This is a genomic window from Ruegeria sp. AWH4_226, from assembly GCF_056159225.1.
In genome coordinates this window covers 56780-114450 of sequence record NZ_JBSWUU010000004.1, presented here as the reverse complement: position 1 = coordinate 114450, position 57671 = coordinate 56780, and the positions used below count along the sequence as shown (strand labels likewise).

Annotated in this window: 48 protein-coding genes and 1 pseudogene (2 of these 49 running past the window's edge); 26 read left to right on the top strand and 23 right to left on the bottom strand. The window is 56.0% G+C overall.

Annotated elements, in window-relative coordinates; translation table 11 throughout:
• A protein-coding gene (locus ACXAET_RS21505; RefSeq protein WP_475190534.1) for a tartrate dehydrogenase crosses the window boundary here: on the bottom strand, positions 1-325 show its beginning. Its footprint begins 797 nt before the window's first position; only the first 325 of its 1122 coding nucleotides appear in the window; it begins with the start codon at positions 323-325; its stop codon lies beyond the left edge, outside the window.
• A gap of 119 nt (positions 326-444) precedes the next feature.
• On the opposite strand from ACXAET_RS21505, the gene ACXAET_RS21500 reads away from it, so the two are divergent.
• From ACXAET_RS21500 to ACXAET_RS21490, 3 genes are all read left to right on the top strand, one after another.
• Positions 445-1359, top strand: coding sequence for a LysR family transcriptional regulator (locus ACXAET_RS21500; RefSeq protein ID WP_475190532.1), 915 nt, complete (start codon positions 445-447; stop codon positions 1357-1359).
• Between the two features lie 125 nt (positions 1360-1484).
• On the top strand, positions 1485-2459 hold the full coding sequence (locus ACXAET_RS21495) for a TAXI family TRAP transporter solute-binding subunit (RefSeq protein WP_475190530.1): 975 nt from the start codon (positions 1485-1487) through the stop codon (positions 2457-2459).
• A gap of 88 nt (positions 2460-2547) precedes the next feature.
• A complete protein-coding gene (locus ACXAET_RS21490) occupies positions 2548-4743 on the top strand; it encodes a TRAP transporter permease (protein WP_475190528.1) in 2196 nt (731 codons plus the stop codon).
• Positions 4744-5059: 316 nt separating this feature from the next.
• On the opposite strand, the gene ACXAET_RS21485 is transcribed toward ACXAET_RS21490, so the two are convergent.
• The gene (locus tag ACXAET_RS21485; protein WP_475190527.1) at positions 5060-5968 is read right to left on the bottom strand and encodes a LysR family transcriptional regulator; all 909 of its coding nucleotides are present in this window, start codon (positions 5966-5968) and stop codon (positions 5060-5062) included.
• Between the two features lie 129 nt (positions 5969-6097).
• Here ACXAET_RS21485 and ACXAET_RS21480 point away from each other — a divergent pair, with 129 nt between their 5' ends.
• Entirely contained in the window at positions 6098-6322 is a 225-nt protein-coding gene (locus ACXAET_RS21480; protein ID WP_475190524.1) for a YjiS-like domain-containing protein, read from the top strand.
• Complete coding sequence (locus ACXAET_RS21475; protein ID WP_475190522.1) at positions 6312-6536, top strand: DUF1127 domain-containing protein; 225 nt, start codon at positions 6312-6314, stop codon at positions 6534-6536. Before ACXAET_RS21480 ends, ACXAET_RS21475 begins: the two co-directional genes overlap by 11 nt.
• Positions 6537-6877: 341 nt before the next feature.
• On the opposite strand, the pseudogene ACXAET_RS21470 reads toward ACXAET_RS21475, so the two are convergent.
• Positions 6878-7160 (bottom strand): annotated as a pseudogene (locus tag ACXAET_RS21470) (DDE-type integrase/transposase/recombinase); the annotation flags it as partial.
• A 75-nt stretch (positions 7161-7235) separates the two neighbouring features.
• Here ACXAET_RS21470 and ACXAET_RS21465 point away from each other — a divergent pair.
• Positions 7236-7394: a hypothetical protein gene (locus tag ACXAET_RS21465; RefSeq protein ID WP_475190520.1), complete on the top strand. Its 159-nt coding sequence runs from the start codon at positions 7236-7238 to the stop codon at positions 7392-7394.
• 102 nt (positions 7395-7496) lie between these two features.
• Here the strand turns inward: ACXAET_RS21465 and ACXAET_RS21460 are convergent, their stop codons facing one another.
• Positions 7497-8504 (bottom strand): LacI family DNA-binding transcriptional regulator, encoded by a 1008-nt coding sequence (locus ACXAET_RS21460; RefSeq protein WP_475190517.1) that lies wholly within the window; start codon positions 8502-8504, stop codon positions 7497-7499.
• Between the two features lie 167 nt (positions 8505-8671).
• Here ACXAET_RS21460 and iolG point away from each other — a divergent pair, with 167 nt between their 5' ends.
• The 12 genes from iolG (at position 8672) to ACXAET_RS21400 (ending at position 21768) form a co-directional block, all read left to right on the top strand.
• Positions 8672-9694: an inositol 2-dehydrogenase gene (gene iolG / locus ACXAET_RS21455; protein ID WP_475190516.1), complete on the top strand. Its 1023-nt coding sequence runs from the start codon at positions 8672-8674 to the stop codon at positions 9692-9694.
• Between the two features lie 104 nt (positions 9695-9798).
• The gene (locus ACXAET_RS21450; protein ID WP_475190514.1) at positions 9799-10719 is read left to right on the top strand and encodes a substrate-binding domain-containing protein; all 921 of its coding nucleotides are present in this window, start codon (positions 9799-9801) and stop codon (positions 10717-10719) included.
• 71 nt (positions 10720-10790) lie between these two features.
• On the top strand, positions 10791-11900 hold the full coding sequence (locus ACXAET_RS21445) for an ABC transporter permease (RefSeq protein ID WP_475190512.1): 1110 nt from the start codon (positions 10791-10793) through the stop codon (positions 11898-11900).
• Position 11901: 1 nt separating this feature from the next.
• A complete protein-coding gene (locus ACXAET_RS21440; RefSeq protein WP_475190510.1) occupies positions 11902-12723 on the top strand; it encodes an ATP-binding cassette domain-containing protein in 822 nt (273 codons plus the stop codon).
• A gap of 115 nt (positions 12724-12838) precedes the next feature.
• A complete protein-coding gene (locus ACXAET_RS21435) occupies positions 12839-14749 on the top strand; it encodes a bifunctional 5-dehydro-2-deoxygluconokinase/5-dehydro-2-deoxyphosphogluconate aldolase (protein WP_475190507.1) in 1911 nt (636 codons plus the stop codon).
• Positions 14746-16575, top strand: coding sequence for a 3D-(3,5/4)-trihydroxycyclohexane-1,2-dione acylhydrolase (decyclizing) (iolD, locus tag ACXAET_RS21430; RefSeq protein WP_475190505.1), 1830 nt, complete (start codon positions 14746-14748; stop codon positions 16573-16575). The genes ACXAET_RS21435 and iolD overlap by 4 nt, the downstream gene beginning before the upstream one ends.
• Positions 16575-17480 (top strand): myo-inosose-2 dehydratase, encoded by a 906-nt coding sequence (iolE, locus tag ACXAET_RS21425; protein WP_475190503.1) that lies wholly within the window; start codon positions 16575-16577, stop codon positions 17478-17480. The genes iolD and iolE overlap by 1 nt, the downstream gene beginning before the upstream one ends.
• Before the next feature lie 5 nt (positions 17481-17485).
• Complete coding sequence (iolB, locus tag ACXAET_RS21420; RefSeq protein WP_475190501.1) at positions 17486-18292, top strand: 5-deoxy-glucuronate isomerase; 807 nt, start codon at positions 17486-17488, stop codon at positions 18290-18292.
• A 1-nt stretch (position 18293) separates the two neighbouring features.
• The gene (locus ACXAET_RS21415; RefSeq protein ID WP_475190499.1) at positions 18294-19073 is read left to right on the top strand and encodes a TIM barrel protein; all 780 of its coding nucleotides are present in this window, start codon (positions 18294-18296) and stop codon (positions 19071-19073) included.
• 380 nt (positions 19074-19453) lie between these two features.
• Positions 19454-19714, top strand: a complete 261-nt coding sequence (locus ACXAET_RS21410; protein ID WP_475190497.1) for a DUF2934 domain-containing protein — start codon at positions 19454-19456, stop codon at positions 19712-19714.
• Between the two features lie 139 nt (positions 19715-19853).
• Entirely contained in the window at positions 19854-20138 is a 285-nt protein-coding gene (locus ACXAET_RS21405; RefSeq protein ID WP_475190494.1) for a hypothetical protein, read from the top strand.
• A 67-nt stretch (positions 20139-20205) separates the two neighbouring features.
• Positions 20206-21768 (top strand): Ppx/GppA phosphatase family protein, encoded by a 1563-nt coding sequence (locus tag ACXAET_RS21400; RefSeq protein ID WP_475190490.1) that lies wholly within the window; start codon positions 20206-20208, stop codon positions 21766-21768.
• Between the two features lie 13 nt (positions 21769-21781).
• Here the strand turns inward: ACXAET_RS21400 and ACXAET_RS21395 are convergent, their stop codons facing one another.
• The 11 genes from ACXAET_RS21395 to ACXAET_RS21345 all read right to left on the bottom strand — a co-directional run bounded on the left by ACXAET_RS21395 (position 21782) and on the right by ACXAET_RS21345 (position 35680).
• Positions 21782-23257 carry a mannitol dehydrogenase family protein gene (locus ACXAET_RS21395; RefSeq protein ID WP_475190489.1) on the bottom strand — a complete coding sequence of 492 codons (1476 nt, stop codon included), beginning with the start codon at positions 23255-23257 and terminating at the stop codon, positions 21782-21784.
• A complete protein-coding gene (locus ACXAET_RS21390) occupies positions 23245-24018 on the bottom strand; it encodes an L-iditol 2-dehydrogenase (RefSeq protein WP_475190587.1) in 774 nt (257 codons plus the stop codon). Before ACXAET_RS21390 ends, ACXAET_RS21395 begins: the two co-directional genes overlap by 13 nt.
• A complete protein-coding gene (locus tag ACXAET_RS21385) occupies positions 24015-25019 on the bottom strand; it encodes an ABC transporter ATP-binding protein (protein ID WP_475190487.1) in 1005 nt (334 codons plus the stop codon). Before ACXAET_RS21385 ends, ACXAET_RS21390 begins: the two co-directional genes overlap by 4 nt.
• 12 nt (positions 25020-25031) lie before the next feature.
• Positions 25032-25862, bottom strand: a complete 831-nt coding sequence (locus tag ACXAET_RS21380) for a carbohydrate ABC transporter permease (RefSeq protein ID WP_475190484.1) — start codon at positions 25860-25862, stop codon at positions 25032-25034.
• Positions 25863-25872: 10 nt separating this feature from the next.
• The gene (locus ACXAET_RS21375; protein WP_475190482.1) at positions 25873-26739 is read right to left on the bottom strand and encodes a carbohydrate ABC transporter permease; all 867 of its coding nucleotides are present in this window, start codon (positions 26737-26739) and stop codon (positions 25873-25875) included.
• A gap of 113 nt (positions 26740-26852) precedes the next feature.
• A complete protein-coding gene (locus ACXAET_RS21370) occupies positions 26853-28157 on the bottom strand; it encodes an ABC transporter substrate-binding protein (RefSeq protein ID WP_475190478.1) in 1305 nt (434 codons plus the stop codon).
• Between the two features lie 115 nt (positions 28158-28272).
• Positions 28273-29304, bottom strand: a complete 1032-nt coding sequence (locus tag ACXAET_RS21365; protein WP_475190475.1) for a LacI family DNA-binding transcriptional regulator — start codon at positions 29302-29304, stop codon at positions 28273-28275.
• A 637-nt stretch (positions 29305-29941) separates the two neighbouring features.
• Positions 29942-31540 (bottom strand): GMC family oxidoreductase, encoded by a 1599-nt coding sequence (locus ACXAET_RS21360; protein ID WP_475190473.1) that lies wholly within the window; start codon positions 31538-31540, stop codon positions 29942-29944.
• 277 nt (positions 31541-31817) lie between these two features.
• The gene (gene pgi, locus ACXAET_RS21355; RefSeq protein WP_475190469.1) at positions 31818-33425 is read right to left on the bottom strand and encodes a glucose-6-phosphate isomerase; all 1608 of its coding nucleotides are present in this window, start codon (positions 33423-33425) and stop codon (positions 31818-31820) included.
• A 102-nt stretch (positions 33426-33527) separates the two neighbouring features.
• Positions 33528-34454 (bottom strand): carbohydrate kinase family protein, encoded by a 927-nt coding sequence (locus ACXAET_RS21350; RefSeq protein WP_475190466.1) that lies wholly within the window; start codon positions 34452-34454, stop codon positions 33528-33530.
• A complete protein-coding gene (locus ACXAET_RS21345; RefSeq protein WP_475190465.1) occupies positions 34451-35680 on the bottom strand; it encodes an ROK family transcriptional regulator in 1230 nt (409 codons plus the stop codon). Before ACXAET_RS21345 ends, ACXAET_RS21350 begins: the two co-directional genes overlap by 4 nt.
• Before the next feature lie 183 nt (positions 35681-35863).
• Here ACXAET_RS21345 and glgC point away from each other — a divergent pair, with 183 nt between their 5' ends.
• The 7 genes from glgC to glgB are packed head-to-tail and all read left to right on the top strand — an operon-like array spanning position 35864 to position 48904.
• A complete protein-coding gene (gene glgC / locus ACXAET_RS21340) occupies positions 35864-37123 on the top strand; it encodes a glucose-1-phosphate adenylyltransferase (RefSeq protein ID WP_475190460.1) in 1260 nt (419 codons plus the stop codon).
• Positions 37120-38565, top strand: a complete 1446-nt coding sequence (gene glgA / locus ACXAET_RS21335) for a glycogen synthase GlgA (RefSeq protein ID WP_475190458.1) — start codon at positions 37120-37122, stop codon at positions 38563-38565. Before glgC ends, glgA begins: the two co-directional genes overlap by 4 nt.
• Positions 38566-38592: 27 nt before the next feature.
• Entirely contained in the window at positions 38593-40665 is a 2073-nt protein-coding gene (gene glgX / locus ACXAET_RS21330; protein ID WP_475190452.1) for a glycogen debranching protein GlgX, read from the top strand.
• Complete coding sequence (gene malQ / locus ACXAET_RS21325) at positions 40662-42647, top strand: 4-alpha-glucanotransferase (RefSeq protein ID WP_475190450.1); 1986 nt, start codon at positions 40662-40664, stop codon at positions 42645-42647. Before glgX ends, malQ begins: the two co-directional genes overlap by 4 nt.
• Positions 42613-44244 (top strand): alpha-D-glucose phosphate-specific phosphoglucomutase, encoded by a 1632-nt coding sequence (locus ACXAET_RS21320; RefSeq protein WP_475190447.1) that lies wholly within the window; start codon positions 42613-42615, stop codon positions 44242-44244. The genes malQ and ACXAET_RS21320 overlap by 35 nt, the downstream gene beginning before the upstream one ends.
• Positions 44245-44291: 47 nt before the next feature.
• Entirely contained in the window at positions 44292-46697 is a 2406-nt protein-coding gene (locus ACXAET_RS21315) for a glycogen/starch/alpha-glucan phosphorylase (protein ID WP_475190444.1), read from the top strand.
• Positions 46694-48904 carry a 1,4-alpha-glucan branching protein GlgB gene (gene glgB, locus ACXAET_RS21310; RefSeq protein WP_475190440.1) on the top strand — a complete coding sequence of 737 codons (2211 nt, stop codon included), beginning with the start codon at positions 46694-46696 and terminating at the stop codon, positions 48902-48904. The genes ACXAET_RS21315 and glgB overlap by 4 nt, the downstream gene beginning before the upstream one ends.
• A 146-nt stretch (positions 48905-49050) precedes the next feature.
• Here the strand turns inward: glgB and ACXAET_RS21305 are convergent, their stop codons facing one another.
• From ACXAET_RS21305 to bla, 4 genes are all read right to left on the bottom strand, one after another.
• Positions 49051-50004, bottom strand: coding sequence for an autoinducer binding domain-containing protein (locus ACXAET_RS21305; RefSeq protein WP_475190436.1), 954 nt, complete (start codon positions 50002-50004; stop codon positions 49051-49053).
• 209 nt (positions 50005-50213) lie between these two features.
• Positions 50214-51482 (bottom strand): helix-turn-helix domain-containing protein, encoded by a 1269-nt coding sequence (locus ACXAET_RS21300; RefSeq protein WP_475190432.1) that lies wholly within the window; start codon positions 51480-51482, stop codon positions 50214-50216.
• 981 nt (positions 51483-52463) lie between these two features.
• A complete protein-coding gene (locus ACXAET_RS21295) occupies positions 52464-52799 on the bottom strand; it encodes a hypothetical protein (RefSeq protein WP_475190429.1) in 336 nt (111 codons plus the stop codon).
• A gap of 13 nt (positions 52800-52812) precedes the next feature.
• Positions 52813-53721 (bottom strand): class A beta-lactamase, encoded by a 909-nt coding sequence (gene bla, locus ACXAET_RS21290; RefSeq protein ID WP_475190425.1) that lies wholly within the window; start codon positions 53719-53721, stop codon positions 52813-52815.
• Positions 53722-53785: 64 nt separating this feature from the next.
• On the opposite strand from bla, the gene ACXAET_RS21285 reads away from it, so the two are divergent.
• Positions 53786-53971 (top strand): LysR family transcriptional regulator, encoded by a 186-nt coding sequence (locus tag ACXAET_RS21285; protein WP_475190422.1) that lies wholly within the window; start codon positions 53786-53788, stop codon positions 53969-53971.
• 128 nt (positions 53972-54099) lie between these two features.
• Here ACXAET_RS21285 and ACXAET_RS21280 read toward each other — a convergent pair whose 3' ends face one another.
• The 4 genes in view from ACXAET_RS21280 to ACXAET_RS21265 are tightly spaced (at most 51 nt apart) and all read right to left on the bottom strand, a layout consistent with a single transcriptional unit that may run on beyond the window.
• Positions 54100-54876, bottom strand: a complete 777-nt coding sequence (locus tag ACXAET_RS21280; protein ID WP_475190418.1) for a bestrophin-like domain — start codon at positions 54874-54876, stop codon at positions 54100-54102.
• 51 nt (positions 54877-54927) lie between these two features.
• Positions 54928-56031, bottom strand: coding sequence for a BamA/TamA family outer membrane protein (locus ACXAET_RS21275; protein ID WP_475190414.1), 1104 nt, complete (start codon positions 56029-56031; stop codon positions 54928-54930).
• 10 nt (positions 56032-56041) lie between these two features.
• Entirely contained in the window at positions 56042-57349 is a 1308-nt protein-coding gene (locus tag ACXAET_RS21270; protein ID WP_475190409.1) for a carbohydrate porin, read from the bottom strand.
• Positions 57346-57671, bottom strand: the 3' end of a protein-coding gene (locus ACXAET_RS21265) for a hypothetical protein (protein WP_475190406.1). 370 nt of this gene lie beyond the right edge of the window; the window shows 326 of its 696 coding nt (coding positions 371-696); its start codon lies off the right edge, out of view; it ends in the stop codon at positions 57346-57348. Before ACXAET_RS21265 ends, ACXAET_RS21270 begins: the two co-directional genes overlap by 4 nt.

Here is a 57671-nt window from a genome sequence, read left to right as displayed (position 1 = left end):
GCAGGCGTAACCCCCACAACGTCAGATGGTCGGCTACATCAGGCGCGCCTACAGCCCCAAAGAAAATGGCATCAAAATCCTTGACCTGATCGCGGCCATCCTCGGGCATCAGGGCTCCGGTGCGCTTGTATCGCTCGGAACTCCAGTCAAACTCGGTCACATCAATTTGAAATCCGCCGTCACGGCGGGCCAGTGCCTCAAGCGCCTGTAGCCCTGCTGCAATAACTTCCGGGCCGATGCCATCTGCCGGGATGGCTGCGATACGATAGGTTTTACGGATTGCATCAACTGCTTTATCTTTACTTGTTTTATCGTGAACCGTCATTGCGTGTGCCCCATGCCGCGTGCCCGCTTTCGTCCAAGACCGTATCTCTGGCCGGTCAGTCTTCTCAAGTCGAACAAGATTATATACAAATACGTAATAATTACGGAGCGGACCGAGGGATGGATATTGATCAACTACGCTGCTTCATCGTAGCTGCTGAAACGCTTCATTTTGGACGGGCAGCGCAATCTCTTGACATATTGCCGGCCACGCTTGGACGGCAAATCAAGCATTTGGAGGACCACTTGGGCGCGCCGTTGTTCATCCGGACCACGCGCAGCGTTACCCTGAGCGAGATGGGAAGCGCGATCCTTGAAGAAGCGCAAGCGTTGGTAGCCCAGGCCGAGCAGTTGGAGGCCATGGCGCGAAGTGTGCGCAGTTCCGGCGTTACTCCGCTGCGCGTTGGCGCCATCGACAGTGCGGCAGCTGGGCTGATCCCGCAATTGCTGGGGATCATGCGTCGCGAACACGCGGATCTGGAAATCCTGATCGTGGAACAAAAGACCATTCACCTGCTGCCAAAACTCTTGAGCGGTAGTCTCGACATCGCCTTTTGTCGTCCACCGGATATGCGCGATCCGAAGATTGTATTCAGAACCCTGTTTTTTGAAACAGCGGTTGTTGCCCTGCCGGAAGATCATTCACTTTCAGACAGGGATGAGATAAATATCGCCGACCTGACGGATGAGCCGCTGATCGTTCCCGACCGTCGCTCTCGCCCGCATTCGCATGATCTGACGATCAAGCTGTTTCTTGATGCTGGTTTGACTGCCCGGATTGCACAGGTTGCGGAAGAGAAACAGACCATCGTCAACCTGGTAGCCGTCGGTACCGGGCTTGCCATCGTGCCCCGCTGGACCTCCCGATTGGCCGTACCTGGCGTACGTTTCGTGCCCCTTCGAACGTCCAAGGGGGCAAGTCTGTCCAAGCTGATCCTGGCTGCGGCCTGGGCACGAGGGGCGCGTGACCCAATGCGGGACCGTTTCATGGACCTATTGGAGGCGCATTTGCCCGAAATTGAGGCCTCGGCCTGATTATATCAGTTTTTAATATATTCTTCGCTGCGTTGTGTCTGAACTTACGCCCTTCCATTGTCGCTCCATCGAGAGGCGCATGCTCAGCGTGACGTCCCAAGGGGAGATTTTGGAGGAGAGGACCAATGAAATTCAGCACCATAGCCGCTATGGCCGTTGCCGCAGTTGCCGCATTGCCAGTTGCGGCGCAGGACCGCGAAGGATGGCCCGATAGCATAACCATCGGTACCGGCAGTCAGGGCGGAACATATTTCGGATACGGTAGCGGCTTCGGTGCGATGATCAGCGAAAAGTTGGACATCAATGCTGGCGCCGAGATTACTGGTGGCCCCGTGCAAAACGTCACGCTGGTCGAGACTGGAGAGCATCAGCTTGGTTTTGTCACACTTGGCCCGGCGGATGAGGCACGCAAGGGTGAAAGCCCATTGATGCCGGGCGTTCCGCATGAAAACGTACGTGCGTTGTTCCCGATGTATCAGACACCGCTTCAAGCCGCCGTTCTGGCAAGCTCGGATATTGCCAGCTTTCAGGACATGGCAGGCAAACGCGTTGGGGTCGGGCCCGCAGGTGGTACGTCGGCGACTTATTGGACACGTTTTTTTGAGAATGCCGATGGGTATGACGGCGTGGTCATTTCCAACGCAGGTGGCTCGGACACGGCAGGTCAGTTGAAGGATGGCCTGATCGACGCGTTCGTTTACGCGGCGGGTTTGCCGACAGGAGCATACGCGCAGCTTGCAGTTGAGAATGACGTACGATTCATCTCGATGGACGAAGAAACCCTGGCGAAGATGGTGGAAATCGTGCCCGCGATGGCACCGTTCACGATCCCCGCCAATACCTATGAGGATCAGCCGGACGACCTGCAGACTGTATCGCTCTGGAACTTTGCCATTGCGCACCAAGACATGCCGGAAAGCCTGGCCTATGAAATCACCGCGCTGGCCATGGAAAATCATGACCGTATGGTGACCAATCACGCGGCCGCCAAGGAAACACTGGCGGAAAACGTGCTCAAGAACCAGGTGATCCCGTTCCATCCGGGCGCGGTGAAGTGGTTCGAAGAAAACGGCTACGAGATTCCGGAAAACCTCAAGTAACTTGCAATCTGAAACCTGAGCGGGCGGAGCCGAATACATGGGTCCGCCCGAGCTGTCTCTGCAGCTATGAAAAGCCGAGCGTCCGAATATGACAGATCACCCCAATAGAACCACTGAGCGGAACAGCACCGAAAACCTTCAGATCGATTTTGAAACGGCCGCATCCAAGGTCGACGAAGAGCCTCTTTCGGCCAATCAGCGCGATTTTTCCGGCTATCGCAACTGGATCATCTCAGGGATGTGTGTCACATACTCGGTCTTTCATCTGTTGGTGATGAATGTCTATCCGCTGGAAACCTGGGCCTATCGTCTGTGCCACGTAGGTGGCGGATTGATCCTTGGCTATCTTCTTTATAGTGCGACGACCTTTGGCGCGAAGGGGACAGACCGGCAGTCCCCCCTATCCATGGCGCTTCTGGTTGCCGCCGGGCTTGGAATTCTCTACGGATTCACGGGGGTTCTGGCCGTCTGGATCAACGGGGCACTGATTGGCGTGGCGCTGCCGCCCAAATGGGCGATGTCCACCTTTGGCATTCCACTAACGTTCGGCACGGCCTTGGCCATCCTCCACGGCTGGCTGTTTCCCGATCGCGATCGAGATCGGTTTTCGATCGGAGATTCCCTGCTTGCGCTGGCCTCGCTGACGGCCATCGCGTATCTGATTTTCTTCGCCCGTCAACTGCAGCTACGTGCCGGTATGCCAATGGCGCTACCTGGAGACATGTGGGCCGCCATCACCGGTATGCTGCTGATCATCGAGCTGACACGCCGCCTCGCCGGTCTTGCGCTTGTGATCATCGCGTCGGTTTTCGTCGCCTATGCCTTTCTTGGCCCGTGGCTGCCCGGCATTTTTGAACATCGCGGATATGATGCGAAACGGTTCTTTTCATACATCTTCACCGATAACGGCATCCTGTCTGCGCCAATCGCGATCTCGTCGACCTACATTATCCTGTTCGTGATCTTCGCGGCATTCCTGCAAACGACGCGGGTGGGTGAGTATTTCGTGAACCTCGCGTTTGCCGCTGCGGGTCATCGGCGTGGTGGCCCGGCCAAAGTGGCAATCTTCGCGTCCGGACTGATGGGGATGATCAATGGCACTTCAGCCGGCAACGTGGTGGCCACCGGATCCTTGACGATCCCCATGATGAAAAAGGTGGGATACAAACCCCAAACCTCGGCCTCGGTCGAGGCCGCGGCCTCAACGGGTGGGCAGATCATGCCGCCGATCATGGGTGCAGGGGCGTTCATTATGGCCGAGATTACCGGCATCGCCTACATGCAGATCGTCTATGCAGCGATCATTCCGGCCATCATCTACTTCATCTCGGTCTATTTCATGGTCGATCTCGCGGCCAAAAAGGCCAAAATGAAGGGCTTGCCACGTGACATGCTGCCCAAGCTCGATGCGCTGCTGAAACAGGTTTACTTGTTCAGCCCGATCGTCGTGCTGATCACCGCGTTGTTCATGGGGTACTCGGTTATCCGCTGCGGCACTCTGGCCATGGTTACCGCCGCCGTTGTGTCGTGGTTGACCCCGCACGCAATGGGGCCAAAGCGGCTGTTTCATGCTTTGGATGTAGGTGCGCGCATGGTCCTGCAGTTGGTGGCTGTCTGCGCAACGGCGGGCATTATTGTTGGGGTGATTGCGCTGACCGGCATCGGATCACGGTTCTCGACCGTGCTGCTGGCTTTGGCGGATCAGAGCCAGATTCTTGCCCTGTTCTTCGCCATGGTTGTTTCTATCATCCTTGGTATGGGGATGCCGACCACGGCGGCCTATGCCGTCGCGGCCAGTGTCATCGCTCCGGGCGTGATCAACCTTGGGGTCGAGCCGCTGGTGGCGCATTTGTTCATCTTCTATTTCGCGGTGATGTCTGCGATCACCCCGCCGGTTGCATTGGCTGCCTATGCCGGCTCGGCGCTGGCCGGATCCGATCCGATCAAGACCAGTGTCGAAAGCTTCAGAATTGGTCTGGCGGCTTTTGTCGTGCCGTATATGTTCTTCTTTTCACCCGAGATGTTGCTCGACGGAACGTGGTTTGAAATTGCACATGTCGCCATCACAGCCGCGATTGGTGTCTACCTGCTGTCCTGTGCTGTTCAAGGTTGGTTCGTGGGGCACGCCGGATCGATTGTGCGAGTTGGTCTTCTTGCGGCTGGTCTAACGATGATTGCCGGAGGCTGGACTACAGACGCAATAGGTTTGTTAGTTGCGGCGATTCTCATCCTAATACAGAAAAAAATCGTTACTGCACGCGACATCGCACATGGAACGGATTGAACGAAGTTTTAGATTTTCGAACTTTCAATAGTTCATTCATCAGTTTCGCAGGTCGAGATTTGATACTTAAGAAAATGAGGAGTATGGGCTTCGGTTTAGTTTTTCCGGCTATTTTGGTGCTTTTGTATGTTCATATCGAACGCCATAGCTGTGCTCAGCAATTTCAGCTCGAGGCATCCACCGAATGTCAAAGCCGTTGGTTTCAAAGAATTTTCTCGTTGGTGTGAAGCTTTCTTTGTGTGCTGGTAAACCAAATTCTTGTGTCTCCGAACCCCTTGCTATTTCTTGAACTTTAGCAAGCGATTTTTTTCGAGGCTTAGCTTTGAGCTCTAACCGAGCGGCCACCAAACTCTTGAACAAGAAATTCGATAAAGGCGCGCGTTTTTGGCGCCAAGTTTCTTCGGTCCGCAAACATGGCGACAATCTCAGTGCTTGGAGGAGCGTATTCTTCGAGGACATGCACCAATTCACCGGATTTGAACTTCTCTTCCGCCAAGTAAGAGGGAAGCCTTGCGATCCCCATTCCGGCCAAGGTCGCTTTAAAAATGACGTCTGTACTGTTCCCCTGAAAACGACCTTGCACCTCAAAGTCCTGCGTGTCGCTCGGGTTCTGATTCCGCCAATAATTGCGCCCATCACCTTGGGAAACCCTAAGACAGTTATGGCTCGAAAGATCAGAGAAGCTTTCAGGGGCTCCGTGGCGAGCCAAATATGAAGGGGCCGCGCATAAGACCCGATGGCTGCTCATTATCCTGCGGGAAATGGTGTCCGGATCTTTAGCTTGCTCGGCAAAGCAAACGACTGCGTCATAACCCTCGGTCTGCAAATCAATATTCCGGTCCGTAATGTCTAGCGCCACTTGTACATCAGGAAACTGGTCCAAGAACTTTGGCAACGCTGGGATCAATTGTGATTTTCCAAACGCCACAGTAGATGCGACTTTCAAATTTCCTCTAGGATTTCCGTCCAGTTGTGAAATCAGGTCTTGGGCCTCTTTGAACTTGGCGGCCATCGCTTTGCAGCGGTCATAAAACTCTTGCCCTTCTTGCGTTGGAATAACACCGGTTCTCACGCGGTTGAGTAAACGATGCTTTACGTGGTTCTCGAGAAGGCTGATCTGTTTGCTAACCGCCGATGGCGTCTGCCCTAACGATCGCGCGGCAGCCGAAATGCTTCCGTGGTCAACCACGGTCGCAAACATCAACATTTGTGAAGCGATATCCATCGACACCTACCAACTATGCCACTTTGGCAAGGGGGCTGTTCCAAAACCGTGATTGTGAGCGCTATCAAAATCTCCTAATTCTGCAATGCAGCAGATACGCTGCGATGCAGCAATGGCTGAGGTGTAACAATGGCACATTTACCCGCAATAGCTCGTCCAATAGCCGTTCTGGAGGCTGGCCGCACATTGTTTGAGCAAGCAAACAATAGGGTGCAAAGCTTCTTGGCGTACCAAAAGGTTTATCGGAGCACCTACTATGAGCTTTCCGTCCTCACGGATCGCGACCTTTCGGATATCGGTGTCCCCCGTAGCAATATCAAAATGCTTGCTAAGGAGGCTGCAAATGGCAAATAGCTTGCACCCGTCCCCTATTTGGCAATCCAAGAACAACTTGTTGGCTTTGATTTGGGCCAGGCTTACATCGCATCTAAAATCCTCTTTGAAGACCTATCAATACGCTCGGATGATGTCGGCACTTTCCCAGCTCAGCGATTCCCAGCTTTGTGAAATCGGCATTTCTAGAACTGAAATACCCAAATACGCGGAAAAGCTGATGCAAAGCGAATGAGTTAATTCGTTCGGAGGCTCGTATCAATTGGTACAATAGGAGAACTTAGCATGAAACAACAACTGGATTACTGGCTCTCGCTCCTCCCAGAGTAGGTCAGTACTAGCGGCGGCGAAAAATCAACAGGGAGCGCCAACGCACTGGGTCAGCATTTTCAACTCCTCCCGAGAATGCTGACCCAGATGGAACTTGGAAGACTTGGTCCTCGAGCAGTAACAATTGAAGGCACTTAACCCCATGCCTAGCGCTGAAAGCATCCAGGCTCTTTTCCATAAAAAGATATTTAGCCTTGACGGTTATCAGGCGTTTTGCCGCCAAGTGCTTATTTATGGCGCCGGGATCTTCTCGACGGCTCTATAGAGATAAATCCATTTGCCGCGAACACGAATGTATGTCGTCCATGCGCCAAGAGCTCAGCGTTGGGCGTTTTTTCGATTGCGCTCGCTCAGCAACTATTGGTGAATATTTCACGACCCACCTGGTGAGAGTTGCGTGGTCCACATTCACGCCGCGTACGGCCATGATCTCTTCCAAATCACGAAACGACACTGTAAATCGCAAATAGAAATACACGGCGTACAAAACCGCATCCTTTGGAAAATGACAGCCCTTCAATGAGATCATGCTGAAACCTGTTACAGAACTATACGCTAAGAACTAACGTCGGAACCTGCGGGCTCGTAAATCCAGACAAAAAGTTTGCGACACATCCTTCCGGACAGTTACGAGCGCGCTGAGGCCGTTGTCGGTGAGCGGCACCAAGTTTCATACAGCAAGATTGCCGCCGTGGTGCAAGAGATTGCCCATACCCCAGAACAGGCCATTCACATCCATGAAGATGACGGTCACAGCTTGTAAGGGTTATCCAGCGGCACGAGCTGCCGATATTACGGCGATCAATCTCGAGCGCCGGACTGCGCGCCTGGCAGGCACCTTTGAGGCACTTGTTCAAAGAGCGGCCTATGCGCTTTTGCGAATAATCAAGTTTCCCAGAAATGCATTCAACTTTTTGGTGCGTTTCTTGCCCTCAAGGACATCCACCAACGCATCTGCCATTTCCGTCAGAGGCTGGCGATACGTTGTCAATTCATAGTGCGGGCTCGAGGCTTGAGGAGCGTTGTCAAAACCAGTAACAGCGATGTCCTCTGGCACGCGCAGACCGAGCTCAAAGCGGATCGCATCAATCGCTCCCATAGCCAGCGCATCGTTTTCGCAGACCAGAACGTCCGGTAGCTCTGACTTTGGTGTATCCCGGAACCACTCAGCCACAAGATCGTATGCCATTTTGGGATCATACCGCTCGACCGACGCAAATTTGGGACGTGAGCCGGTGGTCTTTTCCCATTGCGAAAGGAATGTTTCCTTCCGTTGAAGATGTGCCGATTGAGATTGCGGGCCTGCGATAAACAACGGATTGCGATAGCCCGCCGAGAAGACATGCTGCGTAATCGCGGTCATGGCGGCACGATCATCGCAGCAGATCGAGATCGTCTCGTCATTGCTGGACATCCGGGCAAAGACGATCAGTTTCTTGACCCTCTTGGCCCCGAGCGCAGTTTCAAGGCTTTGGTCATTGAAACTGACCCCAATGAGAACGGCCGCATCGACCCGCCTTTGGCTTGCATTGAGCAGAGCGGCCGAAGCGTCTTCTTCGTCGCTCGTGTTGACGAGCAGGGTGTCGTAGCCGTTCCTTCGTAATATGCGTGTCAGGCGTTCCATCATGATCAGCTTGTGCGGGTTGGCAAAGTCATCGACCAGAAGTGCCACCAGATTGGTTCGGTCAGTGGCCAGGCTTGTTGCCAGAAGATCCGGGACATAGCCGAGTTCCTCGGCTGCCGCCATGACTTTTTCGCGTGATTTGGCGGAGATTGACGCGTCCTTCTTAAAGGCGCGATTCACTGTCCAGCGGGACACGCCAGCAAGCGCTGCCACGTCATCTGCCGTTATGGAGCCGCCCTGATCATTCATTTTTTTCGCCGACCTCCCTGTCTTCGAAACTCTTGGAATCACAAGCGATCCGTGTCCGGTGCTCAACGCAAGATTAGCAGAGAATTGCACCCGCGTGCAGAAATTTCTTGCACGCGGGTGCAAAATCATTGATGCTCCCTCTTAAACGAGAATCGGGAGGTCTCAGGATGCGGGTTGGATTGCTCGGCGCAGGGCGCATCGGAAATGTTCACGCACAGGCGATTTCTTCGCATCCGGAGAGCGAACTCGTCGCAGTTTCGGATGCATTTGATAAAAGCGCCCAGGCTCTCGCGAAGAGCCATGGCTGCGAGGTTCGATCCTCGGATGAGATCATCGCAGACAGCTCCATTGATGCCGTCCTTATCGCGACGTCGACCGATACACATTCCGACCTGATCGAAGCAGCCGCCGCGGCTGGCAAGGCGGTCCTTTGCGAAAAGCCTGTGGACCTAAGCCTCGAACGCGCGTCAGCCTGTCTTGGCAATGTCGGTGACAAGGCGTCACACATCATGATCGGTTTCAACCGCCGCTTCGATCCGAGCTTCGGCGCGCTCAAGGCCGCCATCGACGCCGGTGAGATCGGCAAGACTGAGTTGCTGTCGATCACGTCTTTTGACCCCGCTCCGCCACCGGTCGAGTACATCAAGGTCTCAGGAGGTTTGTTCCGGGACATGATGATTCATGACTTTGATATGGCGAACTTCATCATGGGCGATACGCCGGTGTCCGTAAGTGCAATCGGGACATCGATCGTCGATCCCTCCATCGGCGCGGCAGGTGACGTCGACACCGCTGCGGTAACGCTGACTTATGCAGACGGTCGCATCGCAGTGATCAAGAACTCCCGGCGCGCGGTCTATGGATATGACCAGCGGGTCGAGGTGTTGGGCTCTGAAGGTCTGCTTCAGGCACAGAATGTGCTCGAGAACACACTGGTGAAATCCACGACGGCCGGCGTGAACAGCGCCAAACCGACATACTTTTTCCTCGAACGGTACATGCCCGCCTACAAGGCCGAATGGGCCGCTTTCGTTGAAGCCGTTCAGGGCAAGTCGGAGATGCCGGTCAACCTGCACGACGGCGTCACAGCACTGGCCATGGCTGAGGCTGCAACCCAGTCGGCGAAGACCGGACAGCCGGTCGCGATGGCAGACATTCTTGAGATTTCGGGTCGCGGGGAGGCGGCCTGACAAGAGGCACTCGTCCTCTCTGGGCGATGCGAAATGCGCGACGGAGTCGCGTGAAAGAGCCGCCGGGTGACCGGCGTGAAAGACAAACCAGGGGAGGATCCCAAATGAAAACTTTTATGAAAGGCGCCATCACCGCAACTGCGATCGCCGTGGCAGCACCAGCTGTGGGCCAAGACATCTCGGTTGTTGTCCACGGTCAGGCAAACGATGCGTTCTGGTCCGTCGTCAAAGCGGGCGTCGATCAGGCTGCCGCCGATACCGGCGCAAACGTGTCTTACAACTCGCCCGAAACCTTCGACATGGTTCTGATGTCGCAGTTGATCGACGCTGCTGTGAACGAAGAGCCCGATGGCTTGATCATCTCGTTCCCCGACCCCGATGCGCTCGGGCCGTCGGTTGAACGTGCGATTGCGGCTGGCATCCCCGTCATCACCATCAACGCCGGTGGTGCGCAGGGCAAAGAGCTGGGCACGGCGATGCATGTCGGCCAGGACGAATATGACGCAGGTGTCGCCGCTGGTGCAGCGCTTGCCGAAATGGGAGGCACGAACGCGCTTTGCGTGAACCAGGAAGTCGGCAACATCTCTCTCGACCAGCGCTGTGCTGGCTTTGAGGAAGGTTTCGGCGGCACCGTGACGGTTCTGCCGACTACCAACGATCCGGCGGAAATCGAATCCAAGGTTGCCGCTGCTCTGGCATCCGACGAAAGCGTCGACACCGTGATGGCACTGGGCGCATCCACGGCTGGTGAGCCTTCCGTTGCTGCAGCGAAAGCTTCGGGCCGCGACGTGAATGTCGCCACGTTCGACCTTTCGGCTGGCTTCCTGCAGTCGATCGTTGACGGCGATGCCGCCTTCGCTCTGGACCAGCAGCAGTACCTGCAGGGCTACATGGGCGTCTCTATCATGGCGTTGCAGGCCAAGTACGGCCTGATGCCGGGTGGCGACGTGGCTTCCGGCCCGAACCTGATCACCGCCGACAAGGCCGCGCAAGTGATCGAGCTGTCCGCTCAAGGCATCCGCTAAGCCTTTAGCAAAGAACAAAAGTGAGTGGCGCAGGCTTGCGCCACTCACAAGCCAAAGGGGGAGGAAATCCAATGAGCGACACGACACCGAATTCAATGGCAGACGAGAGGATCAAGGCGGAGCCTTTGCTCTCGCGCCTGATGAAACGGCCTGAGCTTGGCGCCATCGCGGGTGTTGTGCTGGTGGCTATCTTCTTCGTGATTACCGCCGATAGCGCGATGTTCACGACCTCTGGCATTATTAACTTTCTGACACCCGCCGCACAGCTTGGCATCCTCGCCATCGGCGCCGCGATGCTGATGATCGGCGGCGAGTTCGACCTTTCTATCGGATCGATGGTTGCCTTCGCCGGGCTGTTCTTTGGGGTCTGCGTGATGGTTTGGGGCTTGCCCCTGGTTGTCGCCATTCCTCTGACTTTCCTGTTCTCGGCCTTTGTAGGCGCGATCAACGGCGTCATCGTGATCCGGTCTGGCTTGCCGTCCTTCATCGTGACCCTTGCGTTTCTTTTCATCCTGCGCGGTCTGTCGCTCGTCGGCTTGAAATGGGCGTCTGGTGGCTCCACCCAGTTGCGCGGTGTACGCGATGCCACCGAGAACGATTGGCTCGCGCCTGTTTTTTCCGGGGATGCCTTCCCGGGGCTCTTTGCCTGGCTGGCCGAACGCGGTCTGGTCGAGACTTTCAAGAATGGCGCTCCCAAGGTTGCTGGTATTCCAGTTGAGATTTTGTGGTTCATCGTTCTTGCGCTGGTCGCAACTTATATCCTGCTGCGCACGCCCGCCGGCAACTGGATCTTCGCGGCGGGTGGTGACAGCACCGCAGCCTCGAATTCCGGCGTGCCGGTCAACCGGGTCAAGATCTCGCTCTTCATGGTCACGGCTTGCTGCGCCGCGCTTGTCGCCATCATCACCGTGATCGACGCAGGCTCGACCGACGCGCGTCGCGGTTTCCAGAAGGAATTCGAGGCGATCATCGCCGCGGTGATCGGCGGCTGCCTTCTGACCGGCGGCTACGGATCTGCCATTGGGGCCTTCTTCGGCTCGATCATCTTCGGCATGGTGGTGATCGGCCTCACGTACACCGACTTTGACCAGGATTGGTTCCAGGTCTTCCTGGGCGGCATGCTCCTGATCGCGGTTCTCTTCAACAATGCCATTCGCAAGCGCGTCACAGGGGAGCGTTGATATGACCGAAGACAGCAAATTCCACCACGGCGACGTGAATGACAACGTGGCACCAATCGTCCAGATGAAGGACATCGAGAAGCACTTCGGCAACATCATCGCGCTTGCCGGTGTCAGCTTCGACATTCGTCCGGGTGAGTGCCATTGCCTCTTGGGTGACAACGGCGCTGGTAAGTCGACTTTCATCAAGACGATGTCAGGTGTGCACCAGCCCACGCACGGAGAAATCCTGTTCGAAGGCAAGCCCATGAGTTTTGCCACCCCGCGAGACTCCATGGAGGCGGGCATTGCGACGGTGTTCCAGGATCTTGCCATGATCCCGCTCATGTCTGTTTCGCGCAACTTCTTCATGGGACGCGAACCGACGAAGGGGCGCGGTCTGGCCAAGCGGTTCGATGTGGACAAGGCCAACGAGATCACCATGAACGAGATGCGCAAGATGGGGATCAATCTGCGCGGCCCGGATCAGGCGGTTGGCACGTTGTCCGGGGGCGAGCGGCAGACGGTTGCCATTGCCCGTGCGGTGTATTTCGGGGCCAAAGTTTTGATCCTTGATGAACCAACTTCTGCGCTAGGTGTGCGGCAAACATCGAACGTTCTGGCGACAATCGACAAAGTGCGCTCGCAGGGTGTGGGTGTGGTCTTCATCAGTCACAACGTACGTCATGCGCTCGCAGTAGGTGACCGCTTCACCGTACTCAACCGTGGCAAAACCCTCGGAACGGCGAAGCGTGGCGAAATCAGTCCTGAAGAGTTGCAGGATCTCATGGCAGGCGGCCAGGAACTGGCGCAACTCGAAGGATCGCTTGAGGGTACAATCTGATCTGTATCTCCCAATACCATTCATGCTCCTCCCCGTCGAAGTGAATGGTGATGGGGCTGACTGAAGGAATTTGGTCAGCCCCATATCTTGAAATCTAATCTTATGGATGCATCTCATGTCTGACCTCGATCTCATCACCATTGGCCGCTCGTCCGTTGACCTCTACGGCGCGCAGATCGGCGGGCGTCTGGAAGATATGGGGTCGTTCGACAAGTATATCGGCGGTTCTCCGACCAACATCGCCTGCGGGACAGCGCGCCTCGGGCTGAAATCCGCGGTCATCACGGGCGTCGGCGACGAGCATATGGGCCGGTTCATTCGCGAGCAGCTTGAACGCGAGGGTGTGAACACTGAGGGCGTCAAAACCGACCCTGAGCGGCTGACAGCCCTCGTTCTATTGGGCATCCGGGATCAGGAGCAATTCCCGCTGATCTTCTATCGCGAGAATTGCGCGGATATGGGGCTGACGGAGGCTGATATCGATCCCGACTTCATCAAGCGCGCCCGCGCCGTCGTAGCGACCGGGACGCACCTGAGCCATCCGCAGGTGGAAGCGGCAACGATCAAAGCGCTGGAGATTGCGCGCGCGAACGGACAGCAGACCGCGCTCGACATTGATTATCGGCCCAACCTCTGGGGCGTGGCCGGGCATGGCGACGGTGAGAGCCGGTTCGTTGAAAGCGACGCGGTCACGGCCAAACTGCGATCGACTTTGCATCTGTTTGGTCTGATCGTCGGCACAGAGGAAGAATTCCACATCGCCGGTGGGTCAACCGACACCATCGCAGCGCTTCGCGCGGTGCGCGCGGTATCCAGCGCGACGCTGGTCTGCAAACGCGGTGCGGCAGGGGCGGTGGCCTTTGCTGCAGATATTCCTGACAGCCTTGATGACGGAGAGACAGGGCCGGGTTTTCCCATCGAGGTATTCAATGTTCTGGGGGCTGGCGACGGCTTCATGTCCGGTCTGCTGAAAGGCTGGCTCGATGGCGAGGACTGGCCAACCGCTCTCAAATACGCCAACGCCTGCGGGGCTTTTGCCGTCAGCCGCCACGGCTGCACGCCCGCCTATCCAAGCTGGGAGGAACTGCAGTTCTTCTTTGACCGCGGCATCAAGCGGCCTGATCTGCGAAACGACGCCGAACTGGAGCAGGTCCACTGGGCGACGAACCGGGCGGGCGACTGGTCCTCGGTGAAGACCTTTGCCTTCGACCACCGGCTGCAACTGGAAGAGATGGACGGCTACACCAAAGAGAAGGGCGCGGCTTTCAAGGAACTCTGCCTTGAGGCGGCGCTGAAAGTCCAAGCAGGGCGCGCTGGCTATGGCATCCTCTGCGACAACCGGATCGGGCGCTCTGCGCTGCACAAGGCCACGGGGACCGGGCTTTGGATCGGGCGGCCGACCGAGCTGCCGGGCTCGCGGCCCATCGAATTTGAGCCGGACCTGGGCGAGGACCTGGGCCGTTTGCGCGAATGGGCGCGGGATAACGTGGTCAAATTGCTCGTTTTCTGCCATCCGGATGACGACAATAAGACCGCAAAGATGCAAATCGCGCGTGTAAAGCGGCTTTTCACGGCAGCTCGGCGCAATGGTCTGGAATTCCTGCTTGAAATTATCCCGTCGAAGGTCGGTCCAATTGATGATCAGACCTCGGCGACGCTGATACAGGCTTTCTACGACGCGGGCGTCTTCCCCGACTGGTGGAAACTGGAGCCCTTCAAATCCGAGGTGGCCTGGGTCAATGCTGTTGCCGCGATCGAGCGCAACGATCCCCGGACGCGTGGGATCGTTGTTCTGGGTCTCGACGCGCCTGAGGCCGAACTGGCGGAAAGTTTTGCGCTGGCCGCCAAGCAGCCGTTGGTCAAGGGTTTCGCCGTGGGACGGACGATTTTCGGAAACGCTGCGCGCAACTGGCTGGCAGGGCATATCACGGATGGCGAAGCCGTGACCGAGATGGCCGAGAACTATCAGCGCCTTTGCGAGATTTGGGACAAGGCTCGGACCCAAGCCATGGAGAACGCCGCATGAGCAAGACAATTCGTTTGACCGCCGCGCAGGCCATGGTGCGCTATGTCGCGGCCCAATTGACCGAGGACGGCGAGCCGTTCATCGCGGGCTGCTGGGCCATCTTCGGCCACGGCAATGTCGCTGGTATTGGCGAGGCACTTTATGCTAGCCGCAAGGCTTTGCCGACCTATCGCGGCCACAACGAACAGACGATGGCCCATGCTGCCATTGCCTATTCAAAGCAATTGCGTCGAAAGCGGGCGATGATGGTGACATCCTCGATCGGTCCCGGCGCGACCAATATGGTAACGGCGGCGGGGCTGGCGCATGTGAACCGCTTGCCCGTGCTGTTGGTGCCGGGTGACGTGTTCGCGAACCGGGGCCCGGACCCTGTGTTGCAACAGGTCGAGGATTTCGGCGACGGGACCGTATCGGTGAATGACGCGTTCAGGCCCGTCAGCCGCTACTTCGATCGCATCATGCGACCGGAACAACTTCTGACCGCCCTCCCACGCGCCTTCCGCACCATGACGGACCCGGCGGACTGCGGCCCGGTTACGCTGGCCTTCTGTCAGGATGTGCAGGCCGAGGCCTTCGACTATCCCGAAAGCTTCTTTGCCCCGCAGGTCTGGCACCAACGGCGGCTTCGTCCGGATGAGGGCGAACTTGCCCGGGTTGCAGAAGTTCTAAAGAACGCCAAATGGCCCGTTGTCGTGGCGGGCGGCGGGGTACACTACGCCGAGGCCACAGATGCGCTCCGGGCGTTTGCCGAGACCCACAACATCCCGATTGCGGAAACACAGGCCGGAAAGTCAGCCCTCCCGTGGGATCACCCGCTGAACCTTGGGCCCATTGGTGTGACCGGGGGAGAACCCGCCAATGACGTCTGCGCCGGGGCGGATGTGGTTTTGGGAGTCGGCACACGGTTTCAAGATTTCACCACCGGGTCCTGGGGTCTGTTCGTCAATCCGTCACGCAAAATCATTAGTCTGAATGTCGCGGCCTACGATGCGACCAAACATGGCGCGATGCCGCTGCAGGCGGATGCCCGGGTCGGTTTGGAGGAACTGAGTGCGGCAATAGAAGGGTTTCGCTGTGCAGTTCCCTCAGGAAGCCTCAAGTCCGGTTGGTTCGCCAAGGTGGATCCCCTGACCGACGCGCCGAAGGGCAACGTGCTTCCGACCGACATGCAGGTGATCGGCGCGGTGCAGCGGGCTGCCAATACCAATACCGTCGCCATGTGCGCTGCAGGCACCATGCCGGGCGAATTGCACAAACTGTGGAAAGCAGGTCGCCCCGGGTCCTACCATATGGAATACGGGTTCTCCTGCATGGGGTACGAGATCGCTGGAGCCTTGGGCATCAAGATGGCTGAGCCCGAGCGCGACGTGATCTGCTTTGCCGGTGACGGCACCTACATGATGGCCAATTCCGAGATGGCGACGGCGGCAATGATGAGCATCAGCTTCACCGTCGTGGTCACCGACAACCGCGGCTATGGCTGTATCAACCGGCTGCAAATGGGCACCGGCGGGGAAGAGTTTAACAATCTACTGGACCACGCAATCGGCGGCGAAAACTCCAACATCGACTTCGCCAAACACGCTGAAGCCATGGGAGCGACCTCCGTCAAGGTTACCTCGATTGCCGAATTGGAAGAAGCGCTAGCCAAGCGGGACAGCATAACCGGCCCCTATGTGGTCGTCATCGACACCGATCCCTATCCGTCCACTGAACTCGGCGGCACATGGTGGGACGTCAGTGTTCCGGAAGTCTCCGAGCGAGCCGAGGTGAATGCGGCTCACCAAAATTACATCAAAAACAAGCAAACCCAGCGAGCAGATTGATGAGTGTGAAGATCGGTATATCCCTGATCGCCTGGCAGAACGACGATCTGCCGGAACTTACGAAAGACTACACCACCGAAGGCGCGATGGAGGATGCGGCGAAGATCGGATATTCCGGCGTCGAACGAGGCCGCCGTATGCCAGCCGACACGGAGGGCCTCCGTGCCTATCTGGACAGATATGGCGTAGCGCTTTGTGGAGGGTGGTGTTCTGGTGATCTGATGCGCATCTCGCTTGCCGATGAAAAGGAGGCGATTCGCCAGCAAGTCGAACAATTCGCTGCGCTTAATGCGCCCTGTATCGTCTATGCCGAGTGTTCGAACACCATTCAGGGCAATATCGACCAACCCGTGAGCCAGCGCCCCAAACTGACGCGGGATGAGGTCATGGCATATGGCAAAGAGCTGTCCGAACTTGCCAAGTGGTCGAAGGATCAGGGTGTTGTGCTCAGCTACCACCATCATATGGGTGCGATGGTTCAGGATGCCGAAGACATCAATTGGCTGATGGAAAGCTCGTCCGAGGACCTGACGCTGCTCTTCGATACCGGGCATTTGCACTTTGCGGGGGCCGACCCCGTCGCCGTCCTCGAAAAATGGGGTCATCGCGTCCACCACGTCCACTTCAAGGATGTGCGCCAGCCGGTGCTGGACTGGGTGGGCGCTGAGGACAAAAGCTTCCTCGATGGCGTTGCAGCCGGAGTCTACTCGGTGCCTGGCGACCCGGAAGGCTGCATCGACTTTCAGGCCGTGACCGACAAGCTGAAGGCTATGGACTATGACGGCTGGATCGTCGTCGAGGCCGAACAGGACCCGGCCAAGGCACCGCCCCTCGAATACTCGAAGCTTGGTTATGACCACATCACCCAAATCTGCGGCCGTTCCGGCCTGCACATCGAGAAGTAAAGCCCATGCCCGACCTCCTCAGAAAACCCTTCGGCACCCGCGGCAAGGTGCATGAGATCACCCCGGAAAGCGCGGGCTGGCGCTATGTCGGCTTCTCGCTCTACCGCCTGAAAGCGGGCGACACCGCAGCCGAGGCGACGGGCGACCGCGAGATCATCCTCGTCATGGTCGAAGGCAAGGCCACGATCAGTGGGGCCGGGCAGGACTGGGGCGTGCTGGGCGACCGGATGAACGTCTTCGAGAAAACCCCGCCACATTGCCTCTACCTTCCGAACGGCACCAAGTGGGAGGCCAAGGCCGAAACCGATTGTGTCATCGCTGTTTGTTCCGCACCGGGGCTGGGCGGGCATGAGGCGCGCCGGATCGGCCCCGATGGCATCATGCTCACCGAACGCGGCAAGGGCACCAACACGCGCCACATCAACAACATCGCGATGGAAAACGAAGACTATTGCGACAGCTTGCTGGTCACGGAGGTCTTCACCCCAGCAGGCCACTGGTCGTCCTATCCCAGCCACCGCCACGATGAAGATGATTTCCCGCGCATCACTTATCTGGAAGAGACCTACTATCACCGCCTGAACCCGGCTTCAGGCTTTGGCATCCAACGCGTCTACACTGATGATGGGGGCCTCGATGAAACGATGGCGGTATCCGATGGCGACGTCGTCCTGGTCCCCCGCGGCCACCACCCCTGCGGCGCGCCCTACGGCTTCGAGATGTACTACCTCAACGTCATGGCCGGCCCGCAGCGCAAATGGCGCTTCGTGCCTGCTCCAGAGGTCGAATGGATCATGGAACGGGACGCCTAAGATGACTGCACCTTTTCAACTCGCTGCCTGTGCAGAGATGCTCTGGCAAGACAAACCGATCGAATGGCGCGCGGCCAAGTTGCACGAGATGGGCTTTGGTGTCGGTCTATGGAACTGGCCAGCCTGGGACATCGACAAACTCGAGAAAACCGGCGCAAACTTCTCCATCATGAATGGATATCTCGAGGGGCGCCTGGCAGACGACGAGGGCGCGGACATGCTGCTGAAATCGGCGTGGGAGACGGCGCAGGTCGGCAAGAGGTTGGGCGTCGACCGTCTGAATCTACACGGCACTGGGCTTGGCGATGGTGGCATCCCGATCCCACACCACGGTACGTTTACGCCCGGGATGGAGCTTCGCGCCCGCGATACGCTCAACCGCATCTGTGACATGGCCGAGGAAGAGGGCGTGACGTACACGCTGGAAAACCTGAACCCGCTGGACCATCCGGGATGCCCGTTTGGATCAACCGAGGCCGTGCTGTCCCTCGTTTCCGCCGTCAACCGCCCTCAGCTGCGGATCAATCTGGACCTCTACCATACCCAAATCAGTGAAGGTGATTTGATCCGCTGGTGTGAAGCTTGCCTGCCATGGGTTGGGGAGGTTCAAGTGGCAGACAATCCAGGCCGCTGCGAGCCGGGAACGGGCGAAATCAACTATGCGGCGGTTGCGCATGCCCTTGCTGATTTAGGCTATTCCGGCCCTGTCGGCATGGAGGCGTTTGCAAAAGGCGACGAGGAAGCCGCGCTGGAAGCCTTCCGGGACGCATTCACGCTTTAGGTTTCGGATGTCGGCAGAAACATCCCGCGGTCTTCACTGAGTATCTGCTCCAAAAAGTCCAAGACAGTTCGAACGCGCCGGGCAACGGATTGGTTTCGGGGTCACTGCATAAAAATGACAGTATTGTCCGGCTCGTGCGAACGAACGGAGAACTTATGCGCGTAAGGTGGGTAGGGGATTGTGTCACTGTGCACATATTGGATGTGTCGCAAAATTTAGAGTAGCCAAAACTCTGCAATAGTGCCGTCAACATTAACGGTTTTCCGACACGTTAGAACTTTTGGCTTCCCTTACGTAAGCTAATTGTGTAAACGCTAACTTGCTCGCATTTGCTAGCGCTAACATCTCGAATTCTACCATCGACTACGTTGGAGACAATCGTGACGACACAGAAAATTGAAGAATCCAAAATCCGTGAAGCAGCATACCTTTTTTGGCTGGACGACGGTCAGCCTGAAGGGCGCGAACAGGAGCACTGGCTAAAAGCCGAAGATGCTCTGAATGCAGCTCTGCCTAAGGTAAAAACAACTCGAAAGGTTTCCGCCAAATCACGTGGAGCAAAAGTGACAACTGCGTCAAAGAATGCGGCGGCAAAAAGGTCCTCGACCGCGACTACTCAGAAGAAGCCTCGAGCGAAGTAATCTGCCATTATACGTAGGTCGGCCCGGCCTACGTATTCAGCCCAAAAAGGAGGCTCTTCAAAGGGGTCTCCATATTTGTCTCACATCAATTGCCCAAGGAAGCTGACAGGCTTGAAGACCGATGAGGAACACTCCTTGCTTGAGGCTTTTCAAGTCCGGCAATCAATCTGAGCACGCACGCTCGAAGCGCGTGACGGCAGCAATCCCCGGTGCTTTGAAGAAATTCAATCTAAGGCTGTTGCGTCTATTGCTGCTTCAAGATGTGCTGGTGTCGAATTCGATCACGGGATTTGCTATTGCCATCCAATGCTCCGTTTCCAAACTCTGTTGTTATTTGAGTACTCCGGGCGCGCACCCGCCGGAAGCGAAGGAAGAATTACAAAGCGTGTGCCTCAAACGGTCGCTTGCTGCCCTGAACGAGTGAACTTCCAGAAAGCAGACTTGAAGAACGTGATAAACTCCATGACCATCGACTGCGGAGTAACGCCATTATGCCAATCGGAACATCGGGTGCAGCCCATTTCGACCCCAGAACAATAGAGATTGATACGTCTAGAGTTCTGGCGCGCCGACCAGAGCATTACGCGGTCATCGATGTGGGTTCCAATTCAATTCGGCTTGTTGTCTATGATGATCTTTGTCGCGCGCCATTCCCCCGGTTTAATGAGAAATCCTTGGTCGCACTTGGTGATGGCCTAGATGACGACCGCAATTTCACACAAGAAACAATTGACCGAGCAATGCATGCGATAGCGCGCTTCAAGGCAATTACTGAAGCAATGGGTGTGACACGCGTTGATATACTTGCGACCGAGGCGATGCGAAAAGCCAAGAATGGGCCGGAACTGATCGCGAAAATCAAAAAACTGACAGGTGTCACACCAAAACTCCTGTCAGGTGATGAAGAGGCAACCTATGCGGCATACGGCGTGATATCCGGTTTTTTTCAGCCGCGCGGACTGATTGGGGATATTGGTGGTGGAAGTCTCGAAATCGCGGAGATTCTTGGCGACCGCGTTGGAGAGCGCAGAGTTAGCATGCCCTTGGGCGCATTGCCGGTTCGGGCAATGATGCAACAGAGTTACAAGGAGGCAAAAAAACGCGTCGACGCCATTCTGAAGGACAATCTTCCACCGGTGCTGACTGACTCGACCTTTTATGCGGTTGGCGGCGGTTGGCGGGCTCTGGCGCGAATTCACATAGCGATGAACGACTGGCCGATCAGTGTCGTACACGCCTATGAACTTCCGGCAGAAGCGGTCTCGGACCTGGCCAAATCGATCTCACGAATGTCACCTGAAGAAATAGCGAAACTCCCGGATGTGCCAAGCCGGCGCGTCGAGACTTTGTCGGCTTCGGCACTGGTGATGTGGCGGGCACTTCGAAGGTTGAAATCCGACAAAGTTATCTTTTCTGCGCTCGGTCTTCGGGAAGGTTGGCTATACGCACAGTTGGATGAGGAAGAGCAGTATCGTGATCCACTCATTGAAGGGGCATTGGCCACTGGCCTTCCCGACGCCCGTGTTCCCGACTTCTCCGAAGCGTTGGCACGGTGGACGGATAACCTCTTCCCTGCCGAGATTCCAAATAACCGTCGCGTTCGGCTGGCGGTATGCGCGCTAACCGATATCGCTTGGCGCGATCACCAGAAAGTACGCGCCGCCGAGAGCTTTTTGCGCATCCTGCAATTTCCATTCATCGGAATTACTCACCCGGAACGGGCTTTTCTGGCCACTGCTGTCATGGCGCGTTATGGGGGTAAGCCAGCGAAACTGGATACCAGGGCGACCGACACATTGACATCCAATGCAGTACGAAAAGCCGAATTTCTTGGAGGCGCTTTGCTTTTGGGTCATCGGTTTTCGGCAAGCGTGCCGAAGATTCTCGAACACGCCAAGATCATTGTGGACCCGGATGTCCTTCGCCTGGTCATAGAAGAGTCTTCAGAAGTGCCCGACAGTGATGCCGTAAAGGCCCGAATGGCGAAGCTGGCGAAGGTTTTCGGTCTGGACGCATCAATCGAAACGCAGGAGGGCAATCAGGTCAATTTTTGAACCCTGAGTTGAATCACGCCTCATCCAAGTAGGCGACAAGAGCGGCTTCGCACCCATGCTGCCAAATCATGTTCAGCCATTTCGAAAACGCATCTGAAAACGTTTTGGCTTGCCTCAAGTCGCCGTAAATCCGGCTTTGGTCCAGCCAGGCAGTCGGGTTTGATTTGGCCGCTTGGGCGGCTTTCGCTAAATCATCCCAGATCGGATCGTTTGCCTCGATCACGCTGCCGTCTTCGCGCGTTCCGGCGCACATGCGTGCCCACAGCGCTTCGACGAGCGCGAGGCCTTCAACGGAACGCCCGGCTTTCAACTGATCCCGCAAGATCGGCAACACGAATCCGGTATGGCGTGCTGAGCCATCGAACGCGACCCGGCGGGTTGTGTCGACAATCCGCGGGTTGGAGAACCGGCTTTCGATAAGGGTTACATAATCCGCCGGGCTTTTCCCGGGAACCGGTGCGACTGTGGGTGCGATTTCAGTTCTTTGAACTTTGCCGAAGAACTGCGAAACCACAGGATGCCCCATACACTCGGAAATCGTCCCAAGCCCCAAGATTTCGCCAACATTGGCGAGGACCTGATGGCCTGCGTTGAGGATCCGGATTTTCATTGTCTCAAACGCATGCACGTCGTCTGAGAAGGTTGCGCCGACCTCATCCCAGTTGGGGCGCCCGGCGCAGAACCTGTCCTCGATCACCCATTGGCGGTAGGCTTCGTGGGTGACAACGGCCGCATCGTCGATGCCGAAGTCTTTGGCCAGCGCCAGCTCGTTGGGGCCAGTAGCAGGGGCGATACAGTCCACCATCGAGTTGGGGAAGGTCGCGTTTGCGTCAATCCATTCAGCTAAGTCAGTGTCGGACAGGCGCGCCAACGACACAACAGTCTGACGCAGGATGTCACCGTTGCCTTGCAGATTGTCACAGCTCAGTCCCGTGAATGCTCCACGCCCTGCGTCGCGTCGCAGCCTCAATGCGGCCACCATCGAACCAAATGCCGTGCGCGGCGCGTCGGGATGGGCCGCGTCGTGCTGAATATCGGAATGGTTGGAGTCGAACGCCTTGGTAACAGGATCGATGTAGTATCCGCTTTCTGTCACAGTCATGGCGACGATCCGAATGGCAGGGTCCGCCATTGTGTGGATCAGTGCCCCGCTACCTTCTTCGATTGGCAGGTAGTCGATCATGGAACCTATGACCTCGGCCGAGACGTTTGCCGGATCAAGCTCGATCAGGGTCGTGAGGCAATCCTGAGCAAGAAGTTTTTCGCGCATGGCGGCATCGTAAGGGCGCACGCCGGCGCCGATGATGGCCCAATCGAGGGCTTTGCCCTCCTGCATCAGGCGGTGCAGATACCATGCCTGATGTGCACGGTGGAAATTGCCGACGCCGATATGCACGATGCCCGGTTGCAGGGTTGTGCGATCATATCGTGGACGTTCAACAGCCAGTTGATCGAGTGTCGCATTCGAAAGGGAGATCAGCTCATCCATTGTCCACCATCCACGTTGTAGGTTTGGGCGACGATGTAATCTGCCGCGTCACTGGCCAGAAACACGGCCATGCCCGTCAAATCATCCGCTGTGCCCATGCGCCCGTAGGGCACTGCGGCACCGACTTCCTGTTTCTTTTGCCCCGGGGCCTTGTTTTCGTACTTGGCAAAGAAAGCGTCCACGCCGTCCCAATGCTCGCCATCGACGACACCCGGAGAAATAGCGTTTACGTTTATGCCGTGTCTGATCAGGTTCAGTCCGGCGGATTGAGTCAGGCTGATCACGGCTGCCTTGGACGCGCAATAGACAGCGACCAACGGTTCGCCACGTCGTCCGGCCTGGCTTGCCATGTTGATGATCTTGCCGCCTTGTCCGCGCTCGATCATGTGGCGGGCTACGGCCTGCATCGTGAACAGCGTGCCGGCGACATTGATGTCAAAGACGCGCTGGTAGTCGTCGCGGTCGATTTCGACAACAGGAGCGGCGGTAAAAAGCGCGGCATTGTTGACGAGGATGTCAATCTGACCGAGCTCTTTCACAGTTTGTGCTACGGCGTTGTCGATGCTGGCCTGGTCAGTCACATCCACAGCCACCCCGAGCGCGTTCTTGCCCAAGGCAGCTGCGCATTTGCGGGCGCCATCGATATTGATATCGGCGATGGCAACCCGCGCGCCCTCGTTAACATAGGCCTCCGCGAAGGCCCGTCCGATCCCTCGGGCAGCACCAGTAATCAGGGCTGTTTTGCCAGCCAATTGCATCAGTCGATCCTCAGACCCTGAGCGTCGAACTTGTGCAGTTGGTCCATTTGGGGCGACAGGTAGATTGTGTCGCCGTGCCTGGCTTCGATGTCGCCGGTAATCCGCACGGTGACCATGTCAGCAAGACCGGTGTCATGAACATGAATGAAGGTGTCGGAGCCCAAATGCTCGGCCACACCGACGACGCCTTTCCACATGCCATCGGTCTTGCTGACATCCGTGTGTTCCGGGCGGATGCCAATTGTTGCGGCGCCATGCTTTTCCGCCTCAGGACCTTTGATCAGGTTCATCTTGGGCGAGCCAATGAAGCCGGCCACAAACTCATTGCGCGGCTTGTGGTACAGCTCAAGCGGCGAGCCGACCTGTTCAATGAAACCTGCGCGCAGAACAACGATCTTGTCAGCCATTGTCATGGCTTCGACCTGATCATGCGTAACATAGATCATCGTGGTCTTGAGCCGTTCGTGCAGTTCACTGATTTCAAGCCGCATTCCAACGCGCAGGGCAGCATCAAGGTTGGACAAAGGTTCGTCGAACAGAAATGCTGCGGGCTCCCGCACAATCGACCGGCCAATGGCAACCCGTTGACGCTGACCACCTGATAGTTGACCCGGTTTGCGGTCAAGGTAGTCCGTCAGGTTGAGCGCCTTCGCCGCAGATTCGATACGACGGTTTTGCTCGTCTTCATCGATCCCGGCCATTTTCATCGGGAAGGCAATATTCTTGCGTACCGACATATGCGGATAGAGTGCGTAGGACTGGAACACCATCGCCAGGCCGCGTTTGGCGGGTGGCACGCTTGTGGCGTCATTTCCGTCGATCTCGATATAGCCTGAGGTGATGTCCTCGAGCCCTGCAATCAGGCGCAGCAATGTGGATTTACCGCAGCCCGAAGGCCCGACAAATACCGTGAACTCGCCGTCTTCAATTGTGAGGTCCAGAGGCGGAATGACTTGAACGTCTCCGAAGCTTTTGGTCACTTGGTTGAGTTTGATTTGTCCCATTGGTCAAGTTCCTTATTTGACGGCGCCGAAGGTCAGGCCGCTGACAAGTTGTTTCTGGCTGAACCAGCCAAGGATGAGGATTGGCGCAATGGCCATGGTCGATGCAGCGCTGAGCTTGGCAAAGAACAGGCCTTCCGGGCTGGAATAACTGGCGATAAAGGCCGTTAGCGGAGCCGCGTTGGCTGCCGTCAGGTTCAGTGTCCAGAACGCTTCGTTCCAAGCCAGAATGAAGTTCAACAACAAGGTCGAAGCAATGCCGGGGATCGCCATTGGTGTGAGGATATAGAGGATTTCCTCTTTTAGCGTTGCCCCGTCCATCCGTGCAGCTTCAAGGATCTCACCGGGAATTTCCTTGAAGTAGGTGTACAGCATCCAGACGATGATCGGCAGGTTCATCAGCATGAGGATGATCACCAGCGCGCCCCGGCTGTCCAGGATGCCAAGCTTGATGCAAATCAGATAGATAGGGTACAGGACGCCCACTGCCGGAAGCATTTTGGTCGAGAGCATCCAGAGCAGAATGTCCTTAGTGCGCTTGGACGGTACGAAGGCCATCGACCAGGCTGCGGGCACCGCAACGATGATACCCAGAATGGTCGAGCCGCCGGCGATGATAATCGAATTCCATAGGAACCTGGCATAATTGGACCGTTCCATCACTGCCGAGTAGTTCTCAAGCGTCCAATCGAAAGCAAGGAACACCGGTGGATCGGCAATTGCAGTGGCTTCGGTCTTAAAGCTGGTCAAGATGGTCCAAAGGATTGGGAAAAAGATCAGCAGTCCGATGCCCCAAGCGGCGGCCGTGTTGATGATCTTGCGTTGTTGGGTAACTGCGCGGGCCATGTTTTCCTCCTCACGCGTCCAGATTCTTGCCAACGATGCGCATCAGGAAGATCGCAACAATATTGGCGAGAATGATTGCATAGACACCGCCGGCGGATCCGAGACCGACGTTCTGACTTTCAAGAACACGCTGGAAAATCAGGTAGGTCAGTGTGCGGGTGCCAAAGGCGCCTCCGGTGGTGACGAAAATCTCTGCAAAAATTGCCAGCAGGAAAATCGTCTGAATAAGAAGCACGATCGTAATAGCCCGGCTGAGATGCGGCAGAGTGATGTAGCCAAACCGCTTCAATGGTGGCGCACCATCCATTTCAGCTGCTTCAAGCTGCTCTCCATCCAGCGACTGGATTGCGGTCAGCAGGATCAGCGTGGCGAAGGGCAGCCATTGCCAGGACACGATCATGACAATCGAAGGCAGCGAAGCCTCCGACAGCCACGAAATCGGCTCGGCTCCAAAAAAGCGCCACAGATGGGCGAACAAGCCATTCACCGGGTCCATGAACATGTTCTTCCAGACCAGCGCTGACACGGTTGGCATGACAAAGAACGGCGCGATGACCAGAATGCGGACGACGCCTTGTCCCCACATCGGCTGGTTCAGCAGGATTGCCAGGAGCACGCCGAAGACAATGGTGATCAACAGGACGCCGCCAACGATGGCCAGGGTGGCCCCAACCGATGGCCAGAACGCGCTGGAACTTACAAAGCGGACGTAGTTTTCGAAACCTACCCATCCAAGGTCGCCACCGCGTAGGGGCAGGTACTTCTTGAATGAGAACATCAGGGTCATGATCAGCGGTACGAGCATCCAGCCGAGGAGCAAGATGACCGCTGGCGCCATCATGAAGCGAGCCGCTGATCGGGAATGTTGGGTTGCCATGGGGCATACCTCCTCTGTTGATCGCCATTAGGCCATCTTAAACGGAGCTGCGGATAAATGAGAAAAAAGGGCCCGGGAATACAGGGGAGAAGGTGTACCCCCGGGCAGCGCGCTTAACGGTAGCCTGCGGCTTCCATAGCGTCGTTGGTCAGAGCCTGGGCCTTGGCAAGTGCCTCTTCCACAGTCTGTTGGCCGGCATAAACGGCCGAGAATTCCTGGCTCACTTCGGTTGCGATGCCTGCGAACTCCGGGATAGCTGCGAACTGAACACCAACATAAGGAACCGGGTCCACGGTCGGATTATTCGGATCAGCGGACAGGATTGAATCCAGGGTCATCTGAGCAAAAGGAACCGCCTGGTAATTCGGGTTTTCGTACAGCGAGGTACGTGCGCCCGGAGGCACGTTGGCCCAACCTTCATTCTCGGCGACCAGTTCGATGTAGTCTTTTGAAGTCGCCCATTCGATGAACTGCTTGGCGGCGTCCTCTTTCTGGGTGCCACCGGGGATGGCCAGCGCCCATGCCCACAGCCAGTTCGCGTTCTTACCAAGGCCATTGTTCGGGGCCAAAGCAAAACCGACGCTGTCGGCGACTTCTGAGTCATTGGGGTTGGTTACGAAGGATGCGGCAACAGTCGCGTCAATCCACATACCGCATTTGCCCTGCTGGAACAGGTTCAGGTTTTCGTTAAAGCCGTTTGTTGCATATCCGGTCGGGCCGGATTCTTCCATCATGCCGACATAGAAGTTCAACGTGTCTGCCCAAGGCTGGGTGTCGAATTGGGCGTTCCAGTCTTCATCGAACCAGCGTGCGCCAAAGGAGTTGGACATTGCGGTGATGAATGCACCACCTTCACCCCAACCGGCCTTGCCGCGCAGGCAGATGCCGTTGATATCGTTGTCACGGTCGGTCATGGCGGCGGCCGCTTCGCGGATGAACTCCCACGTGGGCGATGCCGGCATTTCCAACCCGGCCTTCTCCATGAGGTCGGTGCGATACATGATCATCGAGCTTTCGCCGTAGAACGGTGCAGCATACAGCGTGCCGTCATGGCTCAAGCCTCCAGCCATGGCGGGGAGGATGTCATCGACGTCATATTCTGCCGAAAGATCGTCGAGCGGAACCAGCCAGCCGTTCGCGCCCCAGATCGGTGTTTCGTACATGCCGATGGTCATGATGTCGAAGGATCCGCCCTTGGCGGCGATATCAGTGGTGACACGCTGACGCAGTACGTTTTCTTCCAGCGTAACCCACTCAACCGTATGGCCGGTCTTGTCGGTGAAATCCTGGGTCAACCCCTGCATACGGATCATATCCCCGTTGTTCACAGTCGCGATGACAAGGTTTTCTGCCAAGGCGCCGCTTGCGGTGACAAGCGTCATAGCCGTCGCTGCGCAAAGTGCTTGTTTGAATGACATCCCAAATTTCCTCCTAGTTGGATGATGGATAACACCTTAGCCAATAATACAACGCGAAGTCAATTATAAATTAACGCGCGTAAAGAAATAGATAAACGAGAGCATTCTTAGTATCTTACGCAGAATCCCGCATGATCAACCGACCTTCAAACAGCGTTTCCTCCCGCTCTGGCAGGCTCTCATCCTCCTCCAGCATTCCAAACAAAGTACGTACCGCGCGATTCGCGATCGCCTCGTAATCCTGTGCGATCGTCGTCAATGGCGGGCAGGTGAAGCGGGAAAACGGATGGTCGTCATGACCAGCTATCCTGATGTGACAGCCTGCGCCCTGACCGACGCGCATCCCAAGGCCATAGGCGGCAGACAACATGCCGATGGCCAGGCGATCATTGCTGCACAAAACAGTGTTGGTTGGAAATGCGTTCTCGGCCAGAAATCTTCCTCCCTCGTCTCTACCGATTTCCTCAAAATTCCATCCTTTGCCGTTGGCTTGGAAAATATGCGGTTTATGGCCGTGCCGCTCCATACTTTCGATATACGCCGTCCGGCGCTTGTTGGCATTTGGATTAGTTGGAGATTTCATTTCGAAAAAACATGGCGGCTCGCCGCTTCGACAAAGGTATTCAACCATCAGGTCGATGCTTTGGGCATTGTTGGTGCCGACAAATGCCTGACCAACACCATTGATATTGGCGTCAAACAGCACCAGCGGAAAGTCGGCCTCAAAGGCCTTGACCGCGTCTTTTTCCGACAGGCGTCCAAACGGCGCAAGCAAGACACCAGCAGCTTTTAGGGACCGGAGCGAGTTGAGATTATAGCGCTCCATTTCGGGGTTGCCGTGTGAGCTGAGCAGGATGGGGCTGTAACCAGCCTCGATGCAGGCAAGTTCTACGCGACGTGCGATTTCCGAAAAGAACGGGTCTGCCAGATTTGGCACGACAACCCCGATATTCTTCGTTCTGCGCCGGTTCTGGTTCATCGCGAACACATTTGGGTGGTAATCGTGTTCTTCTAAGGCCGTCTCAATTTTCTTCCGTGTCGACGCACGCACGCTTTCGGGATCGTTGAAGTATTTTGACACAGTAGGGCGGGAAATCCCGCTGACTGCAGCAAATTCCTCCATATTACGAATCTTTCGCTGTGCCATTTTCCCCAAACCAAATTATAAAGTTGCGCGCGTTAACTTTTGGTAAATTTAAAGATGAAAGCTTGGGGTTGTCAAGCGTACTCAACTCCTCTGGTAGTCTGACTGCATTTGACCCAGATACGTGTTGAGAAATGCATTTATCTGGAGCTCGAATTGAAAACGTCCCGAGTTTTTGCTCGAATTTTTTGACGCTGTCCGGAAACCCAAACTCACGTTATTTGCGAATGAGATCAAAATATCTGCAACGCGATTACAATCATCCGCTTCGGAACAAATTAGGTGAGAATTGGACTTACGATACGATTTCAATAGTCTGTCTTCCCATCGCGTTGTCTAAGTGATGAAGGTAGATTTCCTATTGTGATTTCAGGACAAGAAATTTCAGTAGATCCGCGCCCTCGTCTGACTCCGCCAAGTTGCTTGGAGAACGGACGTTTTTCACACCAGCCGTTCGGACAAAGCGCAGCGGATTCAACGAGGGAGCCCAGACCTACAGAGGTGCTGAAACCCGCCGGATGGCTGCTTTCGTTTCGATCCTGGGCTGAACCGAATTCACCTCTGCTTCTTGTCGAGTTGAAGTCGAGCCTAAATTGCATCCTCGCTCAACGAAGTCGGCAAACGCTAGAACCATGTTCAGTTAGCTACGCCCCATAACCAAATCCGCGGCTTTTTCCCCGATCATTATTGTCGGCGCATTCGGGTGTCCCGTGTTCATTCGCGGCATGACCGAGGCGTCTGCAATGCTGAGGCCTTCGAGACCGTGCACTTTCAGATCAGGGGCAACGACCGCCTTGTCGTCCTCTCCCATGCGGCAACTGCCAACTGGATGCCAAGAGGTCGAAGACACCTCGCGGATGTCCGAAATGAGGTCGGCGTCGCTGACACTGTCTGGCCCTGGCGATATCTCCTTTACCCCAAGTTCCTTGAAGGCGGGTTGGGACACGATCCGCCGCGCTTCTCGGATGCAAGCCAGCATGAGGTCTATGTCCGCTGGGTCACTCAGGTAGCCCGGATCAATCATCGGTCTGTCCAAAGGATTGTCCGACACGATGGCAACGCGGCCCGTGCTTTTTGGCCGGGTGGGAAAGCCTGAAATGGTGAAGCCATGTCTGTCTGGTGGGCGCATCTCAGGCGCGCCCAAGCTGATGTAATAAGGGATCATCAGCAGTTCGATATCGGGCGCTTCGGCCCCCGGATTCGAACGCAAAAATGCACCGGATTCGAAATGATTGGTGGTGAGCGGCCCGCGCCCCTGTTCAAACTGGCTTTGGGCTTTGGTCAGATCCTCCGCAGAGCGCCCAAAGAACGTAAGCGGTTCGTCGATCTCCCATCTGCTGCGGTAATGCAGATGGTCTTGTAGGTTTTCCCCGACCCCCGACAGGTCGTGGCGGACCGTTACGCCTGCCGCTTCCAGCACGCTGGCGGGGCCAATCCCTGAGGCCTGAAGGATATGCGGCGACCCCACAGACCCGGCTGAAAGAACAGTTTCCTGAGCTGTTGCGCTGTGCACCTCGCCATCACAGAGATAGCTAATCCCCGTGACGCGATTGCCATCCAAATTGAGGCGGAGCACCGTTGCGCCGGTTACGACTACTAGGTTCTGCCGGCTGAGAGCGGGTTTGAGATATGTCCGCGCTGTGCTCCCACGCTTATTGTTGAACAAGGTCGCGGGAAAATAGCCGCAACCCTCGATATTCTGGCTGTTTAGGTCTTCGTTAAACGGGATGCCCGCCTGCTGGCTGGCTGCCAAAAAAACCTCGGTCAAGGGGGATCGCTCGGTCTGCCCGGTAACCGTCAAAGGGCCTGCGTCTCCATGCAAATCGGGTTGGCCGGGGGCTTGCCAGTTCTCGGCCTTGCAGAAATAGGGCAAGACATCGTGCCAGCCCCAGCCCGTCGCCCCAAGCTGTTGCCATGTGTCGTAGTCCGAGGGGTGACCGCGCAGATAGATCATGTAATTGATAGACCCCGTGCCGCCTATGCAGCGACCGCGCGGGTAGTTGATTTGACGCCGTGAAAGGTGCTCTTGAGGCCCGGTGCGGAATCCCCAGTCGAACCGCGTGTTGGGCAGGGCTCCAAAAGTCGCCGGCGTCGATATGCGAGGATCGTCGTCGTCCCCACCAGCTTCGAGCAAAAGAACCCTACGGTTTAGCTCTTCGCTCAGGCGGTTGGCCAACACGCATCCGGCGCTGCCAGCCCCGACTATGATCACATCGAACGAGTTGTTTGGATTTGCCATTGTATTCCCCCCAACTCGATCTAAGCACCGACAGGTCGTCCTAGTCCATGGTTGACCAGCGCTAATTTAGGACCCTCTTTTGAAAGATGTCATTGGGATTGATGCGAGCACAGGCAGTTTTGTCCGCATCTTCCCAGTTCAAACACTGTGGAGCGAATAACGATTGCTGCGCTTGCAACCGCCCAGTCAGCGCAGACCATGTTCAGAAGCTAACATGCCGTTCGCGTCTAAAGTGATCCGAGGCGGATGATTGTAATCGCGTCAGACAAATCTGCATTCAGACGGTTAGTTTTTTCAGCAACCCGCAGGTCGACGCATCTTTTCCCTCTGGGGTGGCGCCTTGAACCATAGGTAAAAGCGTTTTGGCGAGCTCCTTGCCAAGCTCGACGCCCCATTGATCAAAAGAGTTGATACCCCAGACAGCACCTTCCACAAACACGCGATGCTCGTATAGAGCAATGATCTGCCCCAGGACGAAAGGTGTCAATTTGGGATACGCAAGCGTGATCGAGGGCCGATTTCCGGGGAAAACCCGCTGAGCCGCCTGAATGTGCTGTTCTGAGCCGCCGAAGCCCAGATTTCGGGCAATCGCCAGCGCCTGATCATACGTGCGACCCAGCATAAGCGCCTCGGACTGCGCAAGACAATTCGCTTTAAGAAGGTCATGGTGCTCTTGCAAAGCGGGTTCGTGCCCTTCGGCCGCGATCAGGAATTCAGCAGGAACAACTTCGGTTCCTTGATGCAAAAGTTGGAAGAACGCGTGCTGCCCGTTGGTTCCCGGCTCGCCCCAGACAACGGGGCCTGAGGCATGGTCCAATTCTTTGCCGTCTATCGTGACACGCTTGCCGTTACTTTCCATGTCCAATTGCTGCAGATACGCGGGCAAGCGAGCCAAACGCTCATCATATGGCAGAATGGCTCTTGACGAATACTGGCATATGTTTCGGTGCCAAATCCCAACCAGGCCCAGAAGGACCGGCAGGTTACGCGCGAAAGGTGCGGTTTGGAAATGTAAGTCCATCGCCCGGCCGCCCGCAAGAAATTGGCGAAAGCTCTTGGCACCAATCGCCATCATGATCGGTAGGCCCACCGGCCCCCAAAGCGAATATCTGCCACCCACCCAGTCTGCGAAACCAAAAACCCGCGTGGGATCGATTCCCGTTTCCGCCGTGCGTTCGAGACTGGTGGAAACCGCTGCCAAATGGCCGCCGACACTGTCACCAACGCCTGCCCTCAACCACCTGAGAACTGAATTGGCATTGGTCATGGTTTCAATGGTGGTGAATGTTTTTGAGGCAATAATCACCAGTGTGCGTCGTGGATCCAGACTACAAAGAGTGTCTGTCACATCTGCGCCATCGACGTTGGATACGAAATGGCACCGTGGCCCAATGTGATAAGGGCTCAGCGCACGTGTTGCCATTGCGGGGCCAAGATCGGAGCCGCCAATCCCGATGTTGACAACATCTGTGAACCGTTCGCCGCCCGGTGCTGAAATTGCGCCGGTTTGGACGGCCCGGCAAAAGCTCTCCATTCTGGACAACGTTGCTTCGATTCCGGGTCGCACGTCTTTACCATCAACGATTAATGGTGCCGTATTCCTTGCGCGTAAGGCGGTGTGCAGGACTGCCCGATCTTCGGTTGTGTTTATCTTTTGTCCTGCAAACATGGCGTCGCGCTTACCGGCCACTTCAGTCTCTTCGGCCAATCTGATCATTAGCATGAGGGCCTCGTGATCGATATTGGTCTTGGAAAAATCGAGCAGAAACTGATCTGTTTCAGTCGAGAAATGATCCATTCGAGCCGCATCTTCAAAGAGCGAGTAGATGCTTCGATCTTTCGCAGCCGAAAAGTTCTCTTTTAGTTTGCTCCAGCAGTCAGTCATGTGTCTTTTTCCGCTTCTATGGCATCAATCTTGTGACGGTATCTTGTGATTCGACTTTTCGGTAGCGCTAACAATTTGCCGCGAAAAGTTTCCCGGTTACGATCATAACTCGTTTGCCCAAGGGGGGTTGGCACCAGCTCGGGAAACCGTGACGGCGGCAACTTTTGCTCCATGCTCGAGCGCATGCGCGAGAGTTTCGAGTGTCACTGACTTAAGATTGGATTTCTGAAGCGCTCCCAAATCCGACAACTTCGCCAAAAACCCTGCGTTGAATGTATCACCCGCACCAACAGTGTCGCAGATGTCGACGCGGAGAGCAGGCACGGTAATCTCAGTCCCGTCTGCCAGAAACCCAGTGGCACCTTCGCCGCCGCGCGTGAGAATGACGACACTGGGGCCCATCTCTAAGACCAGCTCGACCTTTTCGTTCAGCGACAGCGGCGATGGGACAATCCAGTTCAGATCCTCGTCCGAGACTTTTAAGATGTCTGCTGCACTCATCATCCGGTTCAACCGGTCCCGGTAGGACTGTATGTCCTGAATGAATTGTGGACGGATATTCGGGTCGAGCATAACAGCGCGTTTCTTGCCTTCACGTGCAAGCAATGCTGCATAGGCGTTCGCACCCGGTTCGCAGGCCAGGCTAATTCCTCCAAAATAGAGAGATGAAACTTCGGGGGACAGGACCGGCAGATCCTCAGGCGTCAGCATTCGTCCAGCAGTGTTCTCGTCATAAAACTCGTAGGTTGCATGCCCATCCTGCAAGCGTACGAATGCCAATGTGGTCGGGCGCTCCATCGTAATCACGTGAGAAGTGTCTACATGGCTGGCCTTCAGAGCTTCGGATAGTTGCCGACCAAACATGTCACCGGATAGCCCGGTCAACATCCCCGTTTGCACCCCAAGCCGTCCCAGAGCTATCGCCGTGTTGAACACTGCGCCACCCGAATGCGGCACGAAACCATCCGGGCCGGCATTGCTTGGTGTTGGAATCATATCGATAAGAGCTTCACCGCAGCAGAGGATCATGAGGTCGAACCTTTCAGAAATGCTTTGCTTTCGACAAGGAAGCGTTCGGACAAAGGCAGGCTCGCCGCGCCGAGCGAGCGTGCGTCAGGCCCAATTGTCCCTTTCTGTACATTCGGGGTCAGGATGCCGGCTGCTGATTGCCGGGACACATACGATCGCACGCGATTGACCAGTTCAGAGCGCACCGAGTCTGGCATCCACCCATCAATCAGAACGTGGTTCACGTCGATCACGCTAACGGATGACAGGATCGCATGGCCGATCCCCTGTGCTGCATCAGCAAGCCATGTCTCTAACGTGTTTTCCGGCAATCTCCAGTCTACCGGAGAATTCCAGGGCATTGCTGCCGCATGTCCTTCGGCAATTACAGCGTTCTCCAATGTCGCCAATGAGGCGATCTCGACGAGTTGACGCAAATGGCCGTCGGAAGCGGGCACACACAGCGAACCCAAAGCTGCGGCATTCCCGGTAGAGCCTGTAAAAAGCGTGTTGTCGAGAACCAGCCCGCCACCGATAAAGAAGCCGACGAAAAAATACAGGAAATCTCGGGGTTTACCGGCATCGCCGAACACCAGTTCCGCGCCGCATGCAGCTGACGCGTCGTTGCGCAAATACACAGGAAATTCAAATAATTCGCCAATTTCTGCAGCGATGTTCCGATTGCGCCAGTCATCCATCTTTGAAGGCTCAACACCAAGTGTTGCTGCCCAATCCCAAAGCTGAAACGGCAGGGCAATCCCAAGCCCACCTATTCGCCCCTGATGATCCGGTTGCATCCGATTGAACACCTGTTCTATCGCATCTCTTGCGAACGTCACCGCGCCATCAGGCGTCGGGTAGGGGTGGTCTACAGACACTCTTTCCCTCACGTCGCCCAGGAAATCAGTAAGAACCAGTTCAAGGCTGCGCCGGCCAACTTTCAGACCAAAGAAAAAGGCGCCATCTCTCACAAGGCCAAGGGGTACGGAGGGTTGCCCGATTTTGCCGCGGACAGGCGTGCGGCGCTCCAGCAGCCCATCTGCCTCAAGTGACCGGGTGATGACAGACACGGTCTGTGCGGAAAGGCCAGTCTTGCGTGCAATCTCGGCCTTGGCCATTCCGCCGGCCTGACGGACCAGTGACAGAACCAGGCGCTCGTTATAGGCGCGCATGCCGCTTTGGTTTGAGCCGCGTGCTGCGACGTCTGTTTCTGCGATTTCTTCTATAACTCTTGGGTCGTGTTCCATCAGGTCCCCATAGACAGTGCCGGACTGAGCGTTTTTGCCAAACTGGCTGAGGCGCTGGCTTGTGTCAATAATTAAATCTCTGTGATTTAATTATTGACTGAGGGGATCGGTTTCGGCATGCAGGTAACAACACATCGATTCACTCATGGCGGCGATTCGGCGTCAGTTCGGGAGGACTCTGGAATGACTATCTCTACGCATCGGCTTGCTCGGGAAACCATGGCTTTTGTTCTCGCGGGGGGACGGGGCAGTCGTCTGAAAGAACTGACTGACATTCGTGCCAAGCCCGCCGTCTACTTCGGCGGGAAGACCCGAATTATCGATTTCGCACTGTCCAATGCCGTGAATTCAGGAATTCGCCGTATTGGTGTCGCGACGCAATACAAGGCACACAGCCTGATACGTCATCTGCAGCGCGGGTGGAGTTTTTTTCGCGCCGAGCGCAATGAATCACTGGACATTCTTCCAGCATCCCAACGTGTCAATGAACGCCACTGGTACCTGGGAACTGCTGATGCAGTCACGCAAAATATAGATATTATTGAGGGCTATGCACCCAAATACATACTTATTCTTGCGGGCGATCATATTTACAAGCAGGACTATTCGCTGTTGCTGAAGCAGCATGTCGAGACCGGGGCTGATGTCACGGTGGGATGCATCGAAGTACCGCGCGACGAGGCCAGCGCATTTGGTGTTATGGCCGTAGATGACAAAGACCGGATTCTGGAATTTGTCGAAAAACCCGCTGATCCACCCGCGATGCCCGGCGATGAAACACAGTCTCTGGCGAGCATGGGTATCTACGTTTTCAAAACCGAATTCCTGATCAACCTCCTGCGTGAGGACGCTTTGTCGGAGACGTCTGAGCATGACTTCGGCCATGACCTTATCCCAGCGCTGGTGGCGCAGGGCAATGCCTTTGCCCATCCGTTCAGTCGGTCCTGCGTGACCAGTTCGCATGAGCAAAAAGCCTACTGGCGCGATGTGGGAACGATCGATGCCTTCTGGCAGGCCAATATTGATCTGACTGATTTTCAACCAGAGCTTGATCTCTACGACCAGTCTTGGCCGATCTGGACGTATTCCGAACTGACACCGCCGGCAAAGTTCATCCATAACGAAGACGATCGGCGCGGCCTTGCTGTATCCTCTATGGTCGCTGGTGGATGTGTTATTTCCGGGGCGCAGTTGAACCAATGTCTGTTGCACACTGGCGTACGTGCAAACTCCTATTCCGAACTCAATGGTGTGGTGGCTTTGCCCAACGTCGATATCGGGCGCGGTGCGCGGCTCAAGAATGTCGTAATTGACCGTTCGGTTCGCATCCCTGAGGGGCTTGTTGTCGGAGAAGACCCCAAAAAAGATGCGGCGCGCTTCCGTCGGACGGAAAATGGCGTATGCCTTATCACTCAACCCATGATCGACAAACTGGACCCATGACCCTCAAGCAACTCTCAATCGCGTCTGAATGCGCACCCTTTGTCAAAACCGGCGGGCTGGCCGACGTGGTCGGCACGCTTGCCCGGGTCATGGGTGATTATGATGTTGAATGCCGCGTTCTGCTGCCGCTGTACCGCCAAATCGCGCATCTTGCGAAAGGCGCCAGGGAAGTGATGAATGCAAGCGCGGTTTTTGGCGGGCCTGTGCGGGTTCTGGCAAAAAAAGCCAGTGGCGTCAGCTTGCTTTTGGTTGATGCGCCGCACCTTTATGACCGTCCCGGCCAAATATACCTGAACGAAGCCGGTCTGGACTGGGAGGACAACCATTTGCGGTTTGGCCTGCTTAGTTGGCTGGGTGCAGAGATTGGGCGCGCTGGGATCGACGGATGGTTGCCCGACGTGCTTCACGCGCATGATTGGCAAGCTGGCCTTGCGCCAGTCTACGCGCGAGCAAGCGGCGCAGCGACACCGCCTTGTATTCTGACCATCCACAACATCGCCTTTCAGGGCAATTTCCCCGCAACGATGATGGGGGCGCTGAACCTTGATCCGGCAGGCTTTACACAGAGCGGTTATGAGTATTACGGGCAGATCAGCTTTCTCAAAGGCGGTCTGATGGCGGCAGATCAAATAACGACTGTAAGCCCGACCTATGCACGCGAGTTGCTTACGCCGGAGTTTGGCATGGGGCTGGAAGGTGTGCTGAATGCGCGCAACGCCGACCTGTCGGGCATACTTAACGGGATCGATACTCAGGTCTGGGATCCCGCCAATGACCCTGCGATCGCGCAAACCTATTCCAGCCGCACTTTGGCCAAAAAAAATCAAAACAAACAGGCACTGCTCCGACGTTTTGGTCTGGAGGCCGACAGGACGGGGCCACTATTCTCGGTTATCAGCCGACTGTCCGGGCAGAAAGGTCTTGATCTGGCGTTGGAAGCCTTGCCCTTTGTTCTGGATAAAGGGGCTTCCTTTGTTCTGCTTGGCTCGGGCGACGCGGGACTGGAAAGCGGGTTTCGTGATCTGGCCCAGCGATATCCGGATCGCGTTGGTGTTGAATTCGGCTTTGACGAAAACCTCGCGCATTTGATCCAAGCCGGGGCGGATGCCACTTTGATACCCTCGCGTTTTGAACCTTGTGGGCTGACACAACTGTGCGCAATGCGTTACGGCACGCTGCCAGTTGTGTCGCGCACGGGTGGTCTGACAGACACGGTCATTGACGCAAACGCAGCAGCGCTTGTCGCCGACTGTGCAACAGGTTTTCAATTCGGACCCGTCAGTGCGGAAAATTTGAAAGAAGCTTTGTTCCGTGCGATGGAATTGTACGAAGATATAAAGGCTTGGCAGAAAACACAGCGCAACGCAATGAAACACCCGGTCGGGTGGGACCGATCAGCGCAGCGCATGGCCGACGCCTACAGAGCGCTACAGAAGAGTTAATCCGGCATGCAGGACAATACGCCCATCTTGAGCATTACCGCAGGAGATCACGCCACGCTGGGTGCGGTTTACGACGGGCAGGGGGTCAATTTCGCTGTGTTCTCGGAAAACGCGACGAAGATTGAACTGTGCCTGTTCAGCCCCGACGGGCAACGCGAGGCGACACGGCTGGTGTTGCCAGAGCGCACGGGTCCGGTTTGGCATGGATATGTGCCCGGCCTGAGGCCCGGAGCGTTGTATGGATATCGCGCATACGGGCCGTATGAACCCGATCGTGGCCACAGGTTCAACCCCAGTAAATTGCTGGTTGACCCATACGCACGGGCATTCAGTGGATATTGGTCCTCGGGCAAGGAAATGCTGGGGTATGACCCTTCGGGCCATGATACGCACCCTAGTCAAATCGACAGCGCGCCATTTGTACCAAAGTCGGTTGTGCCAGACTTTGAACGCCCTTGGTCAGGGGCACCTGCACCGCTTAGAGCCTGGAATGAGACGGTCATCTATGAGGCCCATGTCAAGGGCCTGACCCAGTTGCATCCCGACGTGCCCGCAGAGCTTCGGGGAACCTATGAGGCCCTGGGTAGCGATGCTGTGATCGCACACCTGAAAGGGCTTGGGGTGACCGCTTTGGAGTTGCTGCCGGTTCATGCCTTTCTCAATGACGGTTTTCTGGTGGATCGCGGGCTGACCAACTATTGGGGCTACAACACACTGGGCTTTTTTGCGCTTGAGCCGCGCTACTTTGGCCCGAACGGGGCAGATGGGTTTCGCCAGGCCGTTGATCGGCTGCATGCAGCAGGAATCGAGGTGATCCTTGATGTGGTTTATAATCACACCGCCGAGGGTGATCACCGCGGACCGACCCTGTCTTTCAGAGGGCTGGACAACAAGGCCTATTACAATCTTCAGGCAAGTCACGCGCGTTATTATGTGAATGACACGGGTTGCGGGAACACGCTTGCGATCAACCATCCCTTTGTGTTGCGCCTTGTTCTGGATTCACTGCGATACTGGGTGACGGTCATGGGCGTCGACGGGTTTCGGTTTGATCTGGCCACGGTTTTGGGGCGTGAACATCACGGGTTTGACCTGCACGGTGGGTTCTTTGACGCCATTCGCCAGGACCCGGTGCTAAGCCGGTGCAAGTTGATTGCCGAACCCTGGGACATCGGGCCTGGCGGCTATCAGCTTGGCAGTTTTCCTGCTGACTGGGGCGAGTGGAATGACAAATTTCGCGATTCCACACGCAGGTTCTGGCGCGGGGACGCACATTCCGCACAAGAGCTTGCGGGCAACTTCCTCGGAACAGCATCCGTGTTCGATCGACCGGGGCGCCGGACCACAAGCTCTATCAACTTCGTCGCGGCGCATGACGGATTCACGTTGGCCGATGTGACGCGCTATAACGAGAAGCACAACGAGGCCAATGGCGAAAGCAACAAAGATGGTCATGGTCACAATCTCTCAGACAATTGCGGAGTTGAGGGGGACACGGGCGACCAAGCAATTCTTGAGCGCCGCGCCCTGCGCATACGCAATCTGCTAGCCACCGTATTCCTTTCGCAAGGCACGCCCATGATGCTGGCCGGGGACGAAATCGGTCGAACGCAACGCGGTAACAACAACACCTATTGTCAGGACAATGAAATCAGCTGGATCAACTGGGATTCGGCTGACAGTGACCTGCTGGCATTCACGCAAAAACTGATCGCGCTGCGGCGCGACATTCCCCTTTTGCGCCAAAACCGGTTCCTGCATGGGCGTGTCAGGGATGATGGCAAGCCTGACGTCTCTTGGTCCGGCCTGGACGGCGGCACGCTAAATTGGCGAGATCCGTCGTTGGACGGGTTTTGTCTTCAATTGCGTGGCGAGGCGGAAGGCTCGTTTTCTCCTGAGGGAACCGCTCTGATTGTGGTCAACGGGGACGAACAGCCCAAGAAACTGATTTTGCCCGATCCGGGACCGGGTCTGGTGTGGCAGCGCGTGCTTGACACTGCCAAACCCGAGGCAGCCCCTATTGATGTTGTTGACAGAATTCGTCAATTCGCGTCGCCCCACTCAGTATCACTGTTTGTTGGCACGGTAAGCGCACCATGACAAATTGGGTTGCAGAACTTTGCCGCTTCGTCGGCGTGGCGTCCGATTACCGGGGGTTTGACGGGCAACTGATCCAGGTTGCGCCCGACACCCAGGTTGCCGTTCTGCGCGCAATGGGACTGGACGTGGCATCTGAAGCAGACGCAAGGGCGGTGCTGCAGCAAATGCGGGCTGTAGAAGAACAGCGTCCGCTGCCGCAAGAGCTGATCGTCACGGCAGGTCAGGCAGCCGAGTTTCCGGTTTCGCGCACGGTTTCGTGGAGCCTTGAAACTGAATCTGGCGAGAAGGTTGTGGAAAGCGGGGAGGCGGTGCAATCCATAGCTGTTCAGGCTTTGCCAATCGGCATTCATCGGCTCTGCCTGAATGGGGAATTTACTTCCTGGGTCCTGGCTCGTCCGTCGCGTGCGTTGAACCTTTCGGACTTGATCGCCAAGCCGCGCATCTGGGGCGTTCTTACAGCTTTGTATGGGCTCACAGACAAGACCGCAGCATCTCTGGGAAGCTATCATTCTCTTGGGGAATATGCTGCAGCTATGGCAGTGCATGGGGCCGACTTTGTCGGGATCAATCCCATACATGCGATGGGTCAAGTCCGTCCTGATAACGTAGTTAGTCCTTATTCGCCAAGTCATCGTGAATTTCTGAATACATGGTACTGCACACAAACGGGATCGGCTTCGTGTGACCTGATCAACTACCGGGCTGCACTGCAAGAAAATGCAGCAGCCCTGGATGACGGGTTTGAGGAATTTCTACGTCTACCGGATGGAGCGCCTGAAAAGCGTTCTTTGGCAGGTTTTAGAGCCTCGGGAGGAGCGCGCCTGCGTGATTTCACGGTGTTTGAAGCGCTTGCCCTTCGCTTTGGTTCAGACTGGCGCAAATGGCCCACGCCATACCAAGATCGGGACTCAGGCGCAGTGGCCGCATTTGCGCAAGATCACGAGCAGGAAATAGCACTGGTTGAGTGGGGGCAGTGGCAATCTGACGTTCAGCTCGCCAGTGCGCATGCCCTCGCCACCAAATCCGGGATGCGCGTTGGGTTGTATCTGGATCTTGCCGTCGGGCCACGTCTTGGTGGTGCAGAGACCTGGACCAAGGACACTGCCCTTGTGACCGGCGCCACATTGGGTGCGCCCCCTGATCCGCTGGGTCCGTCGGGGCAAAGCTGGGGCCTCGCGCCCATGTCCCCGTTGAAGATCCGAGAACAGGGCTATTCCGGTTTTGCACGGCTGCTGCGGACAGTCATGCGTCACGCGGGAATGATCCGGATCGATCACGTGCTTGGACTAATGCGCAGCTACTGGATTCCAGAAGGAAGCGGTGAGGGCACCTATGTTGGCTACCCCTTTGATGCACTTCTGGCCGTCGTCGCCATAGAAAGTGTGCGAAATGAAACGATTGTCATTGGCGAGGATCTGGGCCTCGTGCCCACCGGCTTGCGCGACAAAACTGAAGCGTCCGGCATATATGGGCTCGACGTGCTACAATATATGCGCACCGAAGAAGGTGGGTTTGTTGACACAACGAAAACACGTGCCAAAGCCGTCTGTGCCTTTGCGACACATGACACACCCACCATTGCAGGGTTTTTCGCGGCCGAAGATGCCCGTGCGCGCGCCGAAATTGGCAACATGGACAACACCAGTTTCGCGGACGTTCGCGCGGACCGTCAGGCCGCAGCTCAAACATTGGGAGCATCACGGCCTGTTCAGGAAATCCACCGCCGGCTTGCGTGTTCCAACTCCGAAATCGTGGCAGTTCAACTCGATGACATCGCGGAACGAAAAGACCAGCAAAATCTGCCCGGCACCGTCGACGAATACCCGAACTGGCGGCTGAAAGCGCCGTTCTCGGTACGTGACGTCAAGACTTCCGATGCTTTCATGCACCTTGGTGCAGAGATGGCAGCGCAGAGCCGTTCAAACCAATATGGAATGGAGAAGGACAATGACCTTCAAGACTGTTCGCACGTCGCCCATTGAGGGGCAGAAACCGGGAACTTCAGGCCTGCGCAAGAAAACCTCAGTATTCCGCGCTCCTGGGTATCTGGAGAACTTTGTGCAATCCGTGTTCGACGGCACTGGCGGAGCCGCGGGCAAGACTTATGTTCTGGGCGGGGATGGGCGTTTTTATAACTCCGAGGCCATTGGAATAATCATCCGCATGGCGGCAGCCAATGGGGCCGCCCGATTGATTGTTGGACAGAACGGCATCCTGTCAACGCCCGCAGTATCCAACCTGATCCGGAAATTCAAAACCGATGGGGGCATCATCCTGTCGGCAAGCCACAATCCAGGTGGTGCGGACGGCGACTTCGGCGTGAAATTCAACGCCCCCAATGGTGGTCCGGCATCCGAGAAGATCACAGACGAGATCTTCGCCCAAACCCAGCAGATCACCGAATACAAAATCGCCGAAGAAGACGCCTGCGATTTTGACAAACCCGGCTGCTTCAGTTTGGGCAAAACGCAGATCGATGTGGTTGATCCGGTGGCGGATTACGAAGCGCTGATGCAGGAACTGTTCGATTTCGATGCCATCCGCACCCTGTTCTCGAGCGGCTTCCGCATCTGTTTCGACGCAATGCACGCAGTCACTGGACCCTATGCGAAACGCATATTGGAAGAAACGCTGGGCGCGCCTGCAGGTTCGGTGATCAACGCGGTTCCCTCGCCGAATTTCGGCGGCGGGCACCCTGACCCGAATCCGGTCTGGGCCAGTGAACTGGTCGGTGTCATGAACGGCTCAGACGCCCCTGATTTCGGCGCAGCCTCCGACGGGGACGGGGACCGAAACATGATCATGGGGAAGGAAACGTTCGTAACTCCTTCGGACAGCCTGGCGCTGTTGACAGCTTACGCGCACCTGACCCCGGCTTATTCCGGAAAACTGGATGGCGTTGCGCGTTCCATGCCGACAAGCCAAGCCGTTGACCGCGTTGCAGAACGGTTGGGAATCCCTTGTTTTGAAACCCCGACGGGTTGGAAGTTTTTTGGCAACCTGCTGGACGCGGGCAAGGCGACGCTTTGTGGTGAGGAGAGTGCGGGCACCGGATCCGATCACATCCGTGAAAAGGATGGGCTGTGGGCCGTGCTGTTGTGGTTGAACATTCTGGCGCGGGATGGCCGGGATATCGTGCAGCTTCAGCAGGACCACTGGCGCAGCTTTGGCCGGAACTACTATTCGCGTCACGATTACGAAGAGATTCCGACCGACACAGCCAATGCGTTGATGACGGCACTGCGCGACAAGTTGCCAACACTTCCCGGCTCAAAAGCTGGGGACATGAAGACCGTCGAGGCAGATGATTTCTCCTACCGCGATCCGATTGATCAAAGCCTCACACAAGGGCAGGGGGTCCGCGTCCGCTTTGACGGCGGTTCCCGCGTTGTATTTCGTCTGTCTGGTACCGGGACCCAAGGGGCTACATTACGTGTCTATCTGGAACGGTTTGTAGGTTGCAGCGGCGATCACAACATGAACGTGCAAGAGGCGCTGGCCCCGGTCATTCAGGCTGCGGAAGCACTGGCGCAGATTGGCAAACACACCGGGCGTACAAAGGCGGATGTCATCACCTGATGCGCCTGTCCGATACAAATCAGAACAAGAGCAGGATGAAAAAGACCATGAAAGATATCTATGAACCAGGGTCGCTGACAAAGGCAATCGACTTTCATCTTGCCCATAGCGTTGGCAAGTCGCCGGACACGGCCTCTATCACAGACTGGCGTCTTGCCCTGTCCCGTGCGGTGCGCGACAAACTGATCGCACCGTGGTTTGAAGCGACCAACCGCACGTATGCAAAGGACCGCAAGCGGGTTTATTACCTGTCAATGGAGTTCCTTTTGGGGCGCATTCTGGAGGACGCGGTCAATAACCTCGGGCTCGAGGATGACGCGCGTGAAGCGTTGGCAAAACACGGCGTCAGCTTTGCCGACGTTGTAAACGACGAACCGGATGCGGCTTTAGGTAATGGTGGTCTTGGCCGATTGGCCGCCTGTTTTCTGGACAGCCTGAGCTGTCTCGGCATCCCCGCATATGGCTATGGCATCCGCTATGCGCATGGCCTGTTCCGTCAATCCTTTGATCAGGGCAAGCAGGTGGAAATGGCAGAGGACTGGCTGCGCCACCAACACAATTGGGAATTCGAGCGCTCGGAATGCCTCTATGATATCGGATTTGGCGGCGAGGTCATCGAGACCGGCAAAAAGGTCAAGTGGACTCCATCCGACATCGTGATGGCACAGGCCTATGACACGCCGGTTCCCGGCTGGCAGGCTCGATGGACCAATACTCTGCGGCTTTGGTCTGCCAAGCCCAAGAAAATATTCGACCTCGATCCGTTCAACCGGGGTGAATATATGCAGGCCGCTGCACCTGAGGTGCTGGCGGAAACGATTTCGCGGGTTCTTTATCCTGATGACAGCACCGAAATTGGTAAGGAATTGCGCCTCAAGCAGGAGTATTTCTTTACCTCCGCCTCGCTTCAGGATCTGTTGCGCCGCTTCCTGGCGCACAATGGTGATCTGCGCGCGCTGCCAACCAAAGTTGCGATCCAGATGAATGACACCCATCCGGCAATCGCAGGTCCCGAGTTGATCCGCCTGCTGATGGATGTGCATGGGTTGGACTTTGACGATGCGTTCGACACCGCACAGAACACGTTGCATTACACCAACCACACGCTTTTGCCTGAGGCACTGGAAGCTTGGGATGTCGGGCTGATGGACAGCACCCTGCCGCGTCACATGCAGCTGATCGAACGGATTGATGCCCGGCTGGGCCGGGACGTGGCAATGTCCAAAACCGGCGTCGCCCCACGCGTCGTCGAAAATAACGTGGTGAACATGGGAACGCTTGCCTTTACGTGTTCGCGCAGGGTCAATGGGGTCTCGGCCCTGCATACGGACCTGATGAAGCAAACCGTCTTCAGTGATCTGCACAAGGTGTATCCCGAGCGAATTCTCAACCAGACCAATGGCGTAACACCGCGCCGCTGGCTGCATGGTTGCAATCCAGGTCTGCGCGACTTGCTGAACGAAACCATCGGAACCGAGTGGGTTTCCGATCTTGAGCAGTTGAAAAAAATTGCGCCGTTAGCGGATGATCCTGCCTTCCGCAAACGCTTTATGACGATCAAGCAAGACAACAAACGGCGGCTTGCGGCTTGGGTCGCAGAAAACATGAACCTGGAGATTTCGCCCGAGGCGATGTTCGACATTCAGATCAAGCGGATTCACGAATACAAACGCCAGCTGATGAATGCGTTTGAAACTGCGGCTCTTGCCAATGCTATACGCCGTGATCCGAATGCGGACTGGACGCCGCGGGTCAAGTTTTTTGGCGGCAAGGCGGCACCTGCCTATTTGGATGCCAAGAACATCATTCGCCTGATCAACGACATCGCACAGTCGATCAATTCTGATCCGGTGATCGGCGACCGGCTCAAGGTGGTCTATCCGCCGAATTACAATGTATCCTTGGCCGAGATGCTGATCCCGGCGGCGGATCTGTCCGAACAGATTTCAACCGCCGGCAAAGAAGCGTCAGGCACCGGAAACATGAAGTTCGCGCTGAACGGTGCCGTGACGATCGGCACGCTGGATGGCGCCAATGTTGAAATCCGTGACCACGTGGGGGCCGACAACATCTACATCTTCGGAATGACAGCCGAAGAAGTGCAGGATGCGCGCAGTGGATATGTGACGCAGGCCTATATCGACCAGAGCCCGATCCTGAACGAAGTCATCGAGCAGGTGCGTACCGGGTTCTATTCGCCCGGTGAGCCAACGCGCCATTGGCCAGTGCTCGAAAAGCTGTTGCGGGACGACTACTTCATGGTCGCTGCTGATTTTGACGCCTACTGGGATGCTCAGCGCAGGGTCGACAGTGGTTTTGCTGACAAAGACGCGTGGGCACGCATGGCTGTGCTCAATACCGCATTGTCCGGCTGGTTCTCGTCCGACCGTACGATCCAGGGCTATGCAAAAGACATCTGGGGCATCGACTCGCTTGCAGGAGAGACAGAATGACCACAATCAGCTATTCCCCCGCCTTTGACTCCGCCACCGCCGAAGCGCTGCTTGCAGGTTCGATGAGCGATCCGTTTTCGGTTCTTGGTCCGCACAAAAACGGGCGTCGCTGGAGTGTCACGGCATTGATCCCAGGTGCGCTGAGTGTCGAGGTTCTGGACGGCAAAACCGGTAAGGTTGAGGCCGAGCTGCACCGGCTTGACGGGCGCGGGCTGTTCTCAGGCTTTGTCCGCAAACCCGTAGCGACCGGCGCTTATCGTCTGCGCGCCCGCAATGACGGCAGTGTTTGGGAGCAGGACGACGCCTACAGGTTCGGACCGGTACTGGGCGAGATGGATGAGTACCTGATCGCGGAAGGTGCCCATTTGCGTCTGTGGGACAAGCTCGGCGCCCACCCGCTGGAGCATGATGGCGTAAAGGGCGTGAACTTTGCAGTCTGGGCCCCGGCCGCAAGCCGTGTTTCCGTTGTGGGCGAGTTCAATCAGTGGGACGGACGCCGAAACGTAATGCGTGCACGGGGCACGACCGGGATTTGGGAGATCTTTATTCCCGGCCTAGGCGAAGGGTCACTCTACAAATACGAAATCAGGGATGCGAGCGGAAACATTCTGCCGCTCAAGGCCGACCCGGTCGGTTTCGGAGCAGAGCATCCCCCCGCCACGGCGTCGGTTGTGCGCGATTTAGACGGATATAAATGGAGCGATGACACCTGGATGGCTGAACGCGCGGATCGCAATCGCCACGACCGGCCTATTTCGATCTACGAAGTCCATCTCGGGTCGTGGCGGCGGAAGGTCGAGGACGGCAATCGCCCGCTCAGCTATCTCGAATTCGCCAAGGAATTGGTGGATTACGTGCGCGACATGGGGTTCACCCACATAGAGTTGATGCCTGTGTCCGAGCACCCGTTCGACGGCTCGTGGGGGTACCAGCCCATTGGTATGTTTGCTCCGACAATTCGCTATGGCACCCCGAATGAATTCCGGGAATTCGTGAACGCGTGCCATATCGCGGGCCTTGGCGTGCTGCTCGATTGGGTGCCGGGGCACTTTCCGACCGACGCGCATGGATTGGGCCAGTTCGACGGTTCCGCGCTTTATGAACATGCCGACCCGAAAGAGGGTTTTCATCAGGACTGGAACACACTGATCTACAACTATGGCCGTCGCGAGGTGCAGAACTATCTCTGCGCCAACGCGCTCTACTGGCTGAGAGAGTTCCACATCGATGGCCTGCGCGTCGATGCGGTCGCGTCCATGCTGTATCGCGACTATTCACGTAAAGAGGGCGAATGGGTGCCAAATGAACATGGTGGTCGCGAAAACCTTGAGGCGATAGCGTTTCTCAAACGCACCAACGAACTGGTATACGACGCTGATGCCGGCATCATCATGGCCGCCGAAGAAAGCACGTCATTTCCCGGTGTCAGCCAACCCACAGACCAGGGCGGTCTTGGATTTGGATTTAAGTGGAACATGGGGTGGATGAACGACACACTGCAGTACATGGAGCGCGATCCCGTCCACCGGTCGCATCATCATCATGAAATGACTTTTGGCCTCACCTACGCGTTCTCTGAGAACTTCATCCTGCCAATCAGCCATGACGAGGTCGTGCATGGAAAAGGTTCCATGATCTCCAAAATGCCAGGGGACGGGTTCGACAAGTTTGCCGGATTGCGCTCATATTACGGCTTCATGTGGGGACACCCGGGCAAGAAGCTCCTGTTCATGGGGCAGGAATTCGCTCAGGGCACCGAATGGTCCCACGATCGTTCTCTCGACTGGCACTTGTTGGATCATGAATGGCACCGCGGTGTCCAATCATGGGTCAAGGCGCTGAACAAATTCTACTTGGAGACGCCCTCGCTATTCGAAACCGACTGCAGTGCATCCGGATTCTACTGGCTGGAAGTCGATCAATCCGATTTGTCCGTTTATGCCTGGGTTCGCCAAGGCGATGAAGGCAAAGATCCTGTAGTTGTTGTATGCAACATGACCCCGACACCACGTGACGGATACAGGTTGGGTGTTCCGAATTCAGGTGAATGGGAGGTTGTTCTGAACAGCAATGCCGAAGAGTTCGGTGGATCAGGTCACGGTTCTGAAACCTATTCGAGCGCACCGGTCGCATGGAGCAATCAGGAGAACTCTATATCCATGCATCTGCCGGGTAACACCACGCTGTTTCTTAAACGAAAGGGATGAATGTCCTTTTGATGTGTTCGCCTACTCAGATTTAGTCGGCGAACGCAGCGCACCGTTGTGAGAGTTTTTCCGGCGTAATTGCAATTATGTGAAGTCTGCACATCCGCACGTTCAAATGTTGCGAAGTGGGGCACCGCCGACCTGATTCAGAGGTATCTGATCCACAGGGCTTGATCGTCTGTATCTCCGACCACTTCGGTGATTTCAGCTGGGTTGAGGCCAAATTCCGCAACCAGAACTTCGACCTGAACTGATTGGAAGCTATCGAGACTTCGCACAAGTCGGCCTTCTTCAAATGCGATTAGCTCGTGTGTTCTGCCGGACCAACGGACGATCCCGCCGCAGAGGGTCTGATGTTCCATATCAACCATTTCCGCCACCGGATCGGCAAAGAAATCGCTCCATTTGAGAAATCCGGTGCTGACTGCGCGCGCAACCGCTCGTTCGATCGTCCGGCTTTTAAGCTTGGTGGTGATCGAAGATATCAGCGCATCCACCGTTCGAGAGGGGTTTCCCGTCTGCCTGGCAATGACGGACGGTATCAAACCCGACGCAAGCATCTTCAGAACATCCAACTCATCACCAGACAAGGAATCCGAGGGGAAGTTGAAGACGGTTTCGATGACGTCCAGTGCAAGCAGATGCAGGATCTGGGCTTCGTGGCGCAGGGCAGGGAGCATTCTCGCGATCAGTGCTTCCCATTCGGCACGAGGTGCATTTGATGTAACGGTAAACACGCCACGCTCACCAAAAGGATTGATGACCGGAATAGTCAGGCCGTTGCGGCCAACGCCAAATTTTCTGGCGGCTTCAAAAAGCGCTGCATAGTCGGACTGGTTGTCGAATGCTGTCCAATCAATCGGGGCAATCATTGTGGCGCCAAACCGAATGAGGGGATCGGCCAGGATCCGGTCGTTTTCGACATAATGTCTGGTCCATTCTTCCGAAAACGTGGTGCAGCCGTGAACGATGTTCTGCGACTTGTCGATATGGGCATAAGAAGCGTTCTCAAATCCAAACCTGTGGCAAATCTCCTGAAGACGTGCCTCCCCGGTTTGCCGGAAATCCAAATCAGACCTGCCAATATCCGCAATTTTCATTGATCTTCTTTCTGTTCCGCGCTGCCGTTGAGGCCGCATAGCAACCTAAAGCTGAACAAACTACTCGGGATTTCCCGTAGCCAATCACACATACGAATACAGTTCTTTTCTGGAGGCGGAAACAGAGCGGAAACCTGCCTATGAGACGCATGAATTTGCGAGGTTGGCAGCGCACCTGCCAACCGGATTGGAGCAACGTTCTCGTGACACTAGCGAAGGCTGTTTTCCTCTTCCCGTGCCCGTCGGGCCAACAGCCCCATGAAACTGGAGATAAGGTTCAACTCTCTGCGTGCATCTGCCTGAACCATTCCGCGGAGATATCCACCCGGATTGACGATCTGCGGCAGTTTCGGATCACTCTGCCTTGCGTCTGTGATCAATCCAGCCAGGATCGCACCCATGAGCGTCAGTCGATTGATCGCCTCATGCCAGGCGGAGATGTTTGTACCGATCTCTGACAGCCGGGACCAAACACCGGCCTCGATCGCGTAGAGTGTCGGGTTAGGGTTCTGATCGCCGCCACCAGCAATATCGATATGCATGCGCAGCTCGGGTGAAGCCAGGTCATAGAGAATACGATTGTTCACCCGAGGCAGCTTTTGGGTCTTGTGCGCCGCCGCATCCGTCGGATGATTGCTTTCTAAGCAATGCGCAGGGCCATCAAGCCCGGAGCGAGAACAATCTGGTTCCGAGGCTTCAGCCGAGGGCCTTGAAATCTCGCCATCGGCGTTACTGGACAGAATTTTTTCTTCAATTTGGTCTTGTATATGGGACCCGAAACAAGCTTCGGGCGCACCCGAAATTTCACCGGGTTTTGCGACATGCCCTTCGATGCTTTTCCAAAGGTCACGAGCGGCCTGAACATGGCACTTCAGCTGATCCAAGGACATGTATTTCAGCTTGTCAGCACGCGGCCAGGACCGAAACGCGTCCATCATGTCTTCGACCCCAATAGGAGGGCAGGGGAGAGCAACGAGCACCGCCAGACCGTGTTTCACATATCGGTTTAGGCGCGACCGGTCTCCGCGCAGCGCGTCATGTTCTTTCTTGTCTGCCTTGTTTTGTGCTTCCGCGTCGAGCATCTCGGGTGTGAGGTTCACGGCGGGTGTCAGGAAGAGACCAAGCCCCTTACGCTTGCACCGCGCCCCATTGGCACCAAGCCTGCGTTCAATGAGACCGATGGCTTCCAGGTTGCGCTCGTGGTTGTGGATCGTCCGATCTGTCAAACCACGCCCGGCAATCAGCGTTTCCTGACGGCCGTAGCAAAAGGGTTCCTGAGACGGGTCGCGAAACGCGTTCGGAGAGATCATGTCGATGATGAGCTCAAAGGTGCGAATACACTGCTCCGATGCGCCTCTGATCTGCGCGTAACAAACGCAGAGTTGCCGAAACCGGTCCCGATTCCAGCTTTCCGGCAGGCCGTTGTGGAAGCGCTTCGGGTCTTGAAACCGGGCGGTTGAGAACTGTCGGAAACTCATGGCTTCGACCTCGCTGGGCGTGATTCCGGTAGACCTGCACAGTGTCGCGCGGCGGCAAATTGAATAGAGTGGGTTTGCTTCATGGTCTGTTTCTCGTTTGCGAAGCAAAGCGGGTCGAACCTCGGCACTGAGACAAAGAAAAATCGTTCGCACAGATGCGTTTGTCCTTGTCAGATTTTTGGGAGCTTCCTATAAATCAGGTGATCAAACGTGACTTAGGAAGATCCCCGCTGAGGCCCCGCCTTGCGGGGGTTTTTTGTTTTGGCTCAGCTTTGGGCGTCAGTATCTGACCAATTCATGGTCGGTGATGCCAAACATATCAGTCCACTCGACCCCAACGCCGCGAAAGTAGCTGGCAGGCTCGCAGCGATCTAACAGGGGCAACCATGCCGGAATGGGGCCGGGTGCAGTATTCGACCAGCTAAAACTCGCGTTGTCGTCAAGCTACCCACGACAAGATTGAGCGAGCGTTCGCAGTCTCCCTCGCGTGAGCGACGGCGATAGCTGTAGTGGCGCACGTCCCAAACCGGCCCAACCCCCCCGAACGTGCACAGATGGGGGTTATGAGGAACAATAGTGGAACGCAGGATGCAGTGGCCATTCGCTGCGCGTTATTTGAACGCGAAAGACGCGGACTTTTCCGCCGTTGCCCTTCCTGGTGTTTGCTGACGCAGCATTTGTTCGCGGGTGCGGCGTGGTTTTCGCTGTGAAGCAGCCGATGTCGCCAAACCGGTCGTTCAAAGCCAGTCTGAGGCACGAAATTCGAACCACCCTTTCGCTGCAACTAGGACCGGTTTTCGAGGTGCGCAACATAACGCCATTTTGCTGCACGCACGCAGAGGTCGGCTTCAATAATCAGGGCCAATCAATAACGATGGTCTTTTCGGCTACCAACCTTCTGGTTTGCGCTGCATCTCCACGAATGGCTTAGTATATGAGGAAAGGTAATCGAAAGCACATTTTCACGCGAGAAGAAGAGAGTCAGGGACAATTGAACGGCACAAATGTGCTGGCCATACCTTCGTTCATCGTCATGATCGTCAGCAGATTGGCGAGCTCAAGCTCTTTTTGGGACCGCGGGCAGATATTCCCTGGTTCGATGCACCCAGCGTCAATGAATTGTTGGTTTTGTTCCAGTACTTCCGCTCGTATGCCAGAGGCTCCAAGGATACCGAGAGCATCATTAACCGCGCTTTGGTAAAGCTGACATTTCTGAACGCTCCAACTATCAGCCTCACCGTTTTGAGCCACCGCTATACCCGGCAAGGACGACACCAACGCGCTTAGAAAAGTATGAAAGAACCAGCTGTTTTTCATTTTGCTAAACCGTTTATCGGGGGGGGGGCGCAGATGAGCGGCCCCTTTTGTATGTTTTTTGTCGGGCGTTTATCTCGGCAATCATGGCCTGACCAATCTCTGAAACCACCTGATTGCGCAGCGCGAAATCGGCATCACTTTCGGTAATGTATATCGCTGCAAAGTAATGAACATCCGCCTCTGGCTGGAAGAACGCAATGATCGCGCGGGATCCATTGCCACCTGCGCCTGTCTTGTCGCCAATCACCCAGCCTTCGGGCAGATGGGCACGGATCAATGCATCGGCCACCTGATCGTCAATCATCCACTGGCGTAGCTGTGCCGCGGACACGGGTTCCAGAACATTACCCAAGAGCAGCTTTTCCAACGTGTTCAGGATCGCCGAAGGTGTGGACGTGTCCCGTGGATCCCCGGGTGCCGCCTCATTTAAAGCCGTTTCCCAGCGATCCAGCCGTGTGGTCTGATCCCCGATGCCGCGCAGGAAGGCGGTCAGCCCCTCAGGACCACCCACGGTCTCAAGCAAGAGGTTGCCTGCCGTGTTGTCGCTAAGCGTCACTGTTGCTTTGCAGAGTTCGCCAACTGTCAGCCCATTATGAAAATGTTTCTCTGTCACCGGGGAATAGGCAACCAGATCGCCTTCGGCATAGGTTACGCGCCGGTCTAGGTCTTCTTGCCCCGTATCCACACGCGCCAGAACCACGCCACACAGGAGGGATTTGAACGTGCTCGACATCGGAAAGCGCTCATCCGCACGCATTGCAACTTCCCAATCTGAAGAGGTGTCACGCAGCATAACCCCGATGCGCGCATCCAAACGCTCCTCCCAGTCGGCCACTGTATTTTGCAGGTCTTGCGCCCACAAGGGGACCGCAGTCACCGCGACCAAAGCCGCACTCAGGACTGTTCGAATATAGGCCTTCATAGGTCTTCCCTTCTTCTTTCTTGAGGATGCAAAATCTTTCCCTTTCAGGCAGGCTTAAAATGCAATGCCGATGGATCGCCCCAACATCCCCCTGAACGCACTGCGCTGCTTTGAGACCGCTGCTCGACAGGGCAGTTTCACCAATGCCGCCGTGGAGCTTTGCGGGACCCAAGCGGCTGTCAGCCATCAGATTTTGCGTTCGGAAGACCAGCTCGGCGCAAAGCTGTTTCACAGGACGTCCAAGGGGTAGCTGCTTACCCCGGAAGGCAAGGTACTGCTACCAGTTTTGACGACGAGTCTTGATCTCATCAACGGTGTGTTGGATCGGTTCACGGATGGTCGTTATCATGAGATGCTCAAAGTATGGGGGCAAAGCGTCTACAAATCTAGGGGCACCTCATTGGTCATGTAGCTTTGAGCCCGCTCAAGTGCATGAGGCTTCACAGCACCTGGAGGCGAGAATGGATTACCAAAGGAAAAAATCAGAAAGAAAATAAGTCCATTATAAGCGCCAAATATTCCCAGCAGAGTCAGGTTAATGCGCGTTGGCGGAAAAACAAAATACCCAAAGGCGATCAAAATCAAACCGGAGATCGCCACAAACCAGAATGGCAGGTTGTGGGACCCATACTTATTGCCATTCCGTTTGTATCGGAGATGTTCCAGCAGAATGACGTTGTCGATCAGGCTCTCGCGCAGGTTAGCTTGTGCGGCATTGCGCGTCTGCAATACAAGAACACTCGCGTACAGCTTTGTCGCTATGCTCTCGCCTTCAGGACCGACAGGCTCACCTAGTGTGAGTGCAGGCCATTCTTCATTCAGAACAACATCCAAATAGCGATGGACGGCATCGGTGATGTCACTTGTACCCTCCCCACCATGTAGACGGGCAGCTTTGTAAATGCTCTGCACTACTGATGCTTCATTCAATACTTCGGCCTCAAGGTTTTGAACTCCTGTGGCCAGTTGTGCAAAAACCAATGCGATTATCAGCCCGTGCAGCGCAGACAGGCGGAAGACGATTGATCCAGCCATATCCTCTGTAGAGGTATTGACGTCATTTTTGGCCAGCTTTCGTGCAAACCAGTAGGAGACGAACACAGCGACGAGAGTTGCGATGACGACTGCACACCCGAAAATGATTGTTTCAATCATCGCGAACCCACGACACAAAATCAGATGCAATCTTGAACCGTAAAGACTGCATCAAAATTGTTGCCCCACGTAAAAGTAGACAAAGGTTTCACCCATATCGTTGATGGAGCCATCAATCGAAAAGTCGAGAGCGAATTCTTTGGAAACCCGGTATCGCAAACCAAGACCACCGGCGTAGCGTGTTCCGCTATCTACGGACGTATTGTTCTTTTGAACTTCGCCGAGTCCGCCGTATGCGACATATCCGAACCGGTCGGAGATACGACCGCGATACTCGGCCTGAGCCGTAAGCATCGTGCTTCCGTAGAACTCAAACAGTGAAAAGCCCCGGAGCTCTGACCCCAACAGGCAGCTATCAAAGAATGGTGCGTGGTCTTCAATCCAACAGCCCGCCGCGCGTAGCGCAATGACCGACCGATCACCGGGTGACCAGAAATGGTCAAACCCAAGCGTGCCATGGCCATATTTCAACTGAAGCCCGCTGACTTCCTCCGAGTAGGTTACGGAGAAGTCCAGTTTGTTCCCGTTGGTTGGATAATAGCTGTCATCCCTGGTATCCCACCTGGCCAGCACGCCAACTGTAGCAATTGAATTATCTGCAAGGTCCTCGATTACAGGTGGTAGGGTTGAACCTCCAGCCCCTGCCAGCTTGCTTTCGAGATAACGGAAAGACACACCGGCAGACAGCGTCTCGGTGAACCCGTAACGGTATTCTCCTTGAAAGGCGACACCTTCTTGGTCGATCCGAACGGGTTGCCCGGCCAGGTAAAGATCATAATTTACATCGGCGGCGCCAAGGAACCCAAAAAAGTTGTGCCGGTTACTGTCAAAAGAGAGGCTTCCGCCCACTCCAAACCCATAACTGTCATCGGTGGTGCCAAACCCGCCGCCGCCCAGGAAGGACGTGTCTGAACCCTCGTCCATCTTGAGCAGATATCCGCCGCCCACGACCAGGCCCGTGCCGAAGGTTGGATCGTTGATCGGTATAGGGACAGCGAGGAATGATCCCGCACCAAATCCTGTTTCGGGTGCACTGGTATCCACCTTTTCATTTTTAGCGTCATCAGGCTCGGCATCCTGTGCCTGGGATTGCGCCGCAATGACGCTCAACAGGTTTGCGAGTACCAGGCATTGAAGAATATACCCACGGTACATCATTGTACTCCTAGAACGTCACGCGCAAACGGATACCAGCCGTCAGAACGTCGTCAAATGCTGTCGTTGCAGCAGGGTTTTTGACCCATTGGATTGAAGGGGTGATGACAAAGTTCTGAACCAGGGTGAACCGGTAAAAGGCTTCGGTTGTGATTTGATCGCGTAGTGCCGGATTCGACGGGTCACCCCAACTTACTCCGACGCCAATCACATCGCTGGCGACCCGATGCTCAGTGTCGATGGCTATTCCCAACCCAGCGGTCACGTCGGTTTTCATCAAAGATGCATTGCCGTCTGAGTGACCAGCAATAAAGAACGGAAACCACTTGTCCTTGTAGAGCCTGCTGGCGAGTAATGTGACACCTTTACTGGAGGGAACCCCCTTGGCCTCCAACGCATCCTGATGCCAGAATTGCAAGCGAACCACATCCCAGCGACGCCTGTCCGGCGTGGTCGGCCAGTACCGGAACTCAATCGATTGATAGAACTCTTTTTGTCCAATTGTATCGAAAGGGTTTCCTGCGGTTTTGGCATTTGCATCATGTATGCCGGCCACCACGCCAAAGTGCGGCGTAAACTCGTAAGCTATACCACCGCCGATCCCGCGTCCGGGAGATGGCTTGGTCAAACTGCTTTGCAACGCAAGATTCTGAAACCCGCGCAGGCTCGAAGACAAGGCATGGCCGTTGTACCAGGACAAGGCGCTGATCTTACCCAGCACGAACCGAAAACGTCCCTCTGCCAAAGACTGACGCCAGGCAAGTTCCGTTAAGGCAAAACCAAAATCGCTGAACCCTCCCGACGGGGTGATGCCTCCGTACTGCCCCGCAAGGCTTGTCGGTGGAATTGTTGTGCCAAGGGTGGTGCGTTCCTCCAAACGAAAGGTCAGTTTGCCAACGTTTTTGGTGCCTCGCCCCACCAAAGCCCAAGCCCCCTGGAGTTGCAATCGGGCGGCAGCGGCATTGTCTTCGCCCAGCGTCTTGTTCACCTCCTGACGCAGGGATTGATAGCTGAACCCGAGCTCCAACCCGTATTTGTCGTTGATCCGCTTCTTCCAATCGAACCAGGGCGAAAAAAACTTTTGGAGTCTCGGGAAGGTGAGAAGGCCATCAACCCGGTGGTTGTCGATCCAGAGATCCTCAGTAACGCTGTCGCCTGTTTCAAGGCTCGCCGGTTCTTTATATCCAGACAGCGTCTGACTCTGGTCTGTCGAACTTGATTGAGCGTTGGCACAGACGCTGCTCAGGAACAGCAATGCCGCGCCGTAGGTTACTTTACGAACCAACGCTTTTGAGCGGCAAACTGGTTCTGGCGTCATTTGGCCTCTGTTCCCGTGAGTGTGTAGTACTGGTGCAAGTCATCGCCAACCATCTGAACCGGCTTGTCAGTACTTCCTTCGATAATCAGGTCTGCGGAGGGTGTGCCCACGTGAAAACTCCAACCCTCCGCCGGCTTCAGTTGGTCTTGCAGGTTTGATGGGTCGCCGTCTTTTACCTCTGCGCCATAGGCGTTCAGAATGTACTTATTGCCGTCGGTGTCGACCAATTCGTACACCGGGCTTCCGGCCTTGAAGACCATCGTCTGGTCCTTTGCGCTGACATAGGGTTTGTAAGGATCGGCCCCTTTACCTGACCCGAGCG

Coding starts and splice junctions, on each gene's coding strand:
- ACXAET_RS21295 (WP_475190429.1), bottom strand. CDS start 52,799: ATGAAAAACAGCTGGTTCTTTCATACTTTTCTAAGCGCGTTGGTGTCG.
- ACXAET_RS21275 (WP_475190414.1), bottom strand. CDS start 56,031: ATGTACCGTGGGTATATTCTTCAATGCCTGGTACTCGCAAACCTGTTG.
- ACXAET_RS21320 (WP_475190447.1), top strand. CDS start 42,613: ATGACCTTCAAGACTGTTCGCACGTCGCCCATTGAGGGGCAGAAACCG.
- ACXAET_RS21285 (WP_475190422.1), top strand. CDS start 53,786: ATGCCGATGGATCGCCCCAACATCCCCCTGAACGCACTGCGCTGCTTT.
- ACXAET_RS21440 (WP_475190510.1), top strand. CDS start 11,902: ATGACCGAAGACAGCAAATTCCACCACGGCGACGTGAATGACAACGTG.
- ACXAET_RS21365 (WP_475190475.1), bottom strand. CDS start 29,304: ATGGCACAGCGAAAGATTCGTAATATGGAGGAATTTGCTGCAGTCAGC.
- glgA (WP_475190458.1), top strand. CDS start 37,120: ATGACCCTCAAGCAACTCTCAATCGCGTCTGAATGCGCACCCTTTGTC.
- ACXAET_RS21270 (WP_475190409.1), bottom strand. CDS start 57,349: ATGACGCCAGAACCAGTTTGCCGCTCAAAAGCGTTGGTTCGTAAAGTA.
- ACXAET_RS21480 (WP_475190524.1), top strand. CDS start 6,098: ATGGCACATTTACCCGCAATAGCTCGTCCAATAGCCGTTCTGGAGGCT.
- ACXAET_RS21435 (WP_475190507.1), top strand. CDS start 12,839: ATGTCTGACCTCGATCTCATCACCATTGGCCGCTCGTCCGTTGACCTC.
- iolG (WP_475190516.1), top strand. CDS start 8,672: ATGCGGGTTGGATTGCTCGGCGCAGGGCGCATCGGAAATGTTCACGCA.
- ACXAET_RS21300 (WP_475190432.1), bottom strand. CDS start 51,482: ATGAGTTTCCGACAGTTCTCAACCGCCCGGTTTCAAGACCCGAAGCGC.
- ACXAET_RS21500 (WP_475190532.1), top strand. CDS start 445: ATGGATATTGATCAACTACGCTGCTTCATCGTAGCTGCTGAAACGCTT.
- ACXAET_RS21345 (WP_475190465.1), bottom strand. CDS start 35,680: ATGGAACACGACCCAAGAGTTATAGAAGAAATCGCAGAAACAGACGTC.
- ACXAET_RS21475 (WP_475190522.1), top strand. CDS start 6,312: ATGGCAAATAGCTTGCACCCGTCCCCTATTTGGCAATCCAAGAACAAC.
- ACXAET_RS21305 (WP_475190436.1), bottom strand. CDS start 50,004: ATGAAAATTGCGGATATTGGCAGGTCTGATTTGGATTTCCGGCAAACC.
- bla (WP_475190425.1), bottom strand. CDS start 53,721: ATGAAGGCCTATATTCGAACAGTCCTGAGTGCGGCTTTGGTCGCGGTG.
- ACXAET_RS21315 (WP_475190444.1), top strand. CDS start 44,292: ATGAAAGATATCTATGAACCAGGGTCGCTGACAAAGGCAATCGACTTT.
- ACXAET_RS21495 (WP_475190530.1), top strand. CDS start 1,485: ATGAAATTCAGCACCATAGCCGCTATGGCCGTTGCCGCAGTTGCCGCA.
- ACXAET_RS21450 (WP_475190514.1), top strand. CDS start 9,799: ATGAAAACTTTTATGAAAGGCGCCATCACCGCAACTGCGATCGCCGTG.
- ACXAET_RS21350 (WP_475190466.1), bottom strand. CDS start 34,454: ATGATCCTCTGCTGCGGTGAAGCTCTTATCGATATGATTCCAACACCA.
- ACXAET_RS21360 (WP_475190473.1), bottom strand. CDS start 31,540: ATGGCAAATCCAAACAACTCGTTCGATGTGATCATAGTCGGGGCTGGC.
- ACXAET_RS21460 (WP_475190517.1), bottom strand. CDS start 8,504: ATGAATGATCAGGGCGGCTCCATAACGGCAGATGACGTGGCAGCGCTT.
- ACXAET_RS21490 (WP_475190528.1), top strand. CDS start 2,548: ATGACAGATCACCCCAATAGAACCACTGAGCGGAACAGCACCGAAAAC.
- glgC (WP_475190460.1), top strand. CDS start 35,864: ATGACTATCTCTACGCATCGGCTTGCTCGGGAAACCATGGCTTTTGTT.
- ACXAET_RS21445 (WP_475190512.1), top strand. CDS start 10,791: ATGAGCGACACGACACCGAATTCAATGGCAGACGAGAGGATCAAGGCG.
- malQ (WP_475190450.1), top strand. CDS start 40,662: ATGACAAATTGGGTTGCAGAACTTTGCCGCTTCGTCGGCGTGGCGTCC.
- pgi (WP_475190469.1), bottom strand. CDS start 33,425: ATGACTGACTGCTGGAGCAAACTAAAAGAGAACTTTTCGGCTGCGAAA.
- ACXAET_RS21370 (WP_475190478.1), bottom strand. CDS start 28,157: ATGTCATTCAAACAAGCACTTTGCGCAGCGACGGCTATGACGCTTGTC.
- iolB (WP_475190501.1), top strand. CDS start 17,486: ATGCCCGACCTCCTCAGAAAACCCTTCGGCACCCGCGGCAAGGTGCAT.
- iolD (WP_475190505.1), top strand. CDS start 14,746: ATGAGCAAGACAATTCGTTTGACCGCCGCGCAGGCCATGGTGCGCTAT.
- ACXAET_RS21415 (WP_475190499.1), top strand. CDS start 18,294: ATGACTGCACCTTTTCAACTCGCTGCCTGTGCAGAGATGCTCTGGCAA.
- glgB (WP_475190440.1), top strand. CDS start 46,694: ATGACCACAATCAGCTATTCCCCCGCCTTTGACTCCGCCACCGCCGAA.
- ACXAET_RS21400 (WP_475190490.1), top strand. CDS start 20,206: ATGCCAATCGGAACATCGGGTGCAGCCCATTTCGACCCCAGAACAATA.
- ACXAET_RS21395 (WP_475190489.1), bottom strand. CDS start 23,257: ATGGATGAGCTGATCTCCCTTTCGAATGCGACACTCGATCAACTGGCT.
- ACXAET_RS21280 (WP_475190418.1), bottom strand. CDS start 54,876: ATGATTGAAACAATCATTTTCGGGTGTGCAGTCGTCATCGCAACTCTC.
- ACXAET_RS21380 (WP_475190484.1), bottom strand. CDS start 25,862: ATGGCCCGCGCAGTTACCCAACAACGCAAGATCATCAACACGGCCGCC.
- iolE (WP_475190503.1), top strand. CDS start 16,575: ATGAGTGTGAAGATCGGTATATCCCTGATCGCCTGGCAGAACGACGAT.
- ACXAET_RS21385 (WP_475190487.1), bottom strand. CDS start 25,019: ATGGGACAAATCAAACTCAACCAAGTGACCAAAAGCTTCGGAGACGTT.
- ACXAET_RS21485 (WP_475190527.1), bottom strand. CDS start 5,968: ATGGATATCGCTTCACAAATGTTGATGTTTGCGACCGTGGTTGACCAC.
- ACXAET_RS21375 (WP_475190482.1), bottom strand. CDS start 26,739: ATGGCAACCCAACATTCCCGATCAGCGGCTCGCTTCATGATGGCGCCA.